The following is a 56735-nucleotide window of genomic DNA, read 5'->3' on the forward strand; positions in this document are numbered from 1 at the left end:
TTTCGGGGATGCGGGTCGTTGATACTCGAAATCTGAGCTGCTTCCGGTGACCGTCACGATGATGGGGTCAGGGTGTCCACTTGTGGAGATAACGGGCTTTGCTGGACCACGAAGAGGCAAGACTGGAAGGCCCTGGGCGTATGCATGTTCGGCCAGTAGTTCGCGTGCGGCTTGACTGACGGAGCCGGTTGCCGAATCCACGACGATCCGTAAACCCGTCCGGGAGGCTTGATCAATCTCCACCGCGGCCGTGTAGACCCCTGATTCGTGGACGACCACAGCGGGATCGCTGAACGTCCTGTCATGCTCTTGAATTTCCCGGATGAGGCGCTTCCCAAGGAGAAGGTCCCAGATCGTGACCGCGTTCAAAGACCGGAATCGCTGGTCGCCTTCCTGGATCTTCCGAGCCTTCTCGGCACCGTCCGAGGTGAGCCGAGGGATCGCTACGAAAAGTCCTCGGAGTTCGCCTGGCGAATCGAGTCGTCTTGCGGCCAGCTTTCCGTAGAATGCCGACAGTTTCTCTGCGCTAACTGCCGACGAATAGGCTTTGCACTCTACGATCGCTTCAGCGCCGTCAAGTGTGTGGCGCACCACCACGTCAAGTTCCACACCGGACTCCGAGACGTTCAGATTCTCACGTTTTGGCTCCTCGTATCCGTACGTGCTAAGAACTCGCGCTATGAAATCTTCGAAAAGGTGGCCCTTTGCATTGTTCACTGCGCTCTGAGAGTCACCGTGGGCCAGAACTATCACGAGGGGATCTCGTACCGTCACTGTATCCAATGTGGACTGACCTCACGATTTCGGAAGTTGGACGCGCTATCACATGTACGCGATGATAGCCGTGCGGGTGTCGGTTGAAATCATGCGCCAGGGTGAACTTTGCCGACCAATGCAATTCCGCGGCGCCCGGTGCGCGGCTGGTCGAAGGGCTGGAGGAAGCCTCCTCGCCGGGATCCGGGCGTGTTCGTCAGGGCGCGACCTGTTGTTGGATGACGTTCTTGGCGTGGCGCCGGACGGGAGCGGTGATCTCGGGGTTTCGTGCTCTGCGACCAGCCGCAGGTACTTTGTAGCGACGACGAGTTGAGCGACGGCGCCGGAGTACGTGCCAAGCACGTCGGTGAACACGGGGCGCGCTCTTGCCTCGATGTCGGGTTGAAGAATTGCTGAGCAGGCAGGGTGAGCTGCCCCCGTAACCAGCAGGTTCTCAGCCCTAGATCTCCCAGTCCAGAATCGAGTTCTGACGTCCGGATCGGCTAAGGGCCGCCGAGGGGAAGTTCGAACCCGGCAGAACCGTTTCCGACGACGCTGCGCCACTGGGCCCGGCGTCGACCCTCGTCTCCACGGGGAAACCACAGGCTCGCTTCGATGGCGGCGGCCTCGATCGCGCGCATGGTGGTGCCGACACCGGACGGGATGGGCGCGTGCCGGACCCAGCGACCGGTCTGGAGGGTCCAGGCCTCGCACCGGGCCAGATCGGGTCCGGTGCCGTGCCAGACACGCAGGACCACCGGACCAGTCGCACTCGCTTGGGCGGTGGCGATCTGTGCAGCCAAGGGTGACAGCGAACGATCCACGGTGGGAACCAGTGAGGCCAGCACCGCCACGGCACCGCTCTGTGCGATGGTGCCGGTGGTCTCGTCGGCGGCGCTGCGGACGATCGCGGGTGCGTGTCCCATCGCGACCGAGCGTCCGGCCCAAGCCAGCATGGCCAGATCGTTGACGCCGTCCCCGACCGCCACGGTGCGGTCGGCCGGGATGTTTAGGTATTCACGCACACCATCGAGCGCGACGGCCTTGTTCACGTCCGCCGCCGTGATGTCTAGCCAGTCAGGCCCCATCGGAGCGACCACGACACCGGTTGCATGCAGGGCATCGGTGAATCGGCGGATGCCCGGCGCAATGAGCACGATCCGGGTCACAGGTGCTGCCACGAGGTCGTTCAGTGGGACCAGCTTCTGTTCTCCGTTGAGTTCGCTGGCCTCGAACCGGTGGCTCGTTCGCCAGCCCCAGCCAACCTCTTCGACCGCGACCCGCACTGTTGGGGCGACATCCAGCGCGCGGTGGATCACTGGCTTGGGGTCGAACGTGCGGACGGCGACGATGTCGTATCCCGAGGGCGCGGAACGGCCGAGGTGTACGGTCATGGCGCCGTTGGAGCACACGCCCCATCCGGTGGTCAGCCCTAGCCGGATCGCGATCGGAACGAGCCCGACCAGTGATCGCCCGGTGGCGAGCACGATCTCGTGCCCGGCTGCACGGACCAGATCCAGTGTCTCGACGGTGCCGGACGGGATCTTGTTTCCCTCGTCCACAAGCGTCCCGTCAATGTCGAGCGCCACGAGCATTCGCGCCCCTGTTTTGGTGGTGGCGCTCATCGGGACACCGCCCGACGCAGTACGGACCGGACCTGGACCTCGAAGCCATCGACCTCACCGGTCCACAGGGTGTTTCCGGGCACGAACATCCGGTGATCCACCGGGATATCAAGGCCCAGTTCACGGGCGATCTGCTCGCCCTCTTTGAGATGGGTCGGCTGGAGGCTGACACGGTTGCGCGCCACGGTCACCAGCTCAACGCGATCGGCCCCGACGAGGGCCAGAATCCGTGACGCTGTTATGAGTCCATCGCCGATATCCATCGGGCACCGCCCTCCGCTGCTGGTAGCCATCGCGTTCTGCACCGGCTTGTGTGGTTCATCAAGGCGTCGCATCGTTGCTGCTGTGGTCTTCACGGGACTCTCCGGAACCTTGCAAAGCCATCTCTGGTGCTCGCCGGGAGCGAGCGTGGTGGCTAGTCTTGTTGCGTTCTGATCGGCCGGGCAGGGCAATCAACGGGGCATTCTGGGGGCGTCCTTCTGGACGGCTACGCGGCCCACGAGGGGGGCTGAGTAGTGGGTAACGACCTACTACGTGCGCTGCGCGAGGCGCTGCCGTCCCGCCTGCGCTCCGGGGAGCCGATGTCGCGTGCGGAGCTTGCGGAGGCCGTCAACGCGCACGTCTGGGTGACAACGGGCCAGCGCACTTGATGCGCACGCGATCGCCCGGTACGAGCGTGGGCATTCACGGTGGCCCGGTAAGCAGTACCGCGACGGCTTGCGTGCCGTGCTCGGCGTCGACACGGACGCCGAGATCGGCTTCTACAGAACGAAGCGCGGTAGCGCGGCGCGAGACGTTGGTCGATCGTCCACGTGGGACATGGATACGCTGACCGGGCTGACTGACCTGGGGAGCAAGTTCGTGGATCTCACCCGTCGAGGCCTTCTCGGCGTGGCCGCCTACTCGGCGATCACCACCGCACTGCCGAGCGACTCGTGGTGGTCGGAGATGGCCCGCCGATCGGCCCAGCGCGCCGCACACGGTATTCGCTCCGTCGGACGCGGCGACATCGAAGCCGTCCGTGAGTCGGTCACCTTCTTCTCTCGCATGGACCAACGCCATGGCGGCGGACACGCACGAGCCGCAGCCATGCAGTACCTCACCGACGACGTGAACCGACTCCTGAACGGTTCCTTCGCGAGCGACACCCTCCGGCGAGAGATGTTCGCCGCCGCCTCCGAGCTGGCCTACGTCGCAGGCTGGATGGCCTTCGACAACGCCGAGCACGGCATCGCCCAGGGCCTGTTCACCTCGTCGGTCAAGCTGGCCGCGGAGGCTGAAGACCCCGCAATGGCCGCGCACACGCTCCGAGCTATGGCGCACCAGGCGATCGACCTAGGCCACCCCACCCAGGGCCAAGAACTCGCGGCAGCGTCCATGGACGGCGACCGCTACGAAGCCGCCGCGCCACGAGAACGCGCACTGCTCGGCGTCGTCCACGCCCGCGCCCTCGCGGCAACCGGACAGAAGCGAGCAGCCACCTCAGCGCTTCTGCGAGCCGAGCAAGACCTCGCGGTAGCTACACCAGGTGGCAACGAGCCCGCACGGGTCTTCTTCTTCGGCGAGGCGTCCCTCGCCCACGAGACCGGCAACACGCTCCGAGACATTGGAGACCTCGCGGGCGCCGAACAACAGCTCGAACACTCCGTAGCAACTCGGAAGAAGACCACGTTCAAGCGAACCCACGCCGTCACGCTGGGCTACCTCGCAGACGTACAGGCCAGACGCGGCGAACTCGAACTCGCATGCGCCACCTGGAGTACGGCTCTCGACGCGATGGACGGCGTCCAATCGGCGAGGGCTCGCCAGACCATCGTTGAGATGCGATCGGCCCTCGCCATTCATAAGGCCACCAACTCGGACGTCGCTATTCTCGACGAGCGCGCTCGCGCCTACCTCGCCGCGACGAACTGATCCTCGGAGGAACGTTGACCGACCCCATCGTCATGACCCCAGTCGCTCGTGTCGTCGGAGGACGCACCGAGCCGACCGACGACTACTGGGGCGGCACCCGCTCGATCATCCGGATCGACCCGGACGCCTACCGCGAGGCGTCGGTTGCCGGGCTTCATGAGTTCTCGCACCTCGAGGTCGTCTTCTTCTTCCACCTGACCGACCAGACCGACCTCAACCCCGGGGCGCGCAGGCCACGCGAGAACCCGGACTGGCCTGAGGTCGGGATCTTCGGCCATCGGAACATGCGGCGCCAGAACTGGATCGGTGTCTCGCGCTGTCGGCTGGTATCGATCGACGGCCTGGACCTCCACGTCGAAGACCTCGATGCAGTCGACGGGACCCCGGTGCTTGACATCAAGCCGTGGTTCGCGGAGATGGGACCGCGCGGTGAGACACACCAGCCGCCGTGGGTGTCCGAGATGCTTGGTGACTACTTCGCTCCGGCCTCGAACGAGCGATCTCCGTCCTGACGTTCGGCGGTCCTTGCGTAGTTCGCAGGGCGTCCGAGAGGTGCACGGAGCGTGTTCCAGACGTCGTGGTCTGGTGGACCCGCGCGCCACCGCCGTCGTACACGACAGAGCGACCCGGGGTATGAGCTATTCGGCGAGGACTGACCCTTCATTCCGAGGCCACCGAGTGCACGCACCGGAAGCCGACGTGCGACGCGGTGTCGTTTACCCCGTGCCCCTGCCGGGCGGCGGGGCGATAGCGCCGGCAGTAGAACGGCGAGCACAGGTGAGAGCCGCCCTTCGTCACCATCCGGTCGGCCTCCGTCAGGCGGGCGAGGACGACGGCCTCGCCGCCGCAGCAAGCCCCACCGTCGTCGTCGTCGTCGGCCGGGTGCCTGGCGGCACCGGTCTGCGTGCGCGGCAGGTGCGACGCCGTCCACGGGCTGGCGGTCCACTCCCAGACGTTGCCGATCATGTCGTGCAGCCCGAAGTCGTTGGCGGGGAAGCTGCCCACGGGCGACGTGCGGTGGAACCCCCGGGCGTCGTCCGAACGCCATGGGAAGGGGCCCTGCCAGGTGTTGGCGAGCACCACGCCGTCCGGCGTCAGCTCGTCGCCCCAGGCGTACTCCGCGCCGCGGCGGCCACCGCGGGCGGCGTGCTCCCACTGCTCCTCGGTGGGCAGCCGCTTGCCCGCCCAGCGGGCGTAGGCGGCGGCGTCCGCCCAGCCCACGTGGACCACGGGATGGGCGGGGATCGACTCCCAGGAGCTGCCCGGCCCCTGCGGGGCACGCCAGGAGGCGCCGGGCTGCCACCGCCACCACCGTGTCCAGTCATCGAGCGGAACGGGACGGGGCGGCTGCGTGAAGACCTGCGACCCGGGTACCAGGAGCGCCGGGTCCGCGCCGGGGAACTCGGCTGGGTCGGGGGCCGTCTCGGCGACCGTGACGTGGCCGGTCTCCGCGACGAACCGGGCGAACTGGGCGTTCGTCACGGGGTGCCTGTCGAACCACAGGTTCTCGACGGTGACCTCGACGACCGGTCGTTCCTCGGGGTAGTGGTCCGCGCTGCCCAGCACCGTGGTCCCACCCCGGACGAGCACCTGCTCGGCCGTTGTCGCGAGCATCGTCAGCTCCTCGCTGATGTCGCCGAATCCTGCTCGAACATGTTCCGAGCACCCGTGGGGTCCCTGCCTCGCCCCTGTCGCTGCTCTTTCCCTCGGATCATTCGTCGATCCGCCACCGCCCCCCTCACCCGAAAGAGGTGAGGGGGGCGCTACCCCGTCTTGGCAGTCTGTCGCTCAAGGGTCGCCGCTTCGACGACTGGCGCTGCGCAGGAAGGAATGATCAATGCCGATCACCGAATACAACCAAGGGGAGCCGTTCCCAGGAGTGGTAGGTCGGACCGTCGATGAGTCCGAACCCGCCTGGCCTGCGCCGCGACGCGCCTCCGAGGGCGCGCCCAACATCTTGTTCGTCGTGGTCGACGACGTTGGCTACGGCCACCTGTCCTGCTTCGGCGGGTTGGTCGAGACACCGAACATCGACCGTGTGGCCGCCAGTGGCCTGCGGTACGCGAACATGCACACGACCGCACTGTGCTCGCCGACCCGCTCGTGCGTGCTGACCGGCCGCAACCACCACTCAAATGGGGTGGCCAGCATCATGGAGCTTGCCACGGGGTTTCCGGGCTACGACGGAAGGATGCCGTTCGAGAACGGGATGCTGCCGGAGATGCTGCTGGAGCACGGCTACAACACGTTCTGTCTGGGAAAGTGGCACCTGTCGCCGTCCGAGGACAACACCGCCGCCGGCCCGTTCCATCGGTGGCCGCTGGGTCGCGGGTTCGAGCGCTACTACGGGTTCCTGGCAGGCGAGACGAACCAGTGGTACCCGGACCTCACCCAGGACAACGCGCAGGTAACCCAGCCGCGTTCCCCGGAGGACGGCTACCACCTGAGCGAGGACCTGGCCGACCAGGCGATCAAGCTCCTCCTGAATGCGCAGGTCAACGCGCCCGAGAAGCCGTTCTTCATGTATTACGCGCCCGGCGCCGCGCATGCCCCGCACCACGTGCCCAAGGAGTGGGCCGACCGGTACAAGGGCCGCTTCGACGGCGGCTGGGACGCCTACCGCGAGACCGTGTTCGCCCGGCAGAAGGAACTGGGCCACTTCCCCGCCACCGCAGAACTCTCGCCCCACGATCCCGATGTGCCGGAATGGGACTCGCTGAGTGACGACGAGCGTCGCTTGTACGCACGGATGATGGAGGTCTTTGCCGGTTTCCTGTCCCACGCCGACCACCACTTCGGCCGGGTGCTGGACACCCTCGAAAAGATCGGCGAGCTCGACAACACGCTCATCATGATCATCTCTGACAACGGTGCTTCGGCCGAAGGCGGCGTATCCGGGTCGTTCAACGAGATGCAGTTCTTCAACGGTGTGCCCGAGAGCTTCGAGGCGAACCTGGCAAAGATCGACGATCTCGGAGGCCCGAGCTCCTACAACCACTACGCATGGGGTTGGACCTGGGCCGGCAATACGCCGTTCCGCAGGTGGAAGCGAGAGACCTACCGCGGCGGAGCCACTGACCCGTTCGTCGTCGCGTGGCCAGCGGGGATCGCGGCGCGCGGCGAGGTGCGTTCCCAGTACGCGCATGCGATCGACATGGTCCCCACTGTCCTCGACGCGCTCAAGATCGAAGCGCCGCAGGCGCTCCGCGGTGTGGCCCAGTCACCACTGGAGGGTCACAGCTTCGCGCACACCTTTGACAGCGCGAATGCACAGACCAACCACCCGACGCAGTACTTCGAGATGTTCGGCCACCGGTCGATCGACCACGACGGATGGCGCGCGGTGTGCCCATGGCCGGGCCCGAGCTACACCGAGTCGGCGAGCCTGGGCCGTGAGGTCGGTCAGAAGATCACGCCCGCGATCCTCGACGAGCTCGACGCGAACGGTTGGGAGCTCTACCACGTCGCGGAGGACCCCACGGAGTCTCGGAACGTTGCAGGCGACCACCCGGAGCGGCTCAGCGAGATGATCGAACTCTGGTGGGGGGAGGCTCGCAAGTACAAGGTGCTGCCGATCGATGGCGGGCTGCGGGAACGGCTGTCCGCAGAGCGTCCACAGACCGCCAAGCCTCGAACCAGCTACGTCTACTACCCGCATCTGTCTATCGTCCCGGCGTTTGCGTCACCGCCCATCTTCAACCGCCCCTATTCCGTGGAGGCCGATGTCGATATCCCGGCAGGAGGGGCGAACGGCGTGATCGTCGCGCAGGGCGGGGACGCGGGCGGAGTCAGCTTCTTCCTTGACGACGGCCGCATGCGATACGTCTACAACTACGTCGGCCGCGAGCAGTTCGACGTGTCCTCATCCGACCCGGTGCCCGAGGGGCGGCACGTGCTGCGCTACGAGTTCGAGCCGACCGGCGAACCCGACTTCCGCGCGGGCAGGGGAGCCCCGGGCAGGGCCCAGCTCTATCTCGACGGGACGCTGGTGGCCACTGCTGACTTCCCGGTCACGACGCCGATCGTCTTCGAGCTGGAGGGGCTGAGCTGCGGCTACGACTTCGGGGCACCCGCCACCGGCGAGTACGCGCCACCGTTCGAGTTCACCGGCACGATCCACTCGGTCACGATCGACGTCTCCGGAGACCTGATCAAGGACGAGGAATCAGAAATCGCCCGCCTGATGGCCCAGCAATAGGCCGAAGGCCACGTGGTCCATGGGATGACCTTGCCGGTCAATGCAGGGGTACCGACCGAAGGCCCGCGTGATCTCCAGGCAGCATGGGTCAAGGACGCGATAGCGGTCCGCAGATAGTCCGCAAGAAGTCCGCACCGGACCCTCCGGCCCCAACACGACCAACGGCCGGGAGCGTTGGAATTCCCAACGTCCCGACCGTTGTCGCTCCTGCCAACCCGTGCCATGTGTCCGGACTGCGATCCACGAACTACCGTTGAACATGCGCTCTCGGCAGGCTCGCTTTCGCAAAACCGCAGGTTGAATACCCCATAGGCCACCGGAGAGTCACCCCGTTCGGGTGACTCTCCGCCCGTCGCCAACACCTAACGTCGGCTCCGCGGGTCGCCAGGCTTGCCCAAGCGGAGGTGCTCGGTATGGGCGTAGCAATCGGTCAGTCGCTACCTATCGCGGTGGGTGTCCTCGTCAGTCCGTTGCCGATCGTCGCGGTGGTGCTGATGCTCGTCAGCGCAAGGGCGCGTGCGAACGCGCTGGCGTTCGTGGTCGGCTGGTTCCTGGCGGTCCTCGTGCTGGTCGGCGTGGTCGCGCTGCTGGCCGGGACTGCTGCGCCCGACGACGACGGGCCAGCCACGTGGACGGGCTGGCTGAAGATCGTCCTCGGTGTCCTGCTGCTGTTCCTCAGCATGCGTCAGTGGCGTGGGCGACCACGAGGCGGCGCCGAGCCGCCGGCCCCGAAGTGGATGGCGGCCATCGAGCAGTTCACCCCGGTGAAGTCCGCGGGCCTCGCGGTCCTGCTCGGCGCGGTCAACCCGAAGAACCTGCTTCTGGTCGTGTCCGGTGGTGCCGCAATCGCGGCTACTCAGCCCGCGGACACCACCACGACGGTCGTAGCAGCGCTGGTGTTCGCGGTGGTGGCCAGCGCAGGTGTGGTGACACCAGTCGTCATCTACTTCTCCATGGGGCCCCGCGCTGCCCAGGTCTTGGATGAGCTGAAGACGTGGATGATCCACAACAACGCGGCGATTATGGCCGTCCTGCTCCTGGTCATCGGCGCGAAGATGCTCGGTGACGGGATCTCCGTCCTGTGATCTCACCAGCTTCGGGTGAGCCGCTTCGCCGGCCAGCACAGCCAGAGTGATCAGGACCGACGATCCGCCAGGGATTCGGCCGGCGGGAAGGACACCATGCCCACCATCGAGACCAGCCCGGAGCTTGTCGCCCAGGCCTACCTGTACGGATTCCCGCTGGTGTTCAACCTCGACCAGGTCAACAGATACGTGCACGAGGGCATCGGTGCCAACCCGGCCGCCGCGTTCAACACGTTCAGCCACGCCCGTACCCTGGCCGGTCCCGAGGACACCTTCGTGACCATCAACAACGACACGTTGTACTCGATGGCGCAGCTAGACCTGAGCGTCGGTCCAGTGGCGCTGCACGTCCCGGACACCGCAGGTCGGTACTACGTCTTGCAGTTCGTGGACGCCTGGACCAACAACTTCGCCTATGTCGGCCACCGCGCCACCGGCACGGGCGAGGGCGAGTTCCTGCTCGTGCCTCCCGGATGGGACGGAGATGCCCCGGCCGGCGTCACCCTCATCCGGTTCCCGACCCTCGTAGCCTCGATCGTGGGGCGGTGGGCAGTGGCCATCGAGCAGGATCTGCCCGTGGTCCACGAGTTCCAGGACGCCGCCACTCTCACACCGCTCGACCCGGACGCCAGTCCCGACGGCCTGGCTGTCCCCGACGAGTCGGTGCCCGAAGAGCTGGTGTTCCTCGAGAAGCTGCGGGTCTGGTCTCAACAGCTCCCGCCCGCTGAGCGGGACAAGCCGCTGCAGAACAGCCTCGCTCCGCTCGGGCTCACCACGACCGGGGCGTCCCCGTACACGTCCCTGCCGACCGCTGATGTCAGCGCCCTCGCTGAAGGGCTGGAACACGGCAAGGCCGCCCTGCACAAAGTACTGGTCTCCGGCAGCTCTCCTGAGGTCAACGGCTGGAAGCTCGTCTTCCACGCCTTCGACTACAACCTCGACTTCTTCGAGGTCGGCGCCCTCGACGACGACCAGTTCAAGATCCAGGACCCCAAGCTGCGGATCGTGGAACGCGCCGCCGCCGCGATCGGCGGCCTGTGGGGAAACCACCCCTACGAAGCCGCATACGTCATCACCTACGTCGACGACCACGGCGAACAGCTCACCGGTGCTCGCACCTACACGCTACGGCTGCACCCCGCGCCACCGGTGGACGCGTTCTGGTCACTGACCATGTACTCCGTCCCGGACTTCTACCTCGTGGCCAACCCCATGGACCGGTACTCCATCGGAGACCGCACCCCGGGTGTCGTCCTGGACGACGACGGTGCACTGACCATCGTGATCAGTCACGAGCAGCCCACCGACCCCAAGGCCGCCGCGAACTGGCTGCCCAGCCCCGCAGGCGATTTCCGGCCTGTGCTGCGGATGTACGAACCCCACCCTGCCGTCCTGGACCAGACCTACGTCCCGCCCCCGATTACCCGCACACCGGGCTAGCACTAGATCGGGCATGTGGGTACGAGGGTCGCGAGGCGGTGCTCAGCGCTTACGCCGACCCGCCGACCCGCCGACTCCAGATTCCAACGTTCTCAGCCGATCCCGCCGGGTACCCGATGGGCCATAAGGCCTGCCGGGGAAAGATAGCGTACATAGCGGCTCGTCCGTTTTTAACGCTCTGACCCGCATCCGAGCACGGGCCGGAGGTGCAAATTGGCAGGTATGTGTCGAGCCTACGCGGGCCAGGGCAGGGCAGTGAAGGAGACCAGCACCTCGCTGACGTCGGCGAGGCGGGTTACCAACGAGTGGTGGTGGAGGTGCGAGGTGCCCGAAGGCCGTCACAGAGCCCACGGTACCCTCCCGTAATGACGACGTCCCCAGTACCGATACGGCCGGACCTCTGGGCTCACGTCCAACCGGCATTGCGTGCAGTTCGACGAGCCGTGGACGACTTTATCGGCTCGTCCGCCCTAGTTCCGCAGGAGTATGTGCCGAACTATGAGGAAAATGAGGCAGGTTGGCCGTCAGTAGTGAGCCTTGACTATAACCGGAGCGACAAGTGCACCACCACATTGAAGTGGCGCAGCCTGGTTGGCTCAAAGTCCGACGGCAGACCAAAAGTAAGCGTATCGAAGATTGGTGAGGTGCAAGCACTCGTCGACTTTATCGAATCGGATAGCGACCTTGCTCACCGGCTGGCACTGCCATCCGGTGGTTGGGAGGGTAAACCTGACAGGGATCGCATCGAATTTGACGTGGCGATCTTTCTGCGCGAGATACTTGGTCGCGCCCATTCGACTGGCATCCTCGATGTGGCAGAGATGGTCCTAATCTACTGCCGCATTGAACGAAGTCGACTTGCGGAGCACCTGATTGGAGACCTTATTGTCCCACTACCTCTCGTCAAGTTTCCAGAAACTGACGAACTGAAACTCGGCGACGGTGTGAGCATTGTCCGATTAGACGAAGGCACACAGCGTTCGCGCGCACGTTCCACGAGGGACACGCTGAATGCGTTCCTGTCCGCTGCAGCCACGCACGCCGTTCGGATCCAAAGCGTGTCGTACGACAACCCACACTGGCTGCGTCGTATGTTCGGCTTTTGGGGGAACGGCACGGATCTCACACGGGTAGACCTGGCATGTCAAGCGATCGATATAGCCACCGGCGCGCATGTGGGTTACGCAGAGGTCCTGATTCGCCCTCTTGATTGGGCAGAGGAGTGGACCTATGATCTTCCAGCAATTCACGAAGTGGCAACGATTCGTCGTCACCACGAGAAATTAGCCGAACGTGGATGGCATGGTCCCGGCACGACAGTCGAGTCTAGTGCGGCGGCGCGCATACCCACGACCTTTCAGAACCTGTCGTCGTCCAATTTGCGCGTGGCGTTGGCTGCCCGACGCCTCTTCCAGAGTAATCTCAGAACGGACGACGACGACGTGGTCGTGGATTGCTGCATTGGGATTGAGGCGCTTGTCGGCGACGAGCACGACGAACTGACGCACCGTATGGCGCAACGTGCCGCCGTCGTACTCGCAAGGCGCGGACATGACCCACACTCAACATATGCCATTACAAAAAAGGTCTATGGTGAGCGCTCTTCGATTGTCCACGGCGTCGTGCGGAAGTCGAAAAGCTTCAAAGTAAAGGGGCAGGAGTACCACACCAGTTCCACCGCGCGCTGGCTCCTCAGAGAACTTCTGACCTCTGCAACATCGGTATCGCCCGCGTGGACGCCGGCTGCAATTGACCAGCGGATCCTCGCGTCAGCATTGATCCCCGACCCAGAAGGTTAAAGTTCGACTCGTGCGACGGCGCGGTTTCCCTGGACGGCACCGCGACCGTCATCGACCTGTGCGGCGTTCTGGGCTCGATGACATGAGCATTCGCGCGTTCATCGAGCGCGGCCGAGAGCTCATCCCCGACGCGCGCGCGATGTGAGAGGCACTGGGCGCGGTCCCGACAAGCCCGGCCGGCCTGGATCTGGTGAACCCGATTCGCGCCGCCCGCACCGGTGTCGACGTGGGCGCGCTCCTCGACAGCGACGAGTGATCGCAAGGCACGATGCATCCGGCCAGATGGCGAAGGGCCCCGGACCACAGGGTCCGAGGCCCATCTAGTGCCGAGCGTCGTGGCCTACGCAGATTCCTGGTTGCGGCGTCAGCGTCGGCGGTCGATGGTGAGTGGGGGTGGAGGTGCGGCACGCTTAACAGCTTCGGCGACGGCCTTGCCGGCCTTCTCGACCGCTCGCGTAAGGCGGTGCACCGACCCGGGCGGCTCGTCGCGCGTGTGGCGAAGGTCGTCAAGGTTGATCGTGTACTCGTCGGGTGCGATCTCGCCAAATGGTCCGTCCGCCGTGATCCTGGCTGTGTACCGCATCGCGTCGTCTGTGCTCTCGTCTCCGAAGATCGTGAGCGCGCTACCAACCGTCCACCAGAGCTGCGCACCGGGAGCAACGGCGGAGACACCTTGGCGGAGCCGGTCCTGGGCGACCGTTGCCTCGTGGTAAGCATCGTCGGGCAGCGGCGGGTCGAAGGTCACGCGCACGTTCCGTGCGGTCGTCGGGCCGTTGTTGCCAACGATGAGTACGAGCGCGGTTCCCTGGGACGGGTCGCCGCGAATGTCGACCCACACGTTCGGTTCGAGGGTTTGTTGGTGGATCTGGCGCTGTAGGTCGGTCTGTTCTCGTGCAACCGCCGCTTGCTCCCGGGCTGTCTTGACGTTGAGCCAGGAAATCCAGAGCGCGACCCCCGCGAAGAGCGCTGCGGCGGCGCCGACCACCACCGACCAATCCTCAGCTTCCATGGGTCGTAGCGTCCCAGAGCCTGACGATGTCGGGCAGTAGGCGCGACGGCGCCATCGCGTTCGCAGTCGAGTCCAATAAAAGTCCACAAGATGTGCGACCGTTGCCGGAACTGACCGGCGCTGGCCAACGCAGAAACTGCGATACTCCAACGATTCCAACGTGGCCAGCACCGGCCGTCCCCCAGGTCCGACTTCGAGCTCTGCTACGACACCTGGTCAGCGTGCGAAGGTCAGCGGAAATGGGCGTCGGCACGTGGCCAAGGGCTGAGGTAGGCCAGCCCAGTCATGATCTCTTGAGCGCTTCTGTGGATTGCGACGAGACGCCGGAGCGGATCCGCTGGGTACGGGACGTCTTCTGGCGCAGGCTCCGGGGGCAACGGGGTGGACGTGCCAGCGTCCCGCTGCACTCGAAAGCAAGCCTCGTTATGAGACTTCCACGTGTCGTACCTGTGGGGATGCGTTCCGAGGAACCAGAAGTGGGACGTCGCTAACTGCGCAGCGTTGAGCACCTGCTCAACCTCATCTGCATTCGACAGGCCTGTTACCGGTTGCCCATCGAGTGAACGAAGGAAGTTCCTCATCTCCAGAACACCCAACGTGATCGCGTACAGCAGGACGAGTTCGCTGGTGTAGTGGTCGTACTTCGGCCAGCCGAGGAGAGCGTGCTGCCCGTACGAGTCGCGACGATGGTCCACGACCGGGTGGGCGTACCCGCTGAGGAAACGGTAGTGGGCCGCCAGCCGCCCGGCATCGACGTCGTCTACGAGCTTGTTCTCCTTCAGGTTCTCGATCAAGGAGGACCACGTCAGGTAGTCGTGCCACAGCGCCTGGTTCTCGCTCGCCATCCTCCGAAGCTCGTCCCTGCTGATCGCCCAATCCTCGGCCTGGGCACTCGGCGGTCCCATGGTTGGTCGGTACTGTTCGAGAAGGAAGTAATAGATGCTGATCTGGCGTCTGTTCCCGTCGTGGTCCGGCTCGGAGTACAGACCTTCACGGACGACTCGGACCTCCCCTTTCTTGGTCCGTGTCCATTCCCGGATGTCGGTGGTCCAGCCAGCCTTGGCCGCTCGGGCTTCCTGCCACTCGTTCCACTTCTCCTCGTCCACGCCGCTGTAGCGCTCCACGAGGGTTCGACCCTGGAACATGAGCCAGTCGAGTACGGACTGCTCCAATCCGGTACGCAGCAACGCTAGTGCCGAGTCGTAACGGAGCTTGCTGGCGAGCAGGACCGCAGAGTCGAGATGGATGGCCAGTCCACGGACTCGGTCCGCCATGTCGGTCAAATCCATGTGCTGGACGCCATCCCATCGGATCAACGAGGGAAGGCGGTCCATCAGGTCGTTGAGTGACGTCCAAGCGTTGGCGAGCTCGGAATGCTGGTCATCGATGGTCACGAAGCGATTGTCACGCGAGCCTCCGACACCGCCAGGGACATTCGAGCAACTCGGTGCAGTCCGCAGCCAGTCCGCAGATAGTCCGCAAGAGCCCCACGAAGCGCCGTCGGCCTCCAAGGTTGCCAATGCCCACGAGCCGCAGAATTCCAACGTTCCCGGCCCCTACCGCCGGGTGCCCCGACAGGCCGTAAAGCCTGCCGGGGAAACCCGGCGTACAGACCGGCTCGTCCGCTTTTAAGGCCCTGACCTGCATCGGAGCGTCAGTCGGAGGCTTCCAGGCGCGAGATCACGTTCGCAGTTGCGCCATGGTCGCCTGGCCTGAAGGCCGTGGTGATACCAGTAGGTGTCCAGGGTCTTGCTCGCGTCCTTGTGGCCCAGTCGTCCCTGAACCGCCTTGGCGGACGCGCCGTGGCGGATGCGCGGGCTCGCGTAGTAGTGACGCAGATCGTGGAAGGCGACTGGATGTCCTCGGAGTCGATCGGGGCTAGCGGCAGGTGTCCCAACCGTGGGTAGGTTCGGATCTCAAGAACCACGTCGACCTGGTCCTCTGTGTTGCCGCGATGGACCTGGAGCGTTCGACAGTGCTCGGCGTGCTCCTTGAACGTGAACTTGCCGGCGTCCGGGTCGACGGGTCGCCGTCTCCAGACCGCCAGGACCACGGTCGCCGCGAGTTCCGGTCCAGCACCTCGCTCGGGCCGACCGGAATGCTGACGATCGTCTCGGGCGCGCTTCCCGGGGCCAGCATTGTCGCTGGCCCCGCCGGCCTTTCGCCGACGAGGAGTCGCTACCTCGCGTCGCCAAGGGTGATCCGGCGCCGCAGGGCCTGGGCTAGTGGTGCTTCCCACACGTCGGTGCCCTCCGTCGGATCGGGACCGTCGTGCGGAAGCCGGGCCATCGTCTGCTTGGTGACGCGGATAGCCTCCCGGTCGCGCCGGGCGATGCGCCGGGCCAGGCGCTTGGCCTCGGCCCACACGTTCTCGGTCGGGACGACGGATTGCACGAGCCCGCCCTCCAGCGCCTCCTGGGCGTTGATGGCATCGCCGAGCAGCAGCATCGCGCGGGTCCAGCCGGAACCGATCTCGGCGACCAGGCGGTCCAGCACCTCGCTCGGACCCACCGGGATGCTGACGACCGTCTCGGGCGCGCGAAACCGTGCGTCCCCGGCGGCCACGCGCAGGTCGCTCGCGACCGCCAGCCCGAGCCCTGTTCCGGCGACGGTGCCGTGCAGCGCCGCGACTGTCACCGCCGGGCAGGTGCGCCAGGCGCGCAGCACCTCGTCGCTGAGCTCGACGAGGTGCCGATAGCCGTCGGGGTCGTTGGTGGCGAGCTGGCCGAGCTCGTCCAGGTCGCCGCCTATGCAGAAGTGGCGCCCTTCGGCGCGCAGCACGACGGCGGCGACGTCGTCGGGCAGCGTCGTGAGCACGTCGCCCAGGGCGGTCAGCGTCGCTCGGTCGAGCCGGTTGTCGCCGTCGGGCCGCGTGAGGGTCACCACCAGCACGGCGTCCTCGCGGTTGACCACGACGGGTCCGGCGGCGGACGCGCTCTCACCAGCGGCCACCGCCGCACCAGCACCCACCGCCGCACCAGCACCCGCGGTCGCGGCTGGACGGGGTCGCCGCCGTACCGGCACCGAACGTGTTCCGCGGAAGGCGAGGGTCTCGTCGTAGCCCACTGGCCCGGCGAACTCGAGATCGAACCGCTGCAGCACCTCGGGGAACAGTGTCGTCGCTTCCAGACGGGCCAGCGGCGCGCCGAGGCAGTAGTGCATGCCCACACCGAAGGCGAGGTTGCGGCGGGGCGGGCGCGAGAGGTTCAGGTCGTGCGGCGAGTCGTAGGCGTCGGGGTCGTGGTTGGCCGCGGCGACCACGGCGTGCACGATCTGCCCGGCTGTCACCGGGATACCGCCCGGCAGCTCCGTGTCCTGCGCTGCGTACCGGGTCATGAGCTGTACGGGCGATACGAAGCGGACCAGTTCCTCGACGGCGCCGTGTACGGCTTCCGGGTGCTCGAGCATCCACGTGGCCTGGTCGGGCCGGCGCAGGAGCTGCACCACGCCGTCGGACAGCAGGGACGTCGTCGTCTCGAGGCCCGCCTCGATCATGACGTTGAGCTGGGAGCCGGCCACCGCGCGTACCGCGGGGTCGGTCTCTGTGTCGAGCCACTCTCCCAGCGGGGAGTCCTCCGTGAGCCGGGGTCTGGGCTGGGCTACGAGCTGTTCCCAGTACGCGTTCCACAGCTTGCCCGCGCGGTCGGCCTGCGCCATCCGCGCCTTGCTCGGCGCAAGGTCGTGCACGTTCGAGAGCATGCGGCTCATCTCGCACAGCAGCGGGATGTCCTCGCGCGGCAGCCCGAGAACGATGCAGAGCACCGCCATGGGCAGCCGGTCGCCGACCAAGGCCCCGAAGTCCGCCTCGCCGTCGGCGCGCAGCACCGCATCGAACCGGTCGAGGTACTCGTGGACGGTCTGGACGATCTGCGGTGTGAGGTCAGCGACCGACTGCGGCGAGACGAACGAGCCAAGGCTGCGGCGCAGCCCGGCGTGCCCGGGCGGGTTGGTGCCGAGCGCGGAGTCGTGCAGGAACTTCAGGCCCGGGTGCCGCACCCACGTCGGCTGGCGCGCGGTGCGCCAGGCGGCGTCCACGGTGCGCCAGCCGGATCCGCTGAGCACCTCGTGGCTCGCGCCGTGCGAGGTGACCATCCAGGCTCCCCACGGCATGCGTACCGCCGGGCCCATGGCCCGCAGCTCGTCGTAGACGGCGTGGGGGTCGGCGCGCCCTTCGGGCGTGCTCAGGTGCCGGATCAGCTTGGTCACGTGGCGGCGGGACTCGCGGTCCGAACTGGCTGCGACGGCGTCTGTCGTCTTCCGGGATCTTCCGGTGTAGTCAGGCACTGGGGCTCCTTCTTCAGCCAAGACACCATCTCGTCTGCCGACGGACAACGTTCAACATAACGTGCATACCGGGCAGAACATTCGGCCCTTGCGGGTCGCGGTGTAAACATTGCGTAAAGAATTGATCGTGAGGCAGCCATGTGACGGTGTGGGTAGACTTGTGCGCCGTTGGCGCAACCTGGCAGCCTCGGCAACCGCCTGCCGCGCCGACCCAGGTGTCGAAGACCCCCTGTCGGTTCGTCTCGAACGACACCGTCATCGCCGGGTCGGTCGGCGGAGAGGTACGACGCCTCGGAGAGGCTGCGGTGGACGAGGTCGAGTCCTGGGTGCGCACCGGGACGTTCCGTACGCCGGTGCACCCGGAGACCCTCGTCATCACGGCCTGAGTCCCCCAGCCGCTGGTGCTCGTCCCGAGCATCGGTAGATCGAGTCGCCAACATTCTCGACGAGGCACGCTGGAACCTCGAGTTCATGCTCAAGATGCAGGTCCCCGACGGCGAACCTCGCGCGGGCATGGCGCACGAAGACTTGCGTGAACGGCACGACGCACGTCGATGCCGTCTGACGCTCCAGGGCCAGGTCAGATGCGGGCAGGCGTGCGGGCGGCCTGGCGCTCGGGAGTGAACGTCACCGGCAGCGTGGCCGGGTAGCGCGACCAGGGCGATGGCGCCCACTTCACCACCGGGTCGGTGAGCCTCAGGTCGAGCCGCTCCATGAGGCTCTCCACCGCGATCTTGACCACGAGCCGCCCGGGGCGCTTGGCGGGGCACGCGTGCGGCCCGACGCCGAAGGACAGGTGCGACCGGTTGTTCGCCTCGAAGAGGTCGTCCGCGGTGCGTACCCGGGGGTCGTTGTTCGCGGCGGCCACGCCCATCACTATCGCGTCGCCGGCGCGGATCCGCGCCGTGCCGAGGGTGCAGTCGGTCACGGCGTATCGGGCCGGCAGGTTCGCGACGGGCGGCTCGCTCCACAGCGTCTCGTCCATCGCGTCGTCCAGGCCGCGGCGCACGCCGGTGACGCGGCCGGTGTACCGGGGGTCGGTGAGCATGCGGCGCAGCGTGGCCGCGATCCACGTCACGAGCATCTCGTTGGCCGCGCAGATCGCCACCACCATCGAGTGCACGATCTCCGTGTCGTCCTCGAAACTCGGGTGCTTGATGAAGCTGGCGGTCAGGTTCGGGCTTGGCTCCGCCCGGGTCGCGATGACGTGGTCCATCACGATCTGGTCCATCCGGACCAGGGCTGACACGGGATCGCCGCCGTGCCCGAAGATCTCGCTCGCGCAGCGCAACAGGTCGACCCCCTGCCGCTCGTCGAACCCGAACATGCCCGACACCGCCAGGAACGACACCGCCGCCGCATACTCGCCCATCAGGTCCGCACTGCCCTTGGCGGCGAACGAGTCGATGAGCCGGGCGCAGACGACGCGGACGAGCGCTGCCGTCCGGACCTCGTCCATGTCGGCGAACGCCTCGTCCACCGGGAGCCGCAGCCGCCGGTGCTCCGCGCCGTCCGAGAAGTACAGGTTCCGCCGTCCGGTCGGGGACAGGATGGCGTGCAGGGTCGACTGCGGTGGTAGCTGCTCTCTCCAGTGCCGTGGGTTCCGGGCGAAGACGCTCTCCGTGCGCATCACCTCCATGACCTCGGCGTGCCCCAGCACGAGCCAGCCCGGTACGCCTGGCTCCAGGTCCACGGGGGCCACCGGCCCCCACTGGTCCTGCAGCTTGCGCAGTGCCGCAGTCATGTCCTCTGCACCGGTCAGGTCCACCAGCGCGACCCGGCCCCCGCTCCGCTGCGGTTCCAGGTCAGGCATGCCCCTCCACCCGTCGACATTCATCTAAATTATCCATCGAAATCTGGGGCGACCTGCGTAGACGCCCGATCAGGCGTTTCTATCACGGGCAGCAGAGAACACGAAACACGCGGCGTTCTTCCCCACGGCGGCCAGGTCCGGGCTCATCGCCGTCGCGAACGCCAGCACCCGGAGCGCCTCTCGCGAGACCCACGCTCTGCTCATGACCGCTCAGGGCCAACTCGACCCCATCCTGTGGTGGCCTGCTGTCCGCTCCGGTAGAACGATCGCTATGAGCTGGGTGGCGAACGTCACGATCTCGGTCGACATGGACGACAACGAGAACGCGGAGGTGCTGAGCGAGTGGCTGCGGACGGAAGCTCCCCTCCGGTCGAGTCCTGAGCGTCGCGGAGTGGGGTACTTGAGGTTGCTCACTAGCGCGGAGGACAGCCAATGGGGCGAGTGGAAGGCGCCCGAGTGCGAGGTGTGGGCGGGTGCCTTGAACCATGCTGACCTCGATGCTCTCCGACAGCGATTCTTCGAGACGCCGTGGCGCGAGCCGAACGAGGCACAACTGTTCGTGATGGACCAGGAAGAGGGCTTCTTCCGGCTGTGGATGATCCGCGGCGACGAGCTTCGGCAGTTCGCGCCCCTCGTACCGAGCGAGGACGACGAGGTCTTCTATCGGGAGTGAAGAGCCAAGCACAAGGCCGTTCACACTCGGACGGCGGCGAGCCTGCACGCGGTCCGATAAGAGCCGCTCGGTACACATCGGGTACACATGACCGCCGTCTGAGGCCATCCGACGCCACCTCCACCAACGCGCCCCGGACCCGGCAGAACAGCGAAGTTCCAACGATCTCGCGGTGCCCAACCCACTTGTCGGACACCGCGAGACATACCCGTACACCCTCCAGGAGAACCCGGCGTACAGGCCAGTTCGTCCGCTTTTAACCCTCTGACCTGCATCGGAGTGCTGGCCGAAGGCGGCCGGTACAGATGTGGGTACACATGTCTGTGTGCCCCTGGAACGCGACGCGGCGCTCCGGCTCAGATCATTCTGCGGGCCTACTAATCGTTTAAGTTCTTGCCGGGGTGCCGGGGTGCAAAGTTATGTGATGTCACACGACCGGAGTCTCGGTTCGGTCCCCACCTGTCGAAGACGCCAGGTGTCGTAGAAGAGGAGTTGCGATGAGGACTACATCAAGACCTGGCCGTCGTGCCTTGGTGGGTGCGGCGTTGTGCGTCGCATCGGTGGTTGCCGGTTTGATGGCTGCCGCGCCGGCGCAGGCCGCGGAGAGCACGTTGGGCGCCGCGGCTGCGCAGAGCGGGCGGTACTTCGGTGCGGCGGTGCCGGCTGGGCGGTTGAGCGAGTCGGCGTACACCACGATCTTGAATCGTGAGTTCAACATGATCACGGCCGAGAACGAGATGAAGATGGACGCGACCGAGCCGTCGCAGAACCAGTTCAACTTCTCACGGGGCGACCAGATCGCGAACTGGGCGATCCAGAACGGCAAGCAGGTGCGCGGCCACACTCTCGCGTGGCACGCCCAGCAGCCGGGCTGGATGCAGCGCATGGAGGGCAGCGCGCTGCGCAACGCGCTGCTCAACCACATCACGCAGGTCGCCACCCACTACCGCGGCAAGATTCACTCGTGGGACGTCGTCAACGAGGCGTTCGCCGACGGCGGTTCGGGTGGCCGGCGGGACTCGAACCTCCAGCGCACGGGGAACGACTGGATCGAGGCGGCGTTCAGGGCCGCGCGGGCGGCCGACCCGGGCGCCAAGCTCTGCTACAACGACTACAACACCGACGGGATCAACGCGAAGTCGACCGGGATCTACAACATGGTCAGGGACTTCAAGGCCCGTGGGGTGCCGATCGACTGTGTCGGGTTCCAGTCGCACCTAGGGACCTCGCTCTCCAGCGACTACCAGGCCAACCTGCAGCGGTTCGCGGACCTGGGCGTCGACGTGCAGATCACCGAGCTGGACGTGGAGCAGGGCAACAACCAGGCCAACATCTACGCGGCGGTGACCAGGGCGTGCCTGGCGGTCTCGCGGTGCACCGGCATCACGGTGTGGGGTGTGCGCGACGACACCTCCTGGCGCACGGACAACCCCCTGCTCTTCGACCGCTCGGGCAACAAGAAGCCCGCCTACTACGCCGTCCTCGACGCGCTCAACGGCGTCTCCTCGGGCAGCACGTTCCGGCTGCGGAGCGAGTCTTCGGGCCGGTGCCTCGACGTGCCGAACGGCACCACCACCAACGGCACGGGCCTGCAGATCTGGGACTGCCATAACAACTCCAACCAGCAGATCACCCAGAACGGCCAGACGCTGCGGATGCTGGGCAAGTGCCTGGACGTCCCTGCGGACGCCGCGAACGGCACCCCGGTCCGGCTGTGGGACTGCAACGGGGGCAACAATCAGCAGTGGACGTCCACCGGCAGCTCGATCAGCAGCGTTCGGTTCCCGTCGCTGTGCCTCGACGTGAACGGCGCGGCCACAGCGAATGGCACGACCGTGATCCTGTGGTCGTGCCACTCCAACGCGAACCAGCGGTGGAGCCGGGTTTGACCGGCAGCCGCTGAGCCGCGGGGGCTGGTTGGACGGGCGCCCGTCCGACCAGCCGCCCACGGACCGGTTCGCGGAGGTTCCGTGACGTCAGAGCTGCTTCGCCTTGTCACGATCTCCGTACGAGTCCGCGCACAGTCCGCAAGAGCTCCACGAGCTGCCGACGGCGTGTCCAACCATGCCGCCGCGTGGCTAGGTAGCTTCCAGTCCGTCGGGCTGAAGCCGATGGGGATCGATCTCGAAGATCTGACATATGCGCTCGGGTCGAATGGTTCCGGCAAGACTGCTGCCTCGCAGGCATTGTCACGGTTGTTCAGGCCCGCTGGCGCTGACCCGATTTCTCGCAACCGAGGCGGATTCTTCGCATCTGAGACGGAGAGCTGACCGGCCGTAAGCTGAGAGGAATGCTCCCGTGATCGTCGAGATGCCGTCGGTCGAAACGCCACCGTTGGCACGTCAGTACTTTGCGGTTTCTGCGGGCCCTGGTTACGCTCCGCCAGGCGCCGAGCCGCTGGCGCCCGATGAATTCTGCTGAACTCTGAGGCGGTAGACTAAGGCAATGAAGAAAGTTCGCGTGAACATGGCCTCAGAGAGCGACATCTCCGTACAGGGTCACGGGGTTCATACTGCTTATGTCGAGATGGCTGATGCGCTGGAGAAGCGTGACGACGTAGCTCTGACCCGCAGTACCTTTGGGCAGGCGCTTGATGTCGACATTGTTCATCTGCACACCATAGGGCCACGCACTTGGCGCAAGTTATTCCAGCCTGGTGCAAAGAAAGTAGTATCAGCTCACGTGGTGCCGGCTTCGCTTGTCGGATCGCTGGTGGGGGCAAAGTACTGGCTCCCTGTCGCCCGCTGGTACATGCGATGGTTCTACAATCGTGCCGATAAGGTGCTGGCGGTTTCGGCGACGGTAGCGCGGACTCTGCACGATGAACTGCGTGTTCCGAAGGAAAAGATTGGCGTATTTTATAACACGATCGACATGAGCCGTTATGCTCACGTGCCCACGGACAAGACGGCCGCGCGCGAGGGGCTACGTATTGCACTGGACGATTTCGTTGTACTGGGCAATGGCCAGGTGCAACCGCGAAAGCGTTTGGACGTGTTTATACGAATGGCCGAAGAGTTTCCTGACATCACGTTTATCTGGGTGGGTGGGATACCGTTCAAGCAGCTGGGCGCCGATTATGCGAGCATGCAGCGCCTGATGCGCAGTGTGCCAACCAATATGGTCATCACCGGAGTTGTGCCCCACGAGAGAGTTCGTGACTATTTGCTGGCCGCAGATGTATTCTGCTTGCCTGCCGAGCAAGAGAACCATCCTATGTGCGTTCTCGAGGCGGCGGGCGCCGGGTTGCCTGTTATTCTTCGCGACATCCCTGAGTATGAAGATACATTCAAAGGTGATGCGCTGCTGTGCAGTGACGAAGGATTTGCAGAAGCAGTGAGAGAATTGCGCGGCGACAAGGCTTTCTATAGATCACAACAGCAATCCACCGCTCGAATCGCCAAACGTTTTGACAGCCAGGAAGCTGCGGCACGACTAGTGAGACTGTATGTTCAGCTGACGGCTCAATAGCAGAGCCCGACGACGTTGTTCATAGGGTTCCTCTATGCTTGCTGAATGCTGGAGGACCTCTCGCTCACCGACTACCAGCGGGACCTGCGGGCAAAGGTTCTGACCGCGGCGACGGTGCCGGCACCCCCTCCGTGGCGTCCGGCCGACTGTCACGTGGTCGCTGTCGGCGGGCTGCTGGGTGTTGGATTCACCCGCGATCCCGACAGCGGTCGCGACCTGTTGTTGGTGGCGTCCACAAGCGGGCTCGGGTTGTTCGACACCGTCACCGGTGAGCGTCTGGCCCGCGACCGTGAGGCTGATGCGGGCTGGCCGGACGACAACGACTTGACGTGCCAGGGGATCGGGCCGGTCGCGCAGCGTCGCGTGCCGATGGCAGGGCTGGCCGGCGGCGGTCTGCACGCCGGCGCCACGGGTTGGTCGGTGGACGTCGCCAGCCCGGACTGGCCGCATGAGCGGGTGCTGTTGTCCACCGGGAGTCCGTACACCGGTGGAGCGCACGGGGAGACCTGGTGGGCGGTTGGCCACGCGGCTAGCGCAGCGCGTTCAATTCGTCGAGGGCACGACGGCCGCGCTCGACCACCCCTGGAACGACGTCGTGCCGCCCGTGACGGACGGGGATCTCAAGCATGTGGAGCACGTGGGCCGCTGTGAGCACCGCCGTCCCGTCCCAGCCGACCAGGTCGAGGATTCTCGTCCACAGCCGCTTTCGGACATCGTCCAGCAGCGGGTCGTCGAAGGAGTACCACACGAGGGTGGTGAGATCGATCGCCCGGGTGCCACTACCTGCGTTCCCGATATCCACGACCGCCACCACCGTTCCGTCACGGACCAGGATGTTGCCGGGGGTCGCGAGATCGGCGTGGACCATGTCAGGTGCGTCTCGTGGTGGTGGGACGTCGGCACACACGAGCCGCAGGCGCTCTACCAGGGCCGACACCGCGGAGGAGTGCCCCGAGAGCCTGGCGATGGACTGGCGGAGCAGCGAATGCTCGGGCGCCTCGTCGAGATCCTGCCCGGCGACAGCCGAATCCCGGCCGGTGGCGACCCGCCAGGCGTACGACCAGTGGTCGTAGGGCTCGGAGGCCTGGCCGGCCTGGAGCTCGATGATCTCCATCAGCTGCTCGACCAGCGACGAGGTCAGCTCCGGCGCGGGAGCCGCGTCGACGAAGTCCATCAGGTGCCATACATGAGTGGCGGTGGCCCCCACTGCGAGCCAGGCCGGGGTGGGATAGCCGCGCCGACGCATGTGCTCGACGATTCTCTGGGCTCGCAACGTCTCGTCCAGGTGGTCGGGATGCGCCCGGGGCACTGCTTTGAGCACTGCCTGTGCCCCTCCGGCCAGCTGGACGCGCGTGGCGCCCCCGTTGGCGCCTCCGGTGAGGCGACCGAGCAGGGTGATCTCTGCCCCGACCGCACCAGCCACGGCGTCCAGGACCTCGGCCGGCAGCTCTTCGGGATGGGTGCCCTCGTTCATCGGCTCGTGGCCGCAACGGCGGGAGCGCAGCACATGCTCAACACCTTACGGTCGTACGCGGCCCTGGCGGGAGGCGGCTTACGGACGCGGCGTCGATTCGGCTCCACGCTCTGCAGGGCTGTGACCGGTAATACCGCTGGTCTTGGCCCGTCCGTGCTGCTTCGATGGGCAGGCCCCGCCGCTACGTCTGGCGGGCAGCCCAGGCACGATCTACCTGGCGCCGTGGGCCGGGTCCAGAAAACTGGAGGAAGCAGACATGCCAAACGCACCCATCCGGGTCCTCGTGTGGGGCGAGAACCGCCACGAGCAGGTCGAGTCGTCCGTCGCCGAGCGCTACCCGGACGGCATGCACGGCGCGATCGCGAAAGGCGTCGGCGAGTGGCTCGGGGACAAGGCCCGCATCGCCACGACCACCCTCGACGAGCCCGAGCACGGGCTGACCTCCGATGTGCTGGACGAGACCGACGTGCTCGTCTGGTGGGGACATGCTGCCCACGGCGACGTCGCCGACGAGGTGGTCGAGCGGGTCCACCGTCATGTCCTGGCCGGCATGGGCCTCATCGTGCTGCACTCCGGACACTGGTCCAAGATCTTCGTGAAGCTCATGGGCACCACCTGCTCGCTGCGCTGGCGCAGCGAGCACGACCGCGAGCTGGTGTGGACCGTGAACCCGCAGCACCCCATCGCCCGCGGCATTCCCAACCCGATCGTCATCCCCGAGCAGGAGATGTACGGCGAGTACTTCGACGTGCCGACCCCCGACGAACTGGTCTTCATCAGCGGCTTCAGCGGCGGCGAGGTCTTTCGCAGCGGCCTGACCTACCGCCGCGGGTTCGGCCGAATCTTCTACTTCAGCCCCGGCGACCAGGACTTTCCCGTCTACCACCACCGCGACGTCAACCACGTGATCGCCAACGGCATCGAATGGGCCCGGCCCGACCGAGAGCGCGAGACGCCGACGCTCCTGCGCTACGACACCGACGACTTCTTCAACGGCCAGGGCTACCGAGGGGCGTTCGAGCGATGACTTTCCGGACCATCGAGACCGAAGGGCCCCTGCGCCTCGTCGTGGTCGGCGCCGGCGGCATGGGCCGGGCCTGGACCCGCACGATCCAGGCGGACCCCGGTACCGAGCTCGTCGGCATCGCCGACCTCTCCGCGGCGGCGGCCGAATCGGCCGCCGCCGAGACCGGCATCCCTGGTCTCGCGGTCGGTGCCGACGCCGTCGAGCTCGCTCGCCGTACCGGCGCGGACGCGATCCTCAACGCCACCATTCCCGAGGCGCACCACTCGGTCACGACCGCCGCGCTGCTGGCCGGGATTCCGGTCCTGGGGGAGAAGCCGGTCGCCGCAAGCGTGGCCGAAGGGCTTTCGCTCGCGGCAGCGGCCGAGTACACCGGGCAGCTGTTCATGGTCAGCCAGTCCCGCCGCTATCACCGGTCGCTCTTCACCGTGAAGCGGCAGGTGGCGGCTCTCGGTGTCGTCGGCGTCGTCGCGGTCGAGTTCTTCAAGGCCCCGCACTTCGGCGGCTTCCGCGACGAGATGGCGAGTCCTCTGCTGCTGGACATGGCGATCCACCAGTTCGACATGGCGCGGTTCCTGCTCGACGCCGACCCCGTCTCGGTCTCCTGCGAGGAGTACAACCCGGCGTGGAGCTGGTACGCCGGCGACGCGGCCGCCACCGCGGTCTTCGCCATGGAGGGCGGAGCCCGCTTCACCTTCAACGGCTCGTGGTGCAGCCCTGGCTTCGAGACCTCCTGGAACGGCGCCTGGCGGATCTCTGCCGAGCGCGGCACCGTGCTCTGGGACGGCGACGGCGAACCCGACAGCGCCCCGGAGACGTCCGTCGCGGACGCCGAGGATCCAGGGCATGAGATCGCGGGATCTCTGCGCGAGTTCGTCGCCGCCCTCCGCTTCGGCACCGAGCCGATGGGGCGTGTGCACGGCAACGTCATGAGTCTCGCCATGGTCGAGGCCGCGATCGAGAGCGCGGCGCAGGGTCGCAGGGTCGCGATCGACGACGTGCTCGAGCGGTCCTACGAGTCTGCGCTCGCGACCGAGCGGAACGCCGAGGTCCTCGGGGTCCTGAAGTCCTGGCCGTCGGTACGGGACGCCTTGAGCAGGTGAGGGCGCGAGTCCGGAGAGGGGCGTCCGTCCTGTCGCTCAGTGTCCTGGAAACGACGGCGGCCGCTTGGCCAGGAACGCCGCAGTGCCCTCGCGCATGTCGCCCGTCGCGAACGTCGTCCGGAAGGCCGCCTTCTCGATATCGAGCGCGTCAGTAGTGGTTCTCCCGACCGAGTCGCCGATCACTGACTTGCACGACGCGACCGCCACCGGTGAGCGAGTGGCGATCTCAGCGAGTGTCGCGGCGGCGGAGTCGAGCATCTCTTCCCGGGTGTCGAACACCCGGTTGACCAGTCCGATCCGTCGCGCCTCCATGGCATCGATCTTCCGGCCCGTGTAGATCAGCTCCTTCGCCCAGCTGGGGCCGACCCGGTGGTGCAGGCGCACGCAGCAGATCACCGCTTCCGCGTCGAACTCGCGGTACGCCTGGTAGGCGAGCGCCAGCAGGTCGGGCTTGCCGGAAGCAGTGGTGTCCCAGATGACCGGATCAGGTTGCACGGCGAGGATCTCGTCGACCAGGTCGTCCCCGTACGTGGCTCGCGGGTCGCGAGTGGACCAGACAAGGCGAGAGGGTGTCTCCCGCGAGAGCAGGTGTGGCAGGCAGGGACCGATACCGCTGCCGGTGGCCACCCACACGACGCGGCGGAACAGCCGCTCGATGTTCCCGACGCCGGCCGTCGGGATGCCCTTGACCCACAGGTGCGACGGGTGGTCGTCGATCAGCGCCCCGTCCAGTCGCCCGCCCGGGAGATGGTGAGCCGGAAACCGGGCGCACCGGGAGACGGCACGTTGGTGAAGGAGTGCCACTCACGCAGCAGGCTACGGCTGACCGTGGTGGACGATCCGGCGAACGGCGTCACGCCGTAGTCGAAACGCACGAGCGCGACATGCGTGGCAGTGCCTGGGGCCTGGCCCGTCGTTTCGGGCCCACGTCAGCGCGGTCGGCATCGCAGATGGAGACGCCGTTTCAGACGTCGGCCCGGCTCAGACCTCGGCGCAGATACCGCCGTCGGCCGCGGGCGCTTGATCTGATACTGGGTCTCAGGCATACTCGCCAGTGCCCGGGTGGCGGCGCGACGCCGACGCATCAGGCCCCTCGACGACGAGCAGGACGGGATCCGCTGTGCGAGCTGACGACACGACGACTGTCCTCACTGCGCGCCCCTGGGTAACGTCGAGGCCGACCGGCCGGAACACGGTATTTCCCCTCCATGCGCCGGGCACCACAGCCGCCCGGCCCAACGAAAGGCGAAGCCATGCAGCGTGACATCTATGACGAGGACCACGAGGCGTTCCGCGAGGTCGTGAAGGAGTTCGTCAAGCGCTACGTCACCCAGGAGAAGGCGCAGCAGTGGGACGCCGACGGTGAGGTCGACCGCGCGACCATGAAGGCAGCGGCCGAGCACGGCATCGTTGGGCTCTCCGTGCCGGAGGAGTTCGGCGGCGCCGGGATGCTGATGGACTACCGCTTCCGCAGCGTGGTCAACGAGGAGCTCATCGGCTGCGGCCACGGCTCGGCGCTGGCCGGGGCCGTGGGTATCCACGACGACCTCGCGGTGCCGTACATCGCCCACTTCGGCACCGACGCCCAGAAGGCGAAGTGGCTCCCGAAGATGGCCACCGCCGAGGTCCTCGGCGCGCTCGCGATGACCGAGCCGGGTGCGGGCAGCGACCTGCGGGCCGCGCGGACCACCGCGAAGAAGGTCGACGGCGGCTACCTGGTCAACGGTGCCAAGACGTTCATCTCCAGCGGCAAGACGGCGGACATCATCGTCACGTTCGTCAAAACCGGTGAGGGCAACCGCCCGGACGCCTTCAGCCTGATCATCCTCGAGGACGGCATGCCCGGCTTCGAGCACGGCAAGAAGCTGCACAAGATGGGCTTCCCCGGCCACGACACGGCCGAGCTGAGCTTCAGCGAAGTCTTCGTACCGGACGAGAACCTCATCGGCGGCGTCGAGGGCCGCGGGTTCGTGCACCTCATGATGAACCTGCCGCTGGAGCGCCTCTCGATCGGTGCTGTCGCCGCCGCGGTGGCCGAGGCCGGCGTGAAGTGGACGATCGACTACACGACGAGCCGTGAGGCGTTCGGCAAGCCGGTCATCGACTTCCAGAACACCCGGTTCCGGCTGGCCGAGATGGCCACCACGGTGGACGTCATGTGGGCGTACGTCGACCGCGCGATGAACCTCTACCGGCAGGGCAAGCTCAGCGCGGACGAGGCCGCGAAGGTCAAGTTCTGGTGCACCGAGCGTGAGTGGGAGATCCTCGACCAGGGTGTCCAGCTGCACGGCGGGTACGGCTACATCCTGGAGTACCCGATCGCGCGTGCCTTCCTCGACGCCCGTGTCCACCGCATCTACGGCGGCACGAACGAGGTCATGCGCGAGATCGTCGCTCGCAGCATCACCGGCCGCAAGTAGTCTCTCCACGTCAGCCGTTCGAGGAAAGAGCAGAGTCCGCCCATGAGGATCGTCGTCCTGGTGAAAGTCGTCCCCGACACCAACGCTGAGCGCACGCTCAGCCTGGAGACGGGTCTCGCCGACCGTGCCACGGCAGCTCTCGTCGCCGACGAGATCGGTGAGCGCGCCCTTGAGGTCGCGCTCACCTACGCCGAGGCGCACGAGGGCACCGACGTGCACGTGCTGGCCGTCGGCCCCGAGGAGTCGACGACGTCGATCCGCAAGTGCCTCGCGATGGGCGCGGCGAGTGCCACGCACGTCGTCGACGGCGGGCTCGTCGGCGCGGACCTCGGGCTGACGGCCGAGGTCATCGCCGCGGCGCTCGGCCGGGTCGGGTACGACCTGGTGCTCGCGGGCAACCAGTCCACGGACGGCATGGGCGGGGTGCTGCCGGTGATGGTGGCCGAGCACCTGGGCCTGCCGAGCCTGACGAACCTCACCGCGGTGACGATCGGGGACGCCGAGGTCAGCGGCACGCGTGTGTCCGAGGACGCGGCGGTGGGCCTGAGCGCGCCGCTGCCGGCCGTCGTGTCGGTGACCGAGGCGCTCCCTGACCCCCGGTTCCCGGGCTTCAAGGGGATCATGGCGGCCAAGAAGAAGCCGGTCGAGGTGCTCTCGCTCTCCGACCTCGGCATCGACGTGGACGACCTGAGCACGTCGCGCTCGATCATGCTCGCGATCGACGCCCGTCCTCCGCGAGGCGGGGGCGTGAAGATCACCGACGACGACGGTGACGCCGCCGTCCGACTGTCGGCCTTCCTGGCCGAGAACCACCTGATCTGAGAAGGGGGACGACGATGACTATCGCTGCTGACTCGATCCTGGTGCTGCTCGACACGACGCCCGACGGCGGACTGGCGAAGTCCTCGGCCGCGCTGCTGGGTGCGGCCTCGACGGTGGGGACGCCGGTCGCGCTCGTCCTCGGCGACGACGCGGCCGCCAAGGCGGCCGCCGAGCTCGGCGCCGCCACGGTGCTGCGCGCCCCTGCGGCCGACAGCCAGGTGGGCGTGGTCGACGCCCTGGTCGCCGCTGCGGCCGTGGCCCGGCCCGACGCCGTCCTGGCGTCCCACTCGGTCGACGGCCGGGAGGCCGCCGCCCGCTTCGCGGTGCGTGCCCGCTCGGGCCTGGTCATGGACGCGATCGAGGTGGCCCGTGACGACCAGGGTGTCATCGCCCGCAGCTCCGCCTACGGCGGGTCCTACACGGTGACCTCGACGGTGACGCACGGCGCACCGGTCATCACGGTCCGTCAGGGCGCGGTCGAAGCGCGCGCCGAGGCGCGGCCGCTGGCCGAGATCACGCTGGAGGTGACCGCGAGCGGTGTTGCCGCCGCCACGGTCGGTTCGGTCGAGGTCGCCGAGAAGACCGCCGGACGCCCCGATCTGCGCGGTGCCGCGAAGGTCGTCTCGGGCGGCTGGGGCCTGGGCTCGAAGGAGGACTTCGCCCTCGTCGAGCAGCTCGCCGACGCGCTCGGCGCCGCGGTCGGTGCGTCGCGCGCCGCGGTCGACGCCGGGTTCGTGCCGTCGTCGGCTCAGGTGGGCCAGACGGGCGTGCAGGTAGCGCCGCAGCTCTACATCGCCCTGGCGATCTCCGGGGCGATCCAGCACCTGGCCGGCATGCAGACCGCCAAGACCATCGTCGCGATCAACAAGGACGAGGACGCCCCGATCTTCGAGATCGCCGACTTCGGGATCGTGGGCGACGTCTTCACCGTCGTGCCGCAGCTCATCGCCGAGATCGAGAAGGCGAAGGCGTAACCACCGTGGCGACGTTCACCCAGGGTCTTCGTCAGGGGCTGCCGCGTCATCCCGGCGGGCCGGGTTGGCCGCCGGCCGGCACGGCGCCGGCGCCGGCTCCAGCAGGAGCCGACGGCGCCGCTGCGCAGGAGGCGGCTGAGCCCGCGGTCGCTGTGGCGGCTGCTGAGCCGTCGCATGCTGCCGAGCCTGCCGCAGTTGCAGAGGCTCCGGCCGATGCAACGGTTGCCGAACCCGCGGTTGTTGCCGCGCCCGCCCCGGCTCCGGCCGACGCCGTCGAGGTCACGGTGCGTCGCGGCTTGCCGCGCGTCGCCGGTGGTGAGCCCTGGCCGCCGGCTGCCGTCGTCCGGGTGGACCGCGCCCCGGCCCCGGTGGTGACGTCGTCCGCCGGCCTACCTGCTGTGCCGGGCGAGGGGGTGGACGCCGGGACCGCGGAATCGCCTGCTGCTGCGGACGTTCCGGCCGCCGCCGTGCCAGCGATCACGGAGACTTCAGCGGCCCCCGGACCGGCCGCCGACACCGTCACGGAGCAGGTGGCGCTGCGTCGCGGCCTGCCGCGGATCGCCGGCGGCGAGCCCTGGCCTCCGGCGGAGACGGCCACGGTCCAGCGACGAGTCGCCGTCGCCCCCGTTGCGGCTACCACGCCGACGGCGGCCGAGCCTTCCCTCGCCGAGGTGGTGGCCGACGGCGGTTCGCCCGCGTCCGAGCCGGCTCAGCTCGCCCCGGCGCCGAGCGCTCCTGCCGCCGAGAGCAAGAGCGAGCCGGTCGTCCCGCCGCCTGCCGCCGTCGAACCCGCCGTGGAGACCCCGGCCGCGTCGGCGAGCGTGAGCGCGTCCGCACGACCGGCCGAGCCCGCACGCCCGACCGTCCCCGCACGTCCCGCCGAGCCCGCGCGGGAGCCACGCAAGATCGGCTCGCGCACGTTGGGCGAGTGGGCGCGGATCCTCGTGTGGGGGCTGCTCGGCGTCGTCGCCGCTGCGGGGATCATCGTGCTGGCCGCGCGCGGCGTGACCACGCTGCCGGGTGTGCCCGCGTTCCTGGAGCGCTACCCCGGGTCCTACGAACTACCCGAGTCCGCCCCGGTCGGCTTCCCCGTCTGGGCGAACTGGATGCACTACCTCAACTTCTTCTTCCTGGTGCTGATCGTCCGTACGGGTCTGCAGGTGCGGTACCAGAAGACCCCGCCCGCCTACTGGACGCCCGCCAAGGGCGGCAAGAAGATCAGCATCAACCTGTGGCTGCACACCGGCATCGACCTGCTGTGGCTGGCCAACGGGGCGGCGTTCGTGGTGCTCCTGTTCGCGACCGGCCACTGGATGCGGATCGTGCCGACCTCGTGGGAGGTCTTCCCGAACGCGGCGTCGGCGATGCTGCAGTACCTCACGCTGAACTGGCCCACCGAGCACGGCTGGGTGAACTACAACAGCCTGCAGCAGCTCATGTACTTCACGGTGGTGTTCATCGCAGCCCCGCTGGCCGCGATCACCGGGCTGCGCATGAGCGAGTGGTGGCCCAAGGACGCGGACCGGCTGAACAGGCTCTATCCGGCGCCGGTGGCTCGGGCGATCCACTTCCCGACGATGCTCTTCTTCGTGCTGTTCGTGATCGTGCACGTCACCCTGGTGTTCGCCACGGGAGCGCTGCGCAACCTGAACCACATGTTCGCGGCCCAAGACACGGTCAGCTGGGTGGGCTTCGCCTGGTTCGCGGGAGGTCTCGTCGTCGCGGTCGCGGCGGTCGTCGCGGCGAGGCCGTTGGTCATCGCGCCGATCGCTTCCCTCGTCGGCAAGGTCAGCAGCCGCTGAGCAGGCGGCGCTGTCGCGGTGGACCGGGGCACCGATGAGTAGGGGCACCGGTGGTCGTCTGAGCTGAGTACGTTCCGCGAACGCGGGCGCGCCTCAAGGGAGACAGCACAGATGAGACCACTCCGATACTCGATCAACGTCACGCTCGACGGTTGCTGCCACCACGAGGCAGGACTCCCTCCGGACGAGGAGTCGATGCGCTACTGGACTACCGAGATGGAGCGAGCCGATGCGCTGCTCTTCGGCCGGGTGACCTACGAGATGATGGAGTCGGCCTGGCGGCGGCCGGCCACAGGCCCGTGGCCCGACTGGATGGGTGAGATGGAGATCCCGTTCGCCGAGGCCATCGATCAGGCGAAGAAGTACGTCGTGTCGAGCACGCTGAGCGGGGTCGACTGGAATGCCGAGCTGGTGCGAGGCGACCTGGGGCCGGCGGTTCAGCGGCTCAAGGAGCAGTCAGGCGATGGCCTGTGGGTGGGTGGCGTGACGCTCCCTCTGGCGCTGGCAGACCTGGGACTGATCGACGAGTACGAGTTCGTCGTGCAGCCGGTTGTCGCCGGACACGGGCCGACGCTCCTCGCCGGTCTGCGCGAGCGCATCCAGCTCGAGCTCGTAGATCGCCATGAGTTCCGGTCGGGGGCGGTCGCCCTGCGATACCGGCCCGCGCGAGCTACGGCTTGACGTGATGTGTTCTAGCGCGTCGGCCGACGCGCCGGCCCACGGCGTGACCTCGTAGTTCCGTCACCCGAACAGCGCCTCGAGCTCGGGAAGCCGGCCGAACACGTCGGGGAGGCCGCGAAGACCGTTGCGCGCGGACTCGTGCGACAGCGCAAGGTCAGGACCGGTGGACGCCTCGGTGCCGGCGAGGCAGCGGAGGATGTTCCACCTCGTGTGCCCGAGCCAGCCGCCGATCATGAAGACGAACCAGCCAGGACCCGACGGCGGCAGCGTCCCGCCCTGTGTGACGTAGCCGTCGAGGACCGAGCGGAAGATGGCGGGCTCGATGCTGTCGAAGCCAGGTCCCTTCGAGACGCTCAGCGCGGTCGAGCCGAGCTCGCTCGACAGGTCGAGCATCCCCGAGAGCTCCCAGTCGAGCAGGACCGGCCGACCGTCTCGAGCGAGCAGGTTCCACGGTTGGACGTCCCGGTGGGTCAGCACGACGGGGCCGGGCCTTTCGCAGGTCTCGACGAAGTGGGCGATCGCGAGGAACGTCTCGGCGTGGGAGGCGAGCTCGTCGGCCCACGGCTGTCCGGTCGCCGCCGCCCGCTCGGCAAGCTCGGGCCAGTCCTGCGGCGTCGGCTCCTCGGCCGACGCGTGGGTCCACCGGACGTCGAGCGCGTGGATGCGCGCAAGGATCTCCCCGATCTCGAACGCGTATGCCGCCGACACCGGTGCTTCGGGGATCTTCTCTCCCTCGACCCACCGGTGGACGAGCGTGTCGTGGCCGACCGAGATCGGCTCGGGCATCGGGATGCCGGCGGCGAAGGCCGCCTGTTCGAACCTGAAGACGTCTTCGGCGTGATAGGTCGAGCGGCGGTCGACGAGGTTGAGCTCCTTCACCGCGAACGATCCCTGGTCGGTGTCGAGCCGGTACATCCGGTTGGCGAACCCGCCGTGGATGCGGGTCATCGGCCCGATGGGCGTCCCGAGATGCGAAAGGTCCACGCCACGCAATCTAGGGCTCGCAGCTCATCGACGCACCGGAATTGCCAGGTCCGCAGGTAGTCCGTCAGAGCCCACCGCTCGACTCGTCATCGATGGTGCAGCGCCTGCCATTCCCGAGGCGAGACCTCGTATGCCGCCCGGAAGCGGGTGGTGAAGTGGGAGGAGCTGGTGAAGCCCCAGCGGCGCGCGACGGCCGTGATGGTCCCGCGTGCGGGGGCGGTCCGGGCGAGCTCGTCTGCCGCACGAGCGAGGCGTTCGCGGATGATCCACTGTTCCAGCCGGAGCTCCGCCCGCGCACAGACCTTGTAGAGGTGTCTGACGGAGACGTGGTGCGCCACGGCGATCGTCTCGGCGTCCAGGGCCGCGTCGCCGAGATGGCGTCGGACGAAGGCCTGGACACGGAGGAGCAGCGTGTCCTCGAGCGCTTCGCGCCCGAGGCGCTCGTCGTCGGTGATGCTGGCGACGAGGGCACGCGCGAGGGACAGGGTGGCGGTGCCGAGCGCGACCGACGCGGGGCCGTCGATGAGGTGGGCGACTCGTCGGGTCTCCGTCAGATGGTTGACGAAGAGGGGCGCCAGCGGGCTCTCGCCGATGTGTACCAGGGTCTTGCGCACGAGGTCGTGCGGGATGCCGAGCGTCGCGATCGCCATCTTGGCCGTGACGGTGCGGGTGTCCTCGATCTGATGGACGTACGGCGCGGTGAGGTCGGTCGACCAGAGCTGCGACGGTCCGACGGGCAGGTCACGCCCCAGGTGGCTGTGGATGCCGGCCCCGCGCAGCCCGTAGGTCAGGATGAAGGACGGCGGCTCGTCGTCGGCCGCTTCGTGTGCACCCCGGCGCAGCGTGTGTGCCGAGCACGCGGCGTCGACCAGGTCGACGGCGCCCAGCTGCCAGGTGCTGATCGTGAGTCGCACCTGGTCGTCCGGGCCCTTGGGGGTGAAGGCGGTGGCTCGCGCCGCACTGGCCATGGACTCCACGACCATGTCGAGCCGTTCCTTGGGCGACACGGTCGCGCTGTCGAGGACTTGCACGGTGCACCTCACGGGGGCCGGCGAAGGTGGCGATGTCTCCTTCCCAGACAATGGCGCGCTCGCAGTCCCTGTGCAAGACGGGGTCCGGGCGATATCCGCGCCGTCGTGCACGCACACGCAACGAGTGTGCAGGTAGCGAGAACACGGGCGCGCCGGTCCGTGCCAGCCTGCTCGAGCGGGGGCGCGACACCGCGGCTGGGCATGAGAGCACCACGAGAGGAACCATGATGAGCACCCCGGACACCATCGTCCTGATCCACGGCTTCTGGGTCACGCCCAGATCGTGGGAACACTGGAAGACCCGCTACGAGGCCAAGGGCTACACGGTTCACACCCCGGGCTACCCGGGCTTCGAGGTCGAGGTCGAAGCCCTGCGAGCCGACCCGACGCCGATCGCCGACCTCACCATCGAGTCGATCGTCGGCCACCTCGAAGCCTTCCTCGACACCCTGGACACCAAGCCGGTCCTCATGGGCCACTCGGCGGGCGGGGCGTTCATGCAGGTCCTCCTGGACCACGGGTACGGCTGCGCCGGGGTTGCGCTCAACTCGGCACCCACCGAGGGGATCCGCATCACGCCCTGGACGCAGCTCCACTCGGTCTTTCCCGCGCTCAAGAACCCACTGAACCACCACCGCGCCGTCGGCCTCACCCCGGATCAGTGGAAGTACGCGTTCACCAACACCTACACGGACGAGGAGTCGCTCGCGTTCTACGAGCGGTACCACATCCCGGCGTCGGGCCGCGTGCTGTTCGACTCCGTGCTGGCCAACTATCAGCCCGGCCACCAGGGCGCCTGGGTCGACTTCGCCAACCCCGACCGGCCACCGCTGCTGTTCCTGTCCGGGTCGAAGGACCACATCATGCCCGAGGCCGTCCAGGCGTCCAACGCGAAGCACTACAAGGGCGCCGGGACGATCACCGAGCACGCGACGTACGACGGGCGACCGCACCTCATGGTTGCCGGCCCGGGCTGGGAGGAGATCGCCGACCGCGCGCTCGACTGGGCGCTGGCCCGTGCGTCCTGGACCGCGACGACCGACCACTGAGCAGGTCGGCAGCGTTCAGCATGCGCTTGCTACGGGAACGACCCGTGACCTCCGTAGCAAGCGCACTCTGACGCCGGTCAGTCGCCGATCTGGACAACGGCCGCCACCTTCCCGCCGGCTGACCGCAGGAACCGCCGCGACGGGCCGGCACATTCCTGGTCATCCGTACGGGCACCGGTCACTATGAGCCCATGCAGACCGTGCGGCGGTTCCTCGTCCTGACCCCTGTGGCGTTCGCCGTCACCACGGTGGCGTACCTGATCTACTTCGCGGCGATCGGCGGAACAGGTTCCTTCGGGTCCGAGGTCGGCAACGCCCTCCGAGTGGCGCTCATGGGGGCGGTCATCGTGCTCGCGGCGGTGCTCGTCGCCGTCGGCCTGCTGCGTCTGCTGCGTGTCAGCAACGCGTGGGCCGCGCTGGGCCTGGCTTTCGGCCTGGTCGTGGTCGTCCTGGGGATCAGCTACGCGAGCATCGAGGAGGACGGGTGGGGGTTGCTCGGCCTGGTGGTGGTCGCCAGCGCGCAGGTTCCCAGCTGGCTGACCTTCGCGGCCGGGCTCCTCGTCGGTGATCTGCGGAACCAGGCAGCGCGGAACGCCGTCAGCCCCTCCGCCTAGCGCGTCAGTCCTTCGCTTCGCGGACGTCCGTTCCCTGCTCGGCGAACGCCTTGAAGTCCAGCATGTGCTGTTGCGACTGCTTGCGGAAGACACCGCGCAGGAAAGGCGCCAGCAGCCGCAGCGAGCCGCTGAACCGGTACTCGTTCTCGCTCACCCAGAGCGTCGTCTCCGGCCCGGTTTCGGTGAACCGCTCGCGCGCGGCGTTCCACATGCCCTTGGCGACGATCTCGCGTTCGAAGTGAACGATGCTGTCTCTCGGGATCCCGTGCAGGTCCGCCGGTTCCCGGCGGGTGATGGTCTCGACGGCCTCCATCTCCTGCTGCCCCGTCCGCATCACGACGCGCGACCTGGTCCCGACCTGCCCGTGCAGCCCGTTCAGGGGCTCGTGCAGCACCACGCCGCGCACCCACTTCGGCACGTGTGCGGAGTCGGCGAGCAGCTGGACGGCTCTCTCCCGCGGTAGGGCGATCTCGATCGAGACGGTGTACTTCATGGCGAATCGCTCCAGTTCTCCGAGCAAGAACAGCGTGCCGGCAGGCCCTCTCGCCGAGACTAGGTCAGCGCTCCGAAAGCCGTCCATGTGCTGGGCAGCTCCTGACCCGCGACGGCGGTCTGGCAGCATGCGGGCATGAAACTCCACGAGCGGATCGACGGCCGGCTGCGCGAGTTCGTCGAGCGGCAGCACATGTTCTTCGTCGCGACGGCGCCGCTGGCCGTGGACGGTCACGTCAACGTCTCGCCGCGCGGCGTACCCGGCACCTTCGCCGTGCTCGACGAGCACACGTTCGCGTGGCTCGACGCCACCGGGAGCGGCAGCGAGACCGTGGCTCACCTCCGCGAGAACGGCCGGATCACCGTGATGTTCTGCGCGTTCGACGGAGCGCCGAACATCGTCCGGTTCCACGGGACCGGCCGCGTGGTGACCCGGTACGACGACGAGTACCCCACCCTCGCTGGTGGGTTCACCGACATCCCCGGTGCCCGTGCGGTCATCGTGGTCGACGTCGAGCGGATCTCCGACAGCTGCGGCTGGGGCGTGCCCCTCATGGCGTACGAGGGCGAGCGGGACCTGATGGGGCCTTACTTCGAGCGCAAGGGGGAGGCCGGGCAGCAGGAGTACCGGCGGCGCAAGAACCTCACGAGCATCGACGGCCTGCCGGCCTACGACGCCGACCCGGCCGTCGAGCCCGAGCCGGCCGCGTGACGCGACGAGGTGGACCCGGCGACCCCCTGGATGCCGTCGGCCAGGGGGTGCGCCGCCGGACCGGTCAGCGGCGACCGGTCGGCACCAGACGGATCAGATGCCGCGGGGCTGGCGGTCCGTCGGGAGGCTGCCACGCATCTCCGAGATCAGCTGCGGCGTCAGGGTCGCCTCGGTGCGGGACACCAGCAGCGCCATCTCGTAGCCGACGAGGCCGATGTCGCACGTGGACTCCGCGACGACGCCCAGCACCGACCCGTTCGAGACGCTCATCAGGAACAGGAATCCCTTGTCCATCTCGATGATCGTCTGCCGGACGTTGCCGCCGTTGAGCTGACGGGAAGCTCCACGCGTCAGGCTCGACATGCCCGAGACGATCGCCGCGAGCTGGTCACCGCTGGTGCGGTCGAGCTGGTCGGACATCGCCATGAGCAGGCCGTCCGCCGACACGACGAGCGTGTGCCGGCTGCCAGGGACGGTGCGCACGAAGTTGTCGAGCAGCCACCCGAAATTCGTTGCTTCGGTACTGAGGGTCACTCTTGTCTCTCCTACTGCGTCTGTCGTGCGCTCTCGCTGCTGGTCGGGCGCTCGATGGTCGGCGCCCGAACCTTGCCACGTTGGTCTTGGAGTTGCGGAGCCTTCGGCGGGCGCCCAGGCAGGGTTTCCAGCAAGTCTGTGACGCCACGGTACCCCTCGCCGCCGACTAGCCGGTACAAGGTCTTGCGATGTTCACCGAGCGCCGCCGGGGCACACGGTAAACCGATCGGTTTCCTTGCGCAAGCATGGATGTCCCGAACCTGGCTGTCGTGCCCGGCGCGGCGAGGCGCCGGGCTACGCCGGTCAGTGCATCCCCGCCGCGTCCAGCAGGGTGCGGACGGTGGGCGTCATGAGCCCTGCCAGATGATCGGCTCCGATCCCCGCACGAGCGCTCCCGCCGTCGAAGACCAGGATGAGCTGCCGCGCCAGCAGGTCGGGGGAGCCGGCCCCGCCCGCGACGGCCTCGGCGCGGAAGAACTCCGCGAGCCCCTCCTTGACCTGACGCGCGACCCTGCTGGCCGGGTGGTCCGGGTTCTTGAGCTCGATCTGGACGGCGAGATATCGGCAGCCACGGAACCCAGGCGCCCCCGCCTGGGCCTCCAGCCGCTCGAAGACGTGCAGGACCCGCTCACGGTGCCCACGGGCGTCGTCGGCCGCGGGCAGGAGCGAGGCCGCGAAGGCGGAAGCGCCCCGTTCGAGGCTTGTCGCCAGCAGCTCGTCCTTGCTGTCGAAGAGCTGGTACATGGAGCGCTTCGACACGCCCGCCGTCCTGCACAGCGCCTCGATACCGACGCCGACGCCCTGCTGGTACGAGAGGACGGCCGCTGTCTCCAGCAGTCGCTCCCGAGGGCCGGGCCTCGCCTCCGTCGTCATGCCGGGAGTCTAGCCAGGCAGGGACGAGCCGAAAACTGATCGGTCTACCGAGTCAGCCCACGCGGATGAAGACGGGGCCGGACTGCCAGATGCTCGTGTACCGGACGTTCTTGCCGGGTACGGGAGCCTCGATCTGCATTCCGTCGCCCGCGTAGATCGCGATGTGCCCCGGCGACCAGATCAGGTCGCCCGGCAGCGCCTCGCTGTACGGGACGGCGGTGCCGGCGTAACGCTGTGCGGCCGACGTGCGCGGCAGGTCGATACCGACCTGGGCGAAGACGTAGGACGTGAACCCGGAGCAGTCGAATCCTGCCGGGGTCGTCCCGCCCCACACATACGGGACACCGATGTAGCGCATCGCGATGGAGACCACCGACGCCCGGCGCTGCGCGGCTTCCTCCGCTGCGATCTCGGCGGCCCGCTCTGCCTGGTACTCCTCGTTCTCGGCGGCCGAGACGACGGTGACTGCCGACTTCTCGACCTTCAGCTCGGCCGTGGGGTTGACCGCGACGACGTTCGCGGCCGCCACGGTCTGGCGCGCCTGGGAGGCAAGAGCGTTGATATCGGTCGTGTTCAGCTTGCCCTTCATCGCCGTACCGGTCAGCGACGTGCTGATCTCGGTGGACGGTGCGGCCTGGGCAGGCGGCGCGATCAGGGACAGCAGGACGCCGGAACCTGCCGCGGCGATCACTGCTCCGCGACCAGTGATCACACCGGCCTGGCCGGTGGCAGCCTGGGCCACGGCGGTCAGGAGGGGGCGGTGTGCGGCGCGGTGACGACCACGACGGAGCTGGGACGTGGCCGTGCTGGACTGGGAATCCATGAAAGCGGGGGCCTTTCAGATGGAAGGAGACCCGTGCGCGGCCCGCGTGAGACCGCGCCGGGGACCGGCAAGCAGGGGACGAAGGCGACATGTCAGGCTCATAGCGAGCCCAAGAGTAACGGAACGGATACGAGGTTGACACCCCCCAACTTTCCCTGCCGTTGTCTCGCTGTTTCGGACGACGTTCGGGACGGCGTCTCCGGCCGCCCGATGTCTCGGCGAGAATGCTCCCCATGAGACTTCTGCTCCTGCGGCACGGACAGACGCCCTCGAACGTGCACGGGCTCCTCGACACCGCACACCCCGGCCCGGGGCTGACGGCGCTCGGCGAGCGTCAGGCCGCCGCGGTGCCCCATGCGCTGCGCGACCGTCAGATCGACGCGATAGCCGTCTCCCCGCTGGTCCGGACGTCGCTCACCGCCGCACCGCTGGCCCGCGCCCGAGAGCTGGAGCCGCTCGTCGTGGACGGCCTCCAGGAGATCGAGGCGGGTGAGCTGGAGATGGCCGGTGCCCACCAGGCGCACCAGCGCTACCTCGGCACCGCCTTCGCGTGGGCGCGCGGCGACGTCGGCCGCGCCATGCCGGGTGGTGCCGACGGCGCGGCGTTCCTTGGCCGCTACGACGCGGCGGTCGCGCAGGTCGCCGCGCGAGGGGGAGACAGCGCGGTACTGGTGTCGCACGGTGCGGCGATCCGGGTGTGGGTGTCGGCGCGGGTGGCCGGCGTGGACGTCGACCACGCCGAGCGGACGGCGCTGGCCAACACCGGTCTGGTGGAGATCGATGGCGACCCCGTCGGTGGCTGGCGGCTGATCAGCTGGGATGCTGACCCCGTCGGGGGCCGCGCGCTCGACGCGCCGGCGGCCGACGACCCGACCGGGGAACCGGTCGAGGACTGAGCCGGAAGGCACCGGAAATCAGCTGGGTCGCCGACAGCGGCGCTGGCAGGCTGGCGGGATGGACGTCACGGGGGACGAGACACGGGCCGACACTCGGAGATCGTCATGGCGTGCCTGGCGGCAGGGTTCGAGATAGAGCACCTCGCCGAGCACCCCGACCCGTTCTGGCGCGCGTCAGCGGTCGGCGATGAACGCGGTGACGAAGAGGTTGGACGCGATGAGTCCCGCCATGGTCCGCTGTACCGACTCGCCGACGGCGGCAGCGCCCCAGGCGCCGCGCTGGAGCTCCCGGCCGCGCGTGTAGACGGCGCCGGACCAGGGGATGTCCTTGTACAGGGACGGCAGACCGCCGCTCGCGGCGAGCAGGGCTGCCAGGGCGGCCGTGCGCGGGTCCGGGTCCTCGCCGTCCACCAGGGCTGAGCGGACCGGGGCGAGCAGGTCGGCCCGGTGGGACGTGCCGCCGTCGACGAGGGCGGTGGTGTTGAACAGCCCGAGCGTCTTGCGGTCCTCCCGGCCGATGTGTCCGCGCTCGACGACCCGGTCGAGCACCCGCGCGCGCAGTCGCGGACCGATCTCGAGGATCAGGGAATGGACGTCCGTCGACTTCCGCACCACCCGTTCCCATACGTCGCGCAGGATCGGGTCGGCCGGCGCCTCCCCGGCGACGGCGTGCACCTGACGGCCCTTGAACGTCGTCCGCTCGTCGATGTCTATGTGTCCCTGGAACGCCAGCTCCACGAGTACCGCGCCCGCGAGCGTGTGGAAGAGGTTGCTGCCCTCGCCGGCGATGGTGCCCGATCGCGGGTCGAACAGCAGGAGCAGGATGTCCTCGGCGAGCGCGGGTGCCGCAGGGATCTCCGTGGTCGTCGGTTCATTCATGGTCTGTCCGTTCGTCGTCGGCGTCGGGCCGCTCGTCGGTCTTGCCGTGGATGATCTGGTTGGCGCGGGAGAGCACGTCGAGCTGGGCAGGGTTGTAGAGCTCCCGCAGCGACTCCACCATGGTGTGCTCGAGCGTCGCCGGGTCCTTCGAGGCACGAGTGGCCGGGTCGTTGAGCCACGGGTAGTCGGCCTGCTTCTGCTTGATGACGGGGGCGAAGTACTCCGCCAGCCGGGCGCGCGTGGCCGTGTCGGCGTCCGGCGGGAGGTTGTCGAACTCCTCGTCGGCCTCCGTGCGCGGGTGCTCCTCCACGAGCCGCCGGATGTCGTCCATCGCCGACTCGTCGTAGATCTGCGAGTAGATCATGACCAGCGACCTGTCCGTCTCCGAGAGCGTCCTCGCCACGGAGCTGAAGCCCGGCGGCAGGTCGATGGGTGCGCGGTGCCGCATGATCAGGGCGAGCTCCGCCCGCGCTCGCTGCAGCCGCTCGATGGTCGCCTCGAGCTCGGCGTCGAGCACCCGGAAGGCCTCGACGGGGTTCTCGTCCGCGCGCCCCATCGACTCGATCTGCGCGAGGGGCACGCCGAGCTCTCGGAGCCGGCGGATCTGCAGGAGCCGCACCAGGTGCGGCACGCCGTACTGCTTGTAGCCGTTCGACCTGCGCTCGGGCTGCTCGAGCAGGCCGGCCTCGTGGTAGTGCCGCACGGTGTTGACCGTCGTGCCCGCGAGGTCCGCGATCTGCCGGGTGCTCCACGCCACGCTCGGCTCCTTCTGTCAGTCGGCCCACCGGTCGGACGTCGGCGCGGTGGCACCGACAGATCTCAGTGGAAACCATGTTCCTGGCACAGGGTCAAGTGCGCGCCCGTACTCAGGGAACCAGCGCCGAAACCACCGCGCTGTCGACGCCCAGCTCCGGCGGCAGGTCGCCGTCGTGCCGGACGACGAGGGACGTGACCGCCCGGGTGAGGCAGACGTAGAGCCGCCGCAGGCCGGTGGCGTGGTTCGGCTCGGCTGCCACGATCGCGGCCGGGTCGTGCAGCACCACGTGGTCGAACTCGAGGCCCTTCGCCAGCGAGGCGGGCACCAGGTCCAGGTGCGCGTCGAACTCGGAGGAGTCGTCGGGGCCGACGGCGGTCTCGTCCTGGGCCGGTGGTTCGTCGTCCTGCTCGCCGACGACGGCGAAGGCTATGCCCGCGGCGGCGAGCACCGTGCGGAGGTGCGACACGGCGTCGTCCGGCACGATGAGGCCTACCGAGCCCTCGAGGCCGGCGATGCCGGTGAGGACGTCGTCGAGCGGTGCGTCCGTGATCGTGAGGCGACCGCGGGCGCGCCGGACCGCCGTCGGCGGTTCGAGGCCGGGTGCGATGCTCGGCAGGAGCCGGGCGGCGAGCTCGATCACGTCGCCGGGCACGCGGAATCCCGCGGTCAGCTGCTCGACGTGCCCGTCGGGCTTCGCGAGGTGGCCGAGGACGTCCGACCAGTCGCGCGACGCCCAGGGCGTGGTGGTCTGGGCGAGGTCGCCGAGCACGGTGAGCGAGCCCGTCGCGGCGCGGCGCCCGAGGGCGCGCAGCATCATCGCCGACAGGTCCTGCGCCTCGTCGACGACGATGTGCGCCACCGACTCCGTCCGGTCCAGCAGGTCGACGATCTCGTCGAGGAGGACGAGGTCAGCGGTCGTCCAGCGCGCGGAGCCGGGCGTGCGGGGTGGGGGCGCCCATGTCAGGAGGTGCTGTTCCGCCTCGGAGAGGATGCCCTCAGCGCAGTCGGCGAGGAACCCGGGGTCGGAGAACAGCCGGAAAAGCAGCCGGCGCGGCTCGACCGCCGGCCAGACCGCCGCCGCGTAGTCCCGGACGGGCTTGGTGCGGGCCAGCACGTCCCACGCCTTGTCGTCGAGCGCGTCTCCGGTCTCCTCGATCTGGACGAGGACCCGGTGGGCGAGAGCGTGGCGGAGCTGGGCTGCGCCGAGGGCGTACCGCACGTCCCTGGCCCTGACCTGCTCGATCGCCTCACGCGCCTCGTACGCGGGGACGCGCCAGCGGAACGAGCCGCGCGGCAGGACCAACGTGTCCTGCGGGGTGCCCACATGCGACCAGACGGCGTTCCGCAGCACCTCGGCCATCCGGCCGTCGCCCTTGAGCGTCGCGACGTCGGCGGCCTCGGTGGCGCGGACCGGCGCGTGCGTGCCGACGATCTCCTCGATGGTCGCCTGGGTGGCGTGGATCTCGCCGAGCGCGGGCAGCACGTCGCGGATATACCGCAGGAAGCTCTTGTTCGGCCCGACGACGAGCACACCGCGGCGTGTGAGCTGGTCGCGGTGCGCGTACAAGAGGTAGGCCGCACGGTGCAGGCCGACCGCCGTCTTTCCCGTGCCGGGCGCCCCCTGCACGACGAGCGTGCGCTCGAGAGGCATGCGGACTATGACGTCCTGCTCGGGCTGGATGGTCGCGACGATGTCGCGCATCGGGCCGGTGCGCGGGCGTTCGATCTCGGCCTCGAGGATGTCCGAGTGCGCAGTGGTGGCACCGTCGGCGCCCAGCTCGGGCCGGGCCAGCGACTCGTCCTCGAGGGCGGTGAGGCGGCCGCGCGCGAACCCGTACCGGCGTCGGGCGGTGATGCCCATCGGCTCCTTGGGCGTGGCCCGGTAGAACGGGGTGCTCACCGGCGCGCGCCAGTCCACCACCATCGGCTCGCCGTCCGGGTCCGAGACGTGGCGGCGGCCGATGTGGAAGGTCTCGGTGCCGGCCTCGACGGCGGACTCCTCGAAGGCGCTCTCCTCGACGGTGATCCGGCCGAAGAAGAGCGGGATCTCGGGGTCGTCGGTGAGCTGTTCCATCCGCCGGGCGAGCGTCGCCTCGAGCACGTCCGCGCTCACCCGGTCCCCGGCGTAGCGGCCGTCCAGCGCGGCCACCCGATCGCGCATCCGGCCGAGCTGGGTCCGTGCCTCGGCGAGAAATTCTCGTTCCCTGGCGAGCTCGGGCGCGTCGGCAGGCATGGGTGACCCTCCAGGAGTCGGCGTGGGATGTTCGCGGGAGCGAACGCGAGAGTCTAGTGCCGGGGACGCGATCGAGGCGGCATCTTTTTGGTGATGCGCGGCCGACGCGCGATACATATGTCCTCGGAGTCCGTTTCCACTGTCGCGCCAACGGGCCCCACGGTACGGTCGGGGAACCGCCCGGCCAATCGAGGAGCCCCAGTGTCGTCCGACGAGCTGCCCCAGGAGTTCCAGATCGACGTGCCAGACGAGATGGAGACCGGCGTACCGGCCGACTTCGCCTCGGTATGGCACACGCCGACGTCGTTCATCCTGGACTTCATCGCCGTGAAGCAGCCACCGAGCCCGGTCTCCGACCCCGAGTCGGGAGAAGTCACCTCGATAACGGTGCCGGGCCGTGTGGTCTCGCGGGTGCGCATTCCTCCGCAGCAGGTGTTCGAGCTCGCCAAGGCGCTCACTATGCAGCTCGACGCATGGGAGAAGGAAAGCGCACCGACCGTTCGCAATCCAGGGATGGCAGAGGGGCCGGATGGCCCCAATCGATCATCCGAGAAATGAATCTTGTGAATCTTTTTCTTGGACGATTGTCCAACTGGGCGTCCATATGTCCGGTCTGACCGGGGGGAATGTTCCAGTTTGGCCGGAGAAAAGGTGGGTTATACCAGTCCTGAGGGGGAAATGTAAGCCTCCGAGGCTGTTCCACTTGCGATCTTCACGGATGTAGGCTGCCCGTGATCGCGACGAAGGCGTTGCAATCTCCCAGAGTTGCCCGGGGGGTCGGGCGACCCGTTCCGGCGGCCATGTCGGGGAGCAATGAACAGGGGCGATGCAAGTGAGCAACTCGGAATTCGATAACAGGGGGCGCACGGGCGGGATCATGTTCGAAGAACAGTCCCGCACGAGTGTCGTGAGTATGTGGGGAGAGATCGATGTCTCCCTGCGTGGAGAGTCCAGTGCTGCGATAGCCAATGCCCTGGAGAGGGCGAAGTCGGTAGTGATCGACACCTCGAGGGTGACGTTCATGGACTCGACAGGCGTCGCATTTCTCATGCAGATGTACACCTACGGAACGCAGGACGGGCTGACCGTCACCCTTCCGGACCCGCCACCGGTGGTCCGGAGCGTCATCGAGATGCTCGGGGTCGACGTGCTGTTCGCCCAGCCGGCTCAGCCCGCGGTGGCGCGGGAGGCCTGACCCGGCTCAGCGCCCCGCGGCCAGCGCCGCGGCGCCTACGATGCCCGCGGCGTTCCGCAGCTGTGCGGGAACGATCGGCGCACGCAGGTGCAGGTGCGGCAGGTACTTCTCGTGATGCTTGCTCACTCCGCCGCCCACGACGATGAGGTCGGGCGACAGCAGGTCCTCGACGACGCCGAAGTAGCGCTGCAGACGCTCGGTCCACTGGTCCCAGGACAGGTCCTCCCGCTCACGCGCGGAGTCCGCCGCGCGGGACTCTGCGTCGTGCCCGTCGATCTCGAGGTGCCCCAGCTCGGTGTTCGGCACCAGGACGCCGTCGACCACCAGCGCCGAACCGATCCCCGTGCCCAGGGTCACCACCAGCACCACGCCCTCGGTGTTGCGCGCCGCTCCGTACCGGACCTCGCCGATGCCCGCCGCGTCGGCGTCGTTCACCGCGGTGACGCTCCGGCCGGTCGCGCGCTGCACGAGAGCCGGCAGGTCCACGCCGGTCCAGGACTGGTCGAGGTTCGCCATGAACCGCACCACACCGTGCTGCATGGGCGCGGGGAACGCGACACCGATCGGCACGTCGTCAGCCAGGTGGTAGCTGTCGACGAGCTGGGCGAGCACGTCCGCCACGGCCTGCGGGGTGGACGGTTGGGGGGTCGGGATGCGGGTCCGCTTGTCCGCGTACTCGCCGGCCACGAGGTCGACGGGCGCACCCTTGATCCCCGAACCTCCGATGTCGATGCCGAACGCCAGGTCAGTCATGTCAGGATCGTCTCATGAGCACCGGGGAGCAGTACTGGTACAACACCGAGACGGGTGAGGTCGAGGAGGGGCACCGTTCCTCCTGGACCCACCTGATGGGCCCGTACGGCACGCGCGCCGAGGCGCAGCGTGCCCTGGAGAGCGCGCGGTCGCGCAACGAGTCCTGGGAGAAGGACGACGAGGAGTGGCGCAGCAAGTGACCGGGAGCGGCCGCCGGGTCACTTCTCGAACGAGTGCTCCGCGTCCGGGAACGAGGAGTCCTTGACCTCGGAGACGTAGTCCTCCGCGGCCTGCTGCAGGGCTGAGCCGAGCTCGGCGTAGCGCCGCGCGAAGCGCGGCGACCAGCTGGTCATGCCCGCCATGTCCGTCCACACCAGGACCTGGCCGTCGCAGTGCGGTCCCGCGCCGATGCCGATGGTCGGGATACGCACGATCTCGGTGATGCGCGCGGCGACGCCCGACGGCACCATCTCCAGGACGACGGCGACGGCGCCGGCCTCCTCGATGGCCTGCGCGTCGGCTGCCAGCGCCTCCACGGCGTCGTCGCCGCGGCCCTGGACGCGCGGCCCGCCGAGCAGGTTCTCCGACTGCGGCGTGTACCCGAGGTGCGCGACGACGGGGATGCCTGCGTCGGTCAGCGCGCGGATCTGCGCCGCCGAGCGGATGCCGCCCTCGAGCTTGACCGCGTCGGCGCCCGTCTCCTTGAAGACCCGCACCGCCGTCTCCAGCGCCTGCTGGGGTCCGGCCTCGTACGAGCCGAACGGCAGGTCGATCACCACGAAGGCACGCTTCGCGGCCCGGGCCACGGCCCGCGCGGCCGGGATCATGTCGTCGACGGTCACCGGGATGGTGGTGGCGTGGCCGTGCATGACGTTCCCGATGGAGTCACCCACGAGCAGGATGTCCATGCCCGCGGCGTCGAAGATGGCGGCGGTCACCGCGTCGTACGCGGTGAGCATCGCGAGCTTCTCGCCCCGGGCCTTCGCCTCCGCCAGGTGGTGCACACGGACCCTCTTGGGACCCTGAGTGGGTGAGGTGTGGGCGGACATGGTCCTCCTGTGGTTCGGGCGGCCTCGGTGCCGCAGGAAAGCCTAAGGCCGGTCGTCCATGCCCGGTACACGCGCCTGTAACAGGTTTAGTGCAAGATGGGCCCATGGACAGGCAGCAGGAGTTCGTGCTCCGCACGGTCGAGGAGCGCGACATCCGCTTCATCCGGCTCTGGTTCACCGATGTTCTGGGTGTGCTGAAGTCGGTCGCCGTGGCGCCCGCGGAGCTGGAGTCGGCGTTCACCGAGGGCATCGGCTTCGACGGGAGCGCCATCGAGGGACTCACCCGCGTCTTCGAGGCGGACATGGTCGCCAAGCCGGACCCGACCACCTTCCAGGTGCTTCCCTGGCGGGGTGAGCGGCACGGCACGGGCCGCATGTTCTGCGACATCCTGACGCCGGACGGGGAACCGTCGCTGGCGGACTCCCGCAATGTGCTCAAGCGCACACTCGCCAAGGCGAGCGACCGCGGGTTCACGTTCTACACGCACCCCGAGGTGGAGTTCTACCTCTTCAACCAGATGACCAAGGGCGACTCGACGCTCGAGCCGGTCGACCAGGGCGGGTACTTCGACCACCTGGCGCGCGGGTCGACGCACGACTTCCGCCGTGCGGCCATCACGATGCTCGAGTCCATGGGCATCTCGGTCGAGTTCTCGCACCACGAGGCGGGCCCGGGTCAGAACGAGATCGACCTGCGCTACGCCGACGCGCTGACCACCGCCGACAACCTCATGACGTTCCGCACGGTCGTCAAGGAGGTGGCGCTGGAGCAGGGCGTGTTCGCGTCGTTCATGCCCAAGCCGCTGGCCGACCAGCCGGGCTCCGGCATGCACACCCACGTGTCGCTGTTCGAGGACGACCGCAACGCCTTCCACGAGCCGGGCGCCCAGTTCGAGCTGTCCAAGACGGCGCGCCAGTTCATCGCAGGCCTCATGGTGCACGCGGGCGAGATCACCGCGGTCACCAACCAGTACGTCAACAGCTACAAGCGGCTCTGGGGCGGGCAGGAGGCCCCGAGCTACGTGAGCTGGGGCCACAACAACCGGTCCGCGCTGGTCCGGGTGCCGATGTACAAGCCGGGCAAGGGCAACTCGGCACGCATCGAGTACCGCGCGCTCGACTCGGCCGCGAACCCCTACCTGGCCTTCGCCGTGCTCCTGGCCGCCGGCCTCAAGGGCATCGAGGAGGGCTACGACCTCCTCGACCACACGGAGGACGACGTCTGGGAGCTCACGGCCGCCGAGCGGCGCGCCCTGGGCATCGCGCCGCTGCCGCGCGACCTCGACGAGGCGATCCAGTTCATGGAGAAGTCCGAGCTCGTCGCGGAGACCCTCGGCGAGCACGTCTTCGACTACTTCCTGCGCAACAAGCGCGAGGAGTGGGAGGCGTACAGCGCCCAGGTCACGCCGTTCGAGCTGAAGCGCTTCCTCCAGCTCTGACCTTCGCGCCGAAGTAGAGCGCGTGTCCGGACATGCGCTCTACTTCGGCGAGTTCGCGTCGTAGGGTCAGGGGGTGCAGAGCCGCCGACCCGAGACCCTGACGACCCACCTGATCCGGGCCGGGTTCGCCGACCTCACCCGCTCGGCCTCCCTGTGGCGGGATCCCGACCTGGTGTCGGTCCTCGACAGCAGACCGAAGGGCGCCAGAGGCGCGGACCACGCGGCCGGACCGGACCGCGGTGACGTCGAGCTCGCACCTGCGGACGCCGCTCTGCTGCGGGCGCTCGCGGTCGTCGCCGACCCCGACCTCGCGCTGCTGCAGCTCGTCCGGCTCGCCGCCGCCGCGCCGGACCGGCTGCGCCCGGTCCTCGCCGTCCCCGACGGTGAGCCGACGGAGTCCCGCGACGCGGACGACGACGGGGCGCCCCAGCCGTCCGCGCGTGACCGGCTGCTGCGCGTGCTGGGTTCCTCGTCGGCGCTCGGTGACGAGCTGGTGCGGCACCCCGCGCTGCTGGACCTGATCGGCGACCGCACGCCGGGCACCGGCGTACCGGCCGAGGTCGTGCGCGCCGAGCTGCTGCGGGCCGTCGACGCGGACCCGGAGTCGGAGGCGCCGGTCGCGGGGACCCATGTGCCTGCCGACGGTCCGGCACGCGGCGAGGGCGGACCGCCGTCGTACACCGACCGGCTGCGCCGGGCCTACCGGGCGCGGCTGCTGCGGATCGCCGCCACCGACGTCACAGCGCCGGACCCCATGGTGGTGCTGCCCGCGGTGGCCGCAGCGCTCGCCGACCTGGCGGCCGCGGCGCTGGAGGGTGCGCTCGCGATCGCGCGCGCCGACGAGGAGGACCACGCCGTCGGCGTCCGCCTGGCGGTGCTGGGCATGGGCAAGACCGGTGGCCGGGAGCTGAACTACATCTCGGACGTCGACGTGATCTACGTCGCCGAGCCGGGACTGCTGCCCGACGGCGCACCGGCGTGCGACGAGGACCACGCCCTGCGGGTCGCCGCCCGGCTCGCGGGGCGGCTCGCGCAGGTGTGCTCCGGCCCGTCCGCCGAGCCCGCGCTGTGGCAGGTCGACGCGGCGCTGCGGCCCGAGGGCAAGCAGGGGCCACTCGTCCGGACGCTGGCCAGCCACGCCGCGTACTACGAGCGGTGGGCGGTGACGTGGGAGTTCCAGGCACTGTTGAAGGCGCGCCCGGTCGCGGGTGACCTGGCGCTGGGGGAGGAGTACGTGGCCGCCGTCGGGCCGCTGGTGTGGCAGGCGGTGGAGCGGCCGAACTTCGTGGAGGACGCCCGCGCGATGCGCAAGCGCGTCGAGGACAACGTGCCGGTGGCCGAGGCGGACCGGCAGATCAAGCTCGGCAAGGGAGGCCTGCGCGACGTCGAGTTCACCGTCCAGCTGCTGCAGCTCGTGCACGGGCGCGCGGACGAGGACATCCGGTCGCGGACCACCCTCGATGCCCTCGCTGCGCTGTCGCGCGGCGGCTACGTCGGACGCGAGCACGCCCGCAGGATGGGGGAGTGCTACCGGTTCCTGCGGGCCCTGGAGCACCGGATCCAGCTCTTCCGGCTGCGTCGCACCCACCTCATGCCGACGTCCGAGGCCGAGCTGCGCCGCATCGCGCGCGGGCTGGGCCAGGGCGGCGCCGACGACCTCGTCAAGACGTGGCGCTCGGTGCGGCGTGAGGTCCGCGACCTGCACGAGGCCGTCTACTACCGGCCGCTCCTGCCCGCGACGGCGCTGCTCTCGACCGGCGAGGCGTCACTCGCACCGCGCGCCGCGATGGCCCGGTTCGCCGCGATCGGCTACCGGGACCCGGCCGGCGCCATGCGGCACGTCCAGGCCCTGACCGACGGCGTCTCGCGCCGTGCGTCGATCCAGCGCCAGCTCCTGCCGGTGCTGCTGGGCTGGTTCGCGGAGGGCGCCGACCCGGACGAGGGGCTGCTCGCGTTCCGCAAGCTGTCCGACACCCTCGGCTCGACGCACTGGTACCTGCGGCTGCTGCGCGACTCCGCCGAGGCGGCGTCGCGGCTGGCGCAGGTGCTCTCCTCCTCGCGCTATCTCGCCGACGCGATCGGGCGGTCCCCGGAGTCGGTGCGCTGGCTCGCGGAGTCCGACTCGCTGGCGCCCCGCGGGGTGCGCAGGCTGGCGGCGGAGGCGGACGCCCTGCTCGGCCGCGCGCAGGAGGTGGACGGCGCGACCGTCGCGCTCCGCGCGCTGCGGCGCCGAGAGCTGGCCCGCACCGGCGTCGCCGAGGTGCTGGGGGCGCTGGGCCCGGTCTCCGCCGCGAAGGCCATCTCGGACGCCGCCGACGTCGTCCTGGCGGGCGGGCTGCGCATCGCCGAGCACGACGCGCGGGCCGAACGCGGCGTCGCCCGTGGGGACGAGCCCGCACGGCTGCTCATCGTCGCGATGGGCCGGCTCGGCGGCCAGGAGCTCGGCTACGGCTCCGACGCCGACGTCATGTTCGTGTACGAGGCGGTCGGCGGCGCGCCGGACAAGCAGGCCAACGACTACGCCCTGACGGTGGCGAAGAACCTGCGGCGCATCCTCTCCGCCGTCGGGCCCGAGCCCGGCCTGCCCGTCGATGCCGACCTGCGCCCGGAGGGCCGCAACGGACCCCTGGTGCGGTCCTTCAAGTCCTACGTGGAGTACTACGGCCGCTGGTCGTCGCCCTGGGAGGCGCAGGCGCTCCTGCGGGCGCGGGCCCTGTCCGGGACGCTGAGCGTGGTCGCGGCGGGCGGCCCGGAGGAGGGTGCGATATCCGCCCTGCTGTCGGACGGTGGGGCGGCCGACGTCGGCGACCTCGACCTGGGGCCGGGCGCCGAGGGCGGCGTGTCGCTGGGTGCGCGGTTCACGGCGCTCATCGACCCGCTGCGCTACCCCGAGGGCGGCCCGGACGCCGCGGTGCTGCGCGAGGTGCGGCGCATCAAGGCGCGGGTGGAGTCGGAGCGGCTGCCCCGCGGCGCGGACCCGGCGCGGCACCTGAAGCTGGGCCGCGGCGGGGTGTCCGACGTCGAGTGGACGGTCCAGCTGCTGCAGCTCCAGCACGCGTTCGAGGTGCCGGGCCTGCGGACCACCGGCACCGTCGCCGCCCTGAAGGCGGCCCGGGACGCGGACCTGCTGACGGACGACGACGCCGAGGTGCTGCTGGAGGCCTGGCGGCTCGCGTCGCGGCTGCGTTCGGCGATCGTGCTCTGGTCCGGGCGGACGACGGGTTCCGGCGTCGACCAGCTGCCGCACGACAGCCACGCCCTCACCGGGCTGGCGCGCCTGCTCGGGGACGTCGGTACCGGCCCGGAGCTCGAGGAGCTGTACCTGCGACTCGCCCGGCGGGCACGCGGCGTGATGGAGCGGGTGTTCTACGGCGCGGAGTGAGCAAGGACCCCACCGGTCGGCCGGTCAGTAGCGCGTCGAGCTCGGCTCGAGCCAGGGGAGCGCGGTGCTGGGCCGGCCGTCCACTGTCGCGCCCGCGAAGCCGAGGCTCGGCGCCAGGTCCCGGTTGTTCGCCGCCGGGAAGTTCAGCGCCGGCTCGGACACCTCGTCGAGCCGTGCCGTCTGCGCCGTCGTGAGTCGGACGTCCACGGCGTCGAGGTTCGCCCGCAGCTGGTCGAGGCGCCGCGCCCCGATGAGCACCGATGTGACGCCGGGCCGGGCCCCGACCCACGCGAGCGCTGCCGCGGCAGGCGTTACCCCGGCCTCGGCCGCGACCTCCACCAGGGTGTCGATGACCGGCCAGTCCTGTTCCCCCGGTCCACCGACGATGCCGCCACGCATCGTGTCCACCGTCCCGCCCCCGCGCGTGAACTTGCCGGACAGCCATCCGCTCTTCAGCGGGCTCCAGGGCAGCACCCCGAGCCCGTGCTCGGCCGCCATGGGGATGAGCTCGCCCTCGACCGTACGTTCGAGCAGCGAGTACTCCAGCTGCATCGCGACGGCGGGCGTCCAGCCCCGGAAGTGGGCCACGACCTGTGCCTCCGCTGCCTTCCATGCGGGCAGGTCGGACAGGCCGACGTAGCGAATCTTGCCCGCTGTGACGAGGTCGTCCAGCGCGCGCAGCGTCTCCTCCACAGGGACACCGCGGTCCCAGTTGTGGAGCCAGTAGAGGTCCAGGTAGTCGGTGCCCAGCCGGCGCAGCGAGGCCTCGACCTGCGCGACGACCGCCTTGCGCCCGGCGCCACCGCCGTTGGGGTCGCCGGGGAACAGGTTTCCGAAAAACTTCGAGCCCAGCACGATCCGGTCGCGCAGGCCCGGGCGGGCTGCGAGGTAGTCACCGATGATCTTTTCGGAGTGACCGTTGGTGTAGATGTTCGCGGTGTCGATGGAGTTGCCGCCACGTTCCAGATACTCAGTGATCATTGCCTCGGACACGGCGACCGGGGCTCCCCAGCCGTGGTCCTCCCCGAAGGTCATCGTGCCAAGAGTGTAGGGACTGATCCGCAGGCCAGAGCGGCCCAGCGTGACGAAGCTGTCGAGTGTCATGAGTCGATTGCACACCGGAACGGCGTTGCCCAGGTAGCGCGATGCTGCCACCGGCTTGCCTGATCCTTCCAACATTGACACCGTAGGGCGGTGAGCGCGCTCCCCGAGATCCGTGAGCTGGTGCTCCGTCACGCCGGAGGGTCGACGCCGGCAGGTCTGGTCCTGCACCGTTCCGACGCTCCGACCGAGCCGATGCCCGGCCAGACCACTCCCGTCTTCGTCCTGGTCGTGCAAGGCGCGAAGCACGCGGTGCTGGGTGAGCACGTCTTCAGGTACGGCGGCGGCGAGTACCTTGTCGCGTCGATGGAGCTTCCGGTGATCGCCCACGTCAGCCAGGCCTCCGCCGCGGAGCCCTACCTGGTGATGGGCCTCGCCCTCCGGCCCGCGTTGATCGCCGAGCTCGTCCTGGAGGCGCCGGTTCCGGCGGCAGGCGTGCCGTCCCCGGGGGTCGCGGTCAGCTCGGCCGACGACGAGCTGCTCGACGCCGTCGTCCGCCTGCTCCGGCTGCTCGACCGGCCCGACGACCGGCGCGTGCTGTGGACCGGGGCCGAGCGCGAGCTGGTCTGGCGGTTGCTCACCGGCCCGCAGCGCGGAACCGTTCGGCAGATCGGGCTCGGCGACGGCAACGTCGTGCAGGTGAGCCGGGCGATCCGGTGGATCCGCGAGCACCATGCCGACCTGTTCCGGGTCGAGGACGTGGCACGGGTCGCGGGGATGAGCGTGACCTCGCTGCACCGCCACTTCCGGGCGGTGACGACGATGACGCCGATCCAGTTCCAGAAGACGATACGGCTGCAGGAAGCGCGATCCCGGCTGCTCGCCGAGCCCGGCGACGTGGCCGCCATCGGCTTCGCCGTCGGTTACGAGAGCGCTTCGCAGTTCAGCCGCGAGTACCGACGGCTGTTCGGGCTCCCGCCGGGCCAGGACGCGGCGCGCCTGGCGGAGGTCGATCCGGCACGGCTCGCTGACGTCTGAGCGAGACCTGGCTAACGGCCAAGGTCCGGCGCCGTCGGGAGTCCGATCGCCGTCAGGAACGCCCGCGTCGCCGGGGTGGGCCCGGGCTTTCCCCAGACGACGTACTCGATGCGGCTCGGCGCGTCGGTGACGGTGGCCGTGGCCAGCCCGCCGAGCTCGGGCGCTCGCCGGAGATAGGTCGAGGGCAGGAAGCCGATCGCCAGCCCGTGCCGGATGATCTGGGCCATGAGCGGCGCGTCGGTGACCTCGAAGGCGACGTCACGGCCCAGGCCTGCCCTGGCGAAGGCCTGATCGGTCTGGGCCCGGCCGGCCGACCCGTACGGGAAGTCGACGAACGGTTCGGCGGCGAGGTCGGCGAGGGCCAGGCCCTCCGCGCCCGCCAAGGGATGGTCCGGGGCGAGGACGGCGACCAGACGGTCGCGTGCCAGCTCGTGGCGGTGCACGCCGCTCGGCCGGGCGGAGCTGGGCAGGCCAAGGAACGCCACGTCGAGCCGCCCGGCCGCGACGTCGGCCGTCAGCAGCTCGCTCGGGCCGGTGCGCAGGGAGACGCGCACCTGCGGGTGCCGGCCGCGCAGGTCACGCAGCGCGGCCGGCACG

51 protein-coding genes and 1 pseudogene (2 of these 52 running past the window's edge) are annotated in these 56735 nt (G+C 68.6%); 27 read left to right on the forward strand and 25 right to left on the reverse strand.

Annotated features, from left to right (window positions below; genetic code table 11):
* The 3 genes from AB0I32_RS07905 to AB0I32_RS07915 all read right to left on the reverse strand — a co-directional run.
* Positions 1 to 774 carry the 5' portion of a restriction endonuclease gene (locus AB0I32_RS07905; protein WP_357504583.1) on the reverse strand. 1968 nt of this gene lie to the left of the window's left edge, so only the first 774 of its 2742 coding nucleotides appear in the window; it begins with the start codon at positions 772 to 774; its stop codon lies beyond the left edge, outside the window.
* Positions 775 to 1256: 482 nt separating this feature from the next.
* On the reverse strand, positions 1257 to 2378 hold the full coding sequence (locus AB0I32_RS07910) for an HAD family hydrolase (RefSeq protein ID WP_357504585.1): 1122 nt from the start codon (positions 2376 to 2378) through the stop codon (positions 1257 to 1259).
* On the reverse strand, positions 2375 to 2734 hold the full coding sequence (locus AB0I32_RS07915; RefSeq protein ID WP_357504587.1) for a hypothetical protein: 360 nt from the start codon (positions 2732 to 2734) through the stop codon (positions 2375 to 2377). Before AB0I32_RS07915 ends, AB0I32_RS07910 begins: the two co-directional genes overlap by 4 nt.
* Before the next feature lie 370 nt (positions 2735 to 3104).
* Between AB0I32_RS07915 and AB0I32_RS07920 the strand changes: the two genes are divergently transcribed.
* Both AB0I32_RS07920 and AB0I32_RS07925 read left to right on the forward strand, forming a co-directional pair.
* Positions 3105 to 4292, forward strand: a complete 1188-nt coding sequence (locus AB0I32_RS07920; RefSeq protein ID WP_357504588.1) for a hypothetical protein — start codon at positions 3105 to 3107, stop codon at positions 4290 to 4292.
* A 32-nt stretch (positions 4293 to 4324) separates the two neighbouring features.
* On the forward strand, positions 4325 to 4804 hold the full coding sequence (locus AB0I32_RS07925) for an SAM-dependent methyltransferase (protein ID WP_357504590.1): 480 nt from the start codon (positions 4325 to 4327) through the stop codon (positions 4802 to 4804).
* Positions 4805 to 4952: 148 nt separating this feature from the next.
* Here the strand turns inward: AB0I32_RS07925 and AB0I32_RS07930 are convergent, their stop codons facing one another.
* Entirely contained in the window at positions 4953 to 5906 is a 954-nt protein-coding gene (locus tag AB0I32_RS07930) for a formylglycine-generating enzyme family protein (RefSeq protein WP_357504592.1), read from the reverse strand.
* Between the two features lie 223 nt (positions 5907 to 6129).
* Here AB0I32_RS07930 and AB0I32_RS07935 point away from each other — a divergent pair, with 223 nt between their 5' ends.
* The 4 genes from AB0I32_RS07935 (at position 6130) to AB0I32_RS07950 (ending at position 12814) form a co-directional block, all read left to right on the forward strand.
* Entirely contained in the window at positions 6130 to 8490 is a 2361-nt protein-coding gene (locus tag AB0I32_RS07935) for an arylsulfatase (protein WP_357504594.1), read from the forward strand.
* Between the two features lie 413 nt (positions 8491 to 8903).
* Positions 8904 to 9575 (forward strand): GAP family protein, encoded by a 672-nt coding sequence (locus tag AB0I32_RS07940; protein WP_357504596.1) that lies wholly within the window; start codon positions 8904 to 8906, stop codon positions 9573 to 9575.
* A 96-nt stretch (positions 9576 to 9671) separates the two neighbouring features.
* Positions 9672 to 11015, forward strand: a complete 1344-nt coding sequence (locus AB0I32_RS07945) for a DUF1254 domain-containing protein (protein ID WP_357504598.1) — start codon at positions 9672 to 9674, stop codon at positions 11013 to 11015.
* A 443-nt stretch (positions 11016 to 11458) separates the two neighbouring features.
* The gene (locus AB0I32_RS07950; RefSeq protein WP_357504600.1) at positions 11459 to 12814 is read left to right on the forward strand and encodes a hypothetical protein; all 1356 of its coding nucleotides are present in this window, start codon (positions 11459 to 11461) and stop codon (positions 12812 to 12814) included.
* A gap of 364 nt (positions 12815 to 13178) precedes the next feature.
* On the opposite strand, the gene AB0I32_RS07955 is transcribed toward AB0I32_RS07950, so the two are convergent.
* The 4 genes and pseudogenes from AB0I32_RS07955 to AB0I32_RS07970 all read right to left on the reverse strand — a co-directional run bounded on the left by AB0I32_RS07955 (position 13179) and on the right by AB0I32_RS07970 (position 18029).
* Positions 13179 to 13823 (reverse strand): hypothetical protein, encoded by a 645-nt coding sequence (locus AB0I32_RS07955; protein ID WP_357504602.1) that lies wholly within the window; start codon positions 13821 to 13823, stop codon positions 13179 to 13181.
* 230 nt (positions 13824 to 14053) lie between these two features.
* Positions 14054 to 15217, reverse strand: coding sequence for a hypothetical protein (locus AB0I32_RS07960; RefSeq protein ID WP_357504604.1), 1164 nt, complete (start codon positions 15215 to 15217; stop codon positions 14054 to 14056).
* Between the two features lie 234 nt (positions 15218 to 15451).
* A pseudogene (locus AB0I32_RS07965) lies at positions 15452 to 15667 on the reverse strand (site-specific integrase); the annotation flags it as partial.
* A 334-nt stretch (positions 15668 to 16001) separates the two neighbouring features.
* The gene (locus AB0I32_RS07970; protein WP_357504606.1) at positions 16002 to 18029 is read right to left on the reverse strand and encodes a cytochrome P450; all 2028 of its coding nucleotides are present in this window, start codon (positions 18027 to 18029) and stop codon (positions 16002 to 16004) included.
* Between the two features lie 293 nt (positions 18030 to 18322).
* On the opposite strand from AB0I32_RS07970, the gene AB0I32_RS07975 reads away from it, so the two are divergent.
* Positions 18323 to 18493, forward strand: a complete 171-nt coding sequence (locus AB0I32_RS07975) for a hypothetical protein (RefSeq protein WP_357504608.1) — start codon at positions 18323 to 18325, stop codon at positions 18491 to 18493.
* A gap of 194 nt (positions 18494 to 18687) precedes the next feature.
* Here AB0I32_RS07975 and AB0I32_RS07980 read toward each other — a convergent pair whose 3' ends face one another.
* Positions 18688 to 19920 carry a cytochrome P450 gene (locus AB0I32_RS07980; protein ID WP_357504610.1) on the reverse strand — a complete coding sequence of 411 codons (1233 nt, stop codon included), beginning with the start codon at positions 19918 to 19920 and terminating at the stop codon, positions 18688 to 18690.
* 69 nt (positions 19921 to 19989) lie between these two features.
* The gene (locus tag AB0I32_RS07985; RefSeq protein WP_357504612.1) at positions 19990 to 20124 is read right to left on the reverse strand and encodes a hypothetical protein; all 135 of its coding nucleotides are present in this window, start codon (positions 20122 to 20124) and stop codon (positions 19990 to 19992) included.
* Here AB0I32_RS07985 and AB0I32_RS07990 point away from each other — a divergent pair.
* The 3 genes from AB0I32_RS07990 to AB0I32_RS08000 all read left to right on the forward strand — a co-directional run bounded on the left by AB0I32_RS07990 (position 20123) and on the right by AB0I32_RS08000 (position 24064).
* Positions 20123 to 20593: a squamosa promoter-binding protein 15 gene (locus AB0I32_RS07990; protein ID WP_357504614.1), complete on the forward strand. Its 471-nt coding sequence runs from the start codon at positions 20123 to 20125 to the stop codon at positions 20591 to 20593. The genes AB0I32_RS07985 and AB0I32_RS07990 overlap by 2 nt on opposite strands.
* Positions 20594 to 21168: 575 nt before the next feature.
* Complete coding sequence (locus tag AB0I32_RS07995) at positions 21169 to 22482, forward strand: endo-1,4-beta-xylanase (protein ID WP_357504616.1); 1314 nt, start codon at positions 21169 to 21171, stop codon at positions 22480 to 22482.
* Between the two features lie 556 nt (positions 22483 to 23038).
* Positions 23039 to 24064, forward strand: coding sequence for a glycosyltransferase family 4 protein (locus AB0I32_RS08000; protein ID WP_357504618.1), 1026 nt, complete (start codon positions 23039 to 23041; stop codon positions 24062 to 24064).
* A 529-nt stretch (positions 24065 to 24593) separates the two neighbouring features.
* Here the strand turns inward: AB0I32_RS08000 and AB0I32_RS08005 are convergent.
* Complete coding sequence (locus AB0I32_RS08005; RefSeq protein WP_357504620.1) at positions 24594 to 25538, reverse strand: phosphotransferase; 945 nt, start codon at positions 25536 to 25538, stop codon at positions 24594 to 24596.
* A 256-nt stretch (positions 25539 to 25794) separates the two neighbouring features.
* On the opposite strand from AB0I32_RS08005, the gene AB0I32_RS08010 reads away from it, so the two are divergent.
* Both AB0I32_RS08010 and AB0I32_RS08015 read left to right on the forward strand, forming a co-directional pair.
* Positions 25795 to 26565, forward strand: coding sequence for a ThuA domain-containing protein (locus AB0I32_RS08010; protein WP_357504622.1), 771 nt, complete (start codon positions 25795 to 25797; stop codon positions 26563 to 26565).
* Positions 26562 to 27665, forward strand: a complete 1104-nt coding sequence (locus AB0I32_RS08015) for a Gfo/Idh/MocA family oxidoreductase (protein WP_357504625.1) — start codon at positions 26562 to 26564, stop codon at positions 27663 to 27665. The genes AB0I32_RS08010 and AB0I32_RS08015 overlap by 4 nt, the downstream gene beginning before the upstream one ends.
* Before the next feature lie 36 nt (positions 27666 to 27701).
* On the opposite strand, the gene AB0I32_RS08020 is transcribed toward AB0I32_RS08015, so the two are convergent.
* Positions 27702 to 28469 carry an enoyl-CoA hydratase-related protein gene (locus AB0I32_RS08020; protein WP_357504627.1) on the reverse strand — a complete coding sequence of 256 codons (768 nt, stop codon included), beginning with the start codon at positions 28467 to 28469 and terminating at the stop codon, positions 27702 to 27704.
* Between the two features lie 449 nt (positions 28470 to 28918).
* On the opposite strand from AB0I32_RS08020, the gene AB0I32_RS08025 reads away from it, so the two are divergent.
* The 5 genes from AB0I32_RS08025 (at position 28919) to AB0I32_RS08045 (ending at position 34364) form a co-directional block, all read left to right on the forward strand.
* Positions 28919 to 30085 carry an acyl-CoA dehydrogenase family protein gene (locus AB0I32_RS08025; protein WP_357504629.1) on the forward strand — a complete coding sequence of 389 codons (1167 nt, stop codon included), beginning with the start codon at positions 28919 to 28921 and terminating at the stop codon, positions 30083 to 30085.
* 42 nt (positions 30086 to 30127) lie between these two features.
* Positions 30128 to 30907 carry an electron transfer flavoprotein subunit beta/FixA family protein gene (locus AB0I32_RS08030; protein WP_357504631.1) on the forward strand — a complete coding sequence of 260 codons (780 nt, stop codon included), beginning with the start codon at positions 30128 to 30130 and terminating at the stop codon, positions 30905 to 30907.
* A gap of 14 nt (positions 30908 to 30921) precedes the next feature.
* Positions 30922 to 31881, forward strand: a complete 960-nt coding sequence (locus tag AB0I32_RS08035; protein ID WP_357504633.1) for an electron transfer flavoprotein subunit alpha/FixB family protein — start codon at positions 30922 to 30924, stop codon at positions 31879 to 31881.
* 5 nt (positions 31882 to 31886) lie between these two features.
* A complete protein-coding gene (locus AB0I32_RS08040; RefSeq protein WP_357504635.1) occupies positions 31887 to 33683 on the forward strand; it encodes a cytochrome b/b6 domain-containing protein in 1797 nt (598 codons plus the stop codon).
* Positions 33684 to 33794: 111 nt separating this feature from the next.
* Positions 33795 to 34364, forward strand: coding sequence for a dihydrofolate reductase family protein (locus tag AB0I32_RS08045; RefSeq protein WP_357504637.1), 570 nt, complete (start codon positions 33795 to 33797; stop codon positions 34362 to 34364).
* 60 nt (positions 34365 to 34424) lie between these two features.
* On the opposite strand, the gene AB0I32_RS08050 is transcribed toward AB0I32_RS08045, so the two are convergent.
* Together AB0I32_RS08050 and AB0I32_RS08055 are read right to left on the reverse strand one after the other, a co-directional pair.
* The gene (locus AB0I32_RS08050; RefSeq protein WP_357504639.1) at positions 34425 to 35348 is read right to left on the reverse strand and encodes a phosphotransferase; all 924 of its coding nucleotides are present in this window, start codon (positions 35346 to 35348) and stop codon (positions 34425 to 34427) included.
* Between the two features lie 86 nt (positions 35349 to 35434).
* Positions 35435 to 36379 (reverse strand): helix-turn-helix domain-containing protein, encoded by a 945-nt coding sequence (locus AB0I32_RS08055; RefSeq protein ID WP_357504641.1) that lies wholly within the window; start codon positions 36377 to 36379, stop codon positions 35435 to 35437.
* A gap of 227 nt (positions 36380 to 36606) precedes the next feature.
* Here AB0I32_RS08055 and AB0I32_RS08060 point away from each other — a divergent pair, with 227 nt between their 5' ends.
* Positions 36607 to 37428 (forward strand): alpha/beta hydrolase, encoded by an 822-nt coding sequence (locus AB0I32_RS08060; RefSeq protein WP_357504643.1) that lies wholly within the window; start codon positions 36607 to 36609, stop codon positions 37426 to 37428.
* 191 nt (positions 37429 to 37619) lie between these two features.
* The gene (locus AB0I32_RS08065) at positions 37620 to 38042 is read left to right on the forward strand and encodes a hypothetical protein (RefSeq protein WP_357504645.1); all 423 of its coding nucleotides are present in this window, start codon (positions 37620 to 37622) and stop codon (positions 38040 to 38042) included.
* 4 nt (positions 38043 to 38046) lie between these two features.
* On the opposite strand, the gene AB0I32_RS08070 is transcribed toward AB0I32_RS08065, so the two are convergent.
* Positions 38047 to 38535 (reverse strand): SRPBCC family protein, encoded by a 489-nt coding sequence (locus AB0I32_RS08070; protein WP_357504647.1) that lies wholly within the window; start codon positions 38533 to 38535, stop codon positions 38047 to 38049.
* Between the two features lie 135 nt (positions 38536 to 38670).
* Between AB0I32_RS08070 and AB0I32_RS08075 the strand changes: the two genes are divergently transcribed.
* On the forward strand, positions 38671 to 39246 hold the full coding sequence (locus AB0I32_RS08075) for a pyridoxamine 5'-phosphate oxidase family protein (RefSeq protein ID WP_357504650.1): 576 nt from the start codon (positions 38671 to 38673) through the stop codon (positions 39244 to 39246).
* A 93-nt stretch (positions 39247 to 39339) separates the two neighbouring features.
* Here AB0I32_RS08075 and AB0I32_RS08080 read toward each other — a convergent pair whose 3' ends face one another.
* From AB0I32_RS08080 to AB0I32_RS08090, 3 genes are all read right to left on the reverse strand, one after another.
* The gene (locus AB0I32_RS08080; RefSeq protein WP_116676091.1) at positions 39340 to 39780 is read right to left on the reverse strand and encodes a roadblock/LC7 domain-containing protein; all 441 of its coding nucleotides are present in this window, start codon (positions 39778 to 39780) and stop codon (positions 39340 to 39342) included.
* A gap of 303 nt (positions 39781 to 40083) precedes the next feature.
* Positions 40084 to 40653, reverse strand: a complete 570-nt coding sequence (locus AB0I32_RS08085; RefSeq protein WP_357504652.1) for a TetR/AcrR family transcriptional regulator — start codon at positions 40651 to 40653, stop codon at positions 40084 to 40086.
* 52 nt (positions 40654 to 40705) lie between these two features.
* Positions 40706 to 41476, reverse strand: coding sequence for an NlpC/P60 family protein (locus tag AB0I32_RS08090; protein WP_357504654.1), 771 nt, complete (start codon positions 41474 to 41476; stop codon positions 40706 to 40708).
* 233 nt (positions 41477 to 41709) lie between these two features.
* Between AB0I32_RS08090 and AB0I32_RS08095 the strand changes: the two genes are divergently transcribed.
* On the forward strand, positions 41710 to 42372 hold the full coding sequence (locus AB0I32_RS08095; RefSeq protein WP_357504656.1) for a histidine phosphatase family protein: 663 nt from the start codon (positions 41710 to 41712) through the stop codon (positions 42370 to 42372).
* Positions 42373 to 42546: 174 nt separating this feature from the next.
* Here AB0I32_RS08095 and AB0I32_RS08100 read toward each other — a convergent pair whose 3' ends face one another.
* From AB0I32_RS08100 to AB0I32_RS08110, 3 genes are all read right to left on the reverse strand, one after another.
* Positions 42547 to 43251: a GPP34 family phosphoprotein gene (locus AB0I32_RS08100; RefSeq protein ID WP_357504658.1), complete on the reverse strand. Its 705-nt coding sequence runs from the start codon at positions 43249 to 43251 to the stop codon at positions 42547 to 42549.
* Positions 43244 to 44008: a MerR family transcriptional regulator gene (locus AB0I32_RS08105; protein ID WP_357504660.1), complete on the reverse strand. Its 765-nt coding sequence runs from the start codon at positions 44006 to 44008 to the stop codon at positions 43244 to 43246. The genes AB0I32_RS08100 and AB0I32_RS08105 overlap by 8 nt, the downstream gene beginning before the upstream one ends.
* A 109-nt stretch (positions 44009 to 44117) precedes the next feature.
* Entirely contained in the window at positions 44118 to 46241 is a 2124-nt protein-coding gene (locus AB0I32_RS08110; protein WP_357504662.1) for an AAA family ATPase, read from the reverse strand.
* A gap of 201 nt (positions 46242 to 46442) precedes the next feature.
* On the opposite strand from AB0I32_RS08110, the gene AB0I32_RS08115 reads away from it, so the two are divergent.
* Both AB0I32_RS08115 and AB0I32_RS08120 read left to right on the forward strand, forming a co-directional pair.
* Complete coding sequence (locus AB0I32_RS08115) at positions 46443 to 46799, forward strand: DUF3467 domain-containing protein (RefSeq protein WP_357455328.1); 357 nt, start codon at positions 46443 to 46445, stop codon at positions 46797 to 46799.
* Positions 46800 to 47118: 319 nt separating this feature from the next.
* Positions 47119 to 47436: an STAS domain-containing protein gene (locus tag AB0I32_RS08120; RefSeq protein WP_357504692.1), complete on the forward strand. Its 318-nt coding sequence runs from the start codon at positions 47119 to 47121 to the stop codon at positions 47434 to 47436.
* Between the two features lie 6 nt (positions 47437 to 47442).
* Here AB0I32_RS08120 and ppgK read toward each other — a convergent pair whose 3' ends face one another.
* Entirely contained in the window at positions 47443 to 48189 is a 747-nt protein-coding gene (gene ppgK / locus AB0I32_RS08125) for a polyphosphate--glucose phosphotransferase (protein WP_357504664.1), read from the reverse strand.
* Positions 48190 to 48203: 14 nt separating this feature from the next.
* Here ppgK and AB0I32_RS08130 point away from each other — a divergent pair, with 14 nt between their 5' ends.
* The gene (locus AB0I32_RS08130) at positions 48204 to 48389 is read left to right on the forward strand and encodes an SPOR domain-containing protein (protein WP_357504666.1); all 186 of its coding nucleotides are present in this window, start codon (positions 48204 to 48206) and stop codon (positions 48387 to 48389) included.
* Between the two features lie 18 nt (positions 48390 to 48407).
* On the opposite strand, the gene panB is transcribed toward AB0I32_RS08130, so the two are convergent.
* A complete protein-coding gene (gene panB / locus AB0I32_RS08135; protein ID WP_357504668.1) occupies positions 48408 to 49238 on the reverse strand; it encodes a 3-methyl-2-oxobutanoate hydroxymethyltransferase in 831 nt (276 codons plus the stop codon).
* 104 nt (positions 49239 to 49342) lie between these two features.
* Here panB and glnA point away from each other — a divergent pair, with 104 nt between their 5' ends.
* Complete coding sequence (gene glnA / locus AB0I32_RS08140) at positions 49343 to 50677, forward strand: type I glutamate--ammonia ligase (protein WP_357504670.1); 1335 nt, start codon at positions 49343 to 49345, stop codon at positions 50675 to 50677.
* A gap of 73 nt (positions 50678 to 50750) precedes the next feature.
* Positions 50751 to 54059 carry a bifunctional [glutamine synthetase] adenylyltransferase/[glutamine synthetase]-adenylyl-L-tyrosine phosphorylase gene (locus AB0I32_RS08145; RefSeq protein ID WP_357504672.1) on the forward strand — a complete coding sequence of 1103 codons (3309 nt, stop codon included), beginning with the start codon at positions 50751 to 50753 and terminating at the stop codon, positions 54057 to 54059.
* A 24-nt stretch (positions 54060 to 54083) separates the two neighbouring features.
* Here the strand turns inward: AB0I32_RS08145 and AB0I32_RS08150 are convergent, their stop codons facing one another.
* Entirely contained in the window at positions 54084 to 55163 is a 1080-nt protein-coding gene (locus AB0I32_RS08150) for an aldo/keto reductase (RefSeq protein ID WP_357504674.1), read from the reverse strand.
* 90 nt (positions 55164 to 55253) lie between these two features.
* Between AB0I32_RS08150 and AB0I32_RS08155 the strand changes: the two genes are divergently transcribed.
* A complete protein-coding gene (locus tag AB0I32_RS08155; protein ID WP_357504676.1) occupies positions 55254 to 56138 on the forward strand; it encodes an AraC family transcriptional regulator in 885 nt (294 codons plus the stop codon).
* 11 nt (positions 56139 to 56149) lie between these two features.
* On the opposite strand, the gene AB0I32_RS08160 is transcribed toward AB0I32_RS08155, so the two are convergent.
* Positions 56150 to 56735: the 3' portion of a LysR family transcriptional regulator gene (locus AB0I32_RS08160; RefSeq protein WP_357504678.1), read on the reverse strand. 314 nt of this gene lie beyond the right edge of the window; only the last 586 of its 900 coding nucleotides appear in the window; the start codon falls outside the window, past its right edge; the stop codon is at positions 56150 to 56152.

Source organism: Promicromonospora sp. NPDC050249 (assembly GCF_040656015.1).
Taxonomy (GTDB): domain Bacteria; phylum Actinomycetota; class Actinomycetes; order Actinomycetales; family Cellulomonadaceae; genus Promicromonospora.

Excerpts from the sequence above, each read along its gene's own strand:
- AB0I32_RS07910 (WP_357504585.1), bottom strand. The coding sequence starts at position 2,378 with ATGAGCGCCACCACCAAAACAGGGGCGCGAATGCTCGTGGCGCTCGAC.
- AB0I32_RS07925 (WP_357504590.1), top strand. The coding sequence starts at position 4,325 with ATGACCCCAGTCGCTCGTGTCGTCGGAGGACGCACCGAGCCGACCGAC.
- AB0I32_RS07930 (WP_357504592.1), bottom strand. The coding sequence starts at position 5,906 with ATGCTCGCGACAACGGCCGAGCAGGTGCTCGTCCGGGGTGGGACCACG.
- AB0I32_RS07935 (WP_357504594.1), top strand. The coding sequence starts at position 6,130 with ATGCCGATCACCGAATACAACCAAGGGGAGCCGTTCCCAGGAGTGGTA.
- AB0I32_RS07940 (WP_357504596.1), top strand. The coding sequence starts at position 8,904 with ATGGGCGTAGCAATCGGTCAGTCGCTACCTATCGCGGTGGGTGTCCTC.
- AB0I32_RS07945 (WP_357504598.1), top strand. The coding sequence starts at position 9,672 with ATGCCCACCATCGAGACCAGCCCGGAGCTTGTCGCCCAGGCCTACCTG.
- AB0I32_RS07955 (WP_357504602.1), bottom strand. The coding sequence starts at position 13,823 with ATGGAAGCTGAGGATTGGTCGGTGGTGGTCGGCGCCGCCGCAGCGCTC.
- AB0I32_RS07980 (WP_357504610.1), bottom strand. The coding sequence starts at position 19,920 with ATGCCTGACCTGGAACCGCAGCGGAGCGGGGGCCGGGTCGCGCTGGTG.
- AB0I32_RS07990 (WP_357504614.1), top strand. The coding sequence starts at position 20,123 with ATGACCGCTCAGGGCCAACTCGACCCCATCCTGTGGTGGCCTGCTGTC.
- AB0I32_RS07985 (WP_357504612.1), bottom strand. The coding sequence starts at position 20,124 with ATGAGCAGAGCGTGGGTCTCGCGAGAGGCGCTCCGGGTGCTGGCGTTC.
- AB0I32_RS07995 (WP_357504616.1), top strand. The coding sequence starts at position 21,169 with ATGGCTGCCGCGCCGGCGCAGGCCGCGGAGAGCACGTTGGGCGCCGCG.
- AB0I32_RS08000 (WP_357504618.1), top strand. The coding sequence starts at position 23,039 with ATGAAGAAAGTTCGCGTGAACATGGCCTCAGAGAGCGACATCTCCGTA.
- AB0I32_RS08005 (WP_357504620.1), bottom strand. The coding sequence starts at position 25,538 with ATGAACGAGGGCACCCATCCCGAAGAGCTGCCGGCCGAGGTCCTGGAC.
- AB0I32_RS08010 (WP_357504622.1), top strand. The coding sequence starts at position 25,795 with ATGCCAAACGCACCCATCCGGGTCCTCGTGTGGGGCGAGAACCGCCAC.
- AB0I32_RS08015 (WP_357504625.1), top strand. The coding sequence starts at position 26,562 with ATGACTTTCCGGACCATCGAGACCGAAGGGCCCCTGCGCCTCGTCGTG.
- AB0I32_RS08025 (WP_357504629.1), top strand. The coding sequence starts at position 28,919 with ATGCAGCGTGACATCTATGACGAGGACCACGAGGCGTTCCGCGAGGTC.
- AB0I32_RS08030 (WP_357504631.1), top strand. The coding sequence starts at position 30,128 with ATGAGGATCGTCGTCCTGGTGAAAGTCGTCCCCGACACCAACGCTGAG.
- AB0I32_RS08035 (WP_357504633.1), top strand. The coding sequence starts at position 30,922 with ATGACTATCGCTGCTGACTCGATCCTGGTGCTGCTCGACACGACGCCC.
- AB0I32_RS08045 (WP_357504637.1), top strand. The coding sequence starts at position 33,795 with ATGAGACCACTCCGATACTCGATCAACGTCACGCTCGACGGTTGCTGC.
- AB0I32_RS08060 (WP_357504643.1), top strand. The coding sequence starts at position 36,607 with ATGAGCACCCCGGACACCATCGTCCTGATCCACGGCTTCTGGGTCACG.
- AB0I32_RS08065 (WP_357504645.1), top strand. The coding sequence starts at position 37,620 with ATGCAGACCGTGCGGCGGTTCCTCGTCCTGACCCCTGTGGCGTTCGCC.
- AB0I32_RS08070 (WP_357504647.1), bottom strand. The coding sequence starts at position 38,535 with ATGAAGTACACCGTCTCGATCGAGATCGCCCTACCGCGGGAGAGAGCC.
- AB0I32_RS08075 (WP_357504650.1), top strand. The coding sequence starts at position 38,671 with ATGAAACTCCACGAGCGGATCGACGGCCGGCTGCGCGAGTTCGTCGAG.
- AB0I32_RS08085 (WP_357504652.1), bottom strand. The coding sequence starts at position 40,653 with ATGACGACGGAGGCGAGGCCCGGCCCTCGGGAGCGACTGCTGGAGACA.
- AB0I32_RS08090 (WP_357504654.1), bottom strand. The coding sequence starts at position 41,476 with ATGGATTCCCAGTCCAGCACGGCCACGTCCCAGCTCCGTCGTGGTCGT.
- AB0I32_RS08095 (WP_357504656.1), top strand. The coding sequence starts at position 41,710 with ATGAGACTTCTGCTCCTGCGGCACGGACAGACGCCCTCGAACGTGCAC.
- AB0I32_RS08100 (WP_357504658.1), bottom strand. The coding sequence starts at position 43,251 with ATGAATGAACCGACGACCACGGAGATCCCTGCGGCACCCGCGCTCGCC.
- AB0I32_RS08110 (WP_357504662.1), bottom strand. The coding sequence starts at position 46,241 with ATGCCTGCCGACGCGCCCGAGCTCGCCAGGGAACGAGAATTTCTCGCC.
- AB0I32_RS08120 (WP_357504692.1), top strand. The coding sequence starts at position 47,119 with ATGTTCGAAGAACAGTCCCGCACGAGTGTCGTGAGTATGTGGGGAGAG.
- ppgK (WP_357504664.1), bottom strand. The coding sequence starts at position 48,189 with ATGACTGACCTGGCGTTCGGCATCGACATCGGAGGTTCGGGGATCAAG.
- AB0I32_RS08130 (WP_357504666.1), top strand. The coding sequence starts at position 48,204 with ATGAGCACCGGGGAGCAGTACTGGTACAACACCGAGACGGGTGAGGTC.
- panB (WP_357504668.1), bottom strand. The coding sequence starts at position 49,238 with ATGTCCGCCCACACCTCACCCACTCAGGGTCCCAAGAGGGTCCGTGTG.
- glnA (WP_357504670.1), top strand. The coding sequence starts at position 49,343 with ATGGACAGGCAGCAGGAGTTCGTGCTCCGCACGGTCGAGGAGCGCGAC.
- AB0I32_RS08150 (WP_357504674.1), bottom strand. The coding sequence starts at position 55,163 with ATGACACTCGACAGCTTCGTCACGCTGGGCCGCTCTGGCCTGCGGATC.